This is a genomic window from Alcaligenes sp. GW821-FHT11D07 (assembly GCF_058808495.1).
Map to the genome: position 1 here is coordinate 171613 of NZ_JBXART010000003.1, position 57272 is coordinate 228884.

At 56.5% G+C, this 57272-nt stretch carries 52 protein-coding genes and 1 tRNA gene (2 of these 53 only partly in view); 24 read left to right on the top strand and 29 right to left on the bottom strand.

The genetic code is table 11. From position 1 onward, the window contains the following. On the bottom strand, window positions 1-1843 hold the 5' portion of the coding sequence (locus AC1RSM_RS13815) for a sensor histidine kinase (protein WP_492933122.1). The gene continues 14 nt to the left of window position 1, outside the view; only the first 1843 of its 1857 coding nucleotides appear in the window; it begins with the start codon at window positions 1841-1843; its stop codon lies beyond the left edge, outside the window. Window positions 1844-2111: 268 nt separating this feature from the next. Here AC1RSM_RS13815 and AC1RSM_RS13820 point away from each other — a divergent pair, with 268 nt between their 5' ends. After that, window positions 2112-3503: a dicarboxylate/amino acid:cation symporter gene (locus AC1RSM_RS13820; protein WP_492933123.1), complete on the top strand. Its 1392-nt coding sequence runs from the start codon at window positions 2112-2114 to the stop codon at window positions 3501-3503. A 235-nt stretch (window positions 3504-3738) separates the two neighbouring features. Here AC1RSM_RS13820 and AC1RSM_RS13825 read toward each other — a convergent pair whose 3' ends face one another. Next, complete coding sequence (locus AC1RSM_RS13825) at window positions 3739-4422, bottom strand: glutathione S-transferase (RefSeq protein WP_492933124.1); 684 nt, start codon at window positions 4420-4422, stop codon at window positions 3739-3741. 150 nt (window positions 4423-4572) lie between these two features. Next, on the bottom strand, window positions 4573-5580 hold the full coding sequence (gene trhO / locus AC1RSM_RS13830; RefSeq protein ID WP_492933125.1) for an oxygen-dependent tRNA uridine(34) hydroxylase TrhO: 1008 nt from the start codon (window positions 5578-5580) through the stop codon (window positions 4573-4575). A 213-nt stretch (window positions 5581-5793) separates the two neighbouring features. On the opposite strand from trhO, the gene AC1RSM_RS13835 reads away from it, so the two are divergent. Further along, on the top strand, window positions 5794-6909 hold the full coding sequence (locus AC1RSM_RS13835) for a metal-dependent hydrolase (RefSeq protein ID WP_492933126.1): 1116 nt from the start codon (window positions 5794-5796) through the stop codon (window positions 6907-6909). A 119-nt stretch (window positions 6910-7028) separates the two neighbouring features. On the opposite strand, the gene AC1RSM_RS13840 is transcribed toward AC1RSM_RS13835, so the two are convergent. Together AC1RSM_RS13840 and AC1RSM_RS13845 are read right to left on the bottom strand one after the other, a co-directional pair. Then, window positions 7029-7412 carry a DUF4168 domain-containing protein gene (locus AC1RSM_RS13840; RefSeq protein ID WP_492933127.1) on the bottom strand — a complete coding sequence of 128 codons (384 nt, stop codon included), beginning with the start codon at window positions 7410-7412 and terminating at the stop codon, window positions 7029-7031. Window positions 7413-7528: 116 nt separating this feature from the next. Beyond that, window positions 7529-7948 carry a DUF411 domain-containing protein gene (locus AC1RSM_RS13845; RefSeq protein WP_492933128.1) on the bottom strand — a complete coding sequence of 140 codons (420 nt, stop codon included), beginning with the start codon at window positions 7946-7948 and terminating at the stop codon, window positions 7529-7531. A gap of 116 nt (window positions 7949-8064) precedes the next feature. Here AC1RSM_RS13845 and AC1RSM_RS13850 point away from each other — a divergent pair, with 116 nt between their 5' ends. Next, entirely contained in the window at window positions 8065-8550 is a 486-nt protein-coding gene (locus AC1RSM_RS13850) for a YbaK/EbsC family protein (protein WP_492933129.1), read from the top strand. A gap of 28 nt (window positions 8551-8578) precedes the next feature. Here AC1RSM_RS13850 and AC1RSM_RS13855 read toward each other — a convergent pair whose 3' ends face one another. From AC1RSM_RS13855 to AC1RSM_RS13870, 4 genes are read right to left on the bottom strand one after another with little or no spacing between them, the layout of a single operon-like run. Then, a complete protein-coding gene (locus AC1RSM_RS13855) occupies window positions 8579-9145 on the bottom strand; it encodes a cysteine dioxygenase family protein (RefSeq protein WP_492933130.1) in 567 nt (188 codons plus the stop codon). A 55-nt stretch (window positions 9146-9200) separates the two neighbouring features. After that, window positions 9201-9953: an enoyl-CoA hydratase/isomerase family protein gene (locus tag AC1RSM_RS13860; protein WP_492933131.1), complete on the bottom strand. Its 753-nt coding sequence runs from the start codon at window positions 9951-9953 to the stop codon at window positions 9201-9203. A 42-nt stretch (window positions 9954-9995) separates the two neighbouring features. Then, window positions 9996-12098: an acetate--CoA ligase family protein gene (locus AC1RSM_RS13865; protein WP_492933132.1), complete on the bottom strand. Its 2103-nt coding sequence runs from the start codon at window positions 12096-12098 to the stop codon at window positions 9996-9998. 22 nt (window positions 12099-12120) lie between these two features. After that, complete coding sequence (locus AC1RSM_RS13870) at window positions 12121-13119, bottom strand: tripartite tricarboxylate transporter substrate binding protein (RefSeq protein WP_492933133.1); 999 nt, start codon at window positions 13117-13119, stop codon at window positions 12121-12123. Window positions 13120-13460: 341 nt separating this feature from the next. On the opposite strand from AC1RSM_RS13870, the gene acuI reads away from it, so the two are divergent. The 3 genes from acuI to AC1RSM_RS13885 are packed head-to-tail and all read left to right on the top strand — an operon-like array spanning window position 13461 to window position 16392. Beyond that, entirely contained in the window at window positions 13461-14447 is a 987-nt protein-coding gene (gene acuI / locus AC1RSM_RS13875) for an acrylyl-CoA reductase (NADPH) (protein WP_492933134.1), read from the top strand. A gap of 44 nt (window positions 14448-14491) precedes the next feature. Continuing rightward, window positions 14492-15643: a CaiB/BaiF CoA transferase family protein gene (locus AC1RSM_RS13880; RefSeq protein WP_492933135.1), complete on the top strand. Its 1152-nt coding sequence runs from the start codon at window positions 14492-14494 to the stop codon at window positions 15641-15643. Beyond that, complete coding sequence (locus AC1RSM_RS13885) at window positions 15640-16392, top strand: enoyl-CoA hydratase/isomerase family protein (protein WP_492933136.1); 753 nt, start codon at window positions 15640-15642, stop codon at window positions 16390-16392. The genes AC1RSM_RS13880 and AC1RSM_RS13885 overlap by 4 nt, the downstream gene beginning before the upstream one ends. Before the next feature lie 117 nt (window positions 16393-16509). Here AC1RSM_RS13885 and AC1RSM_RS13890 read toward each other — a convergent pair whose 3' ends face one another. Then, window positions 16510-17259: an IclR family transcriptional regulator gene (locus AC1RSM_RS13890; protein WP_492933137.1), complete on the bottom strand. Its 750-nt coding sequence runs from the start codon at window positions 17257-17259 to the stop codon at window positions 16510-16512. A 290-nt stretch (window positions 17260-17549) separates the two neighbouring features. Between AC1RSM_RS13890 and AC1RSM_RS13895 the strand changes: the two genes are divergently transcribed. Continuing rightward, window positions 17550-18077 (top strand): DUF2478 domain-containing protein, encoded by a 528-nt coding sequence (locus AC1RSM_RS13895; RefSeq protein ID WP_492933138.1) that lies wholly within the window; start codon window positions 17550-17552, stop codon window positions 18075-18077. A 121-nt stretch (window positions 18078-18198) separates the two neighbouring features. Here AC1RSM_RS13895 and AC1RSM_RS13900 read toward each other — a convergent pair whose 3' ends face one another. The 3 genes from AC1RSM_RS13900 to AC1RSM_RS13910 form a co-directional block, all read right to left on the bottom strand. After that, window positions 18199-21525, bottom strand: a complete 3327-nt coding sequence (locus tag AC1RSM_RS13900; RefSeq protein ID WP_492933139.1) for an autotransporter domain-containing protein — start codon at window positions 21523-21525, stop codon at window positions 18199-18201. A gap of 194 nt (window positions 21526-21719) precedes the next feature. Next, entirely contained in the window at window positions 21720-22742 is a 1023-nt protein-coding gene (locus tag AC1RSM_RS13905) for a zinc-binding alcohol dehydrogenase family protein (RefSeq protein WP_492933140.1), read from the bottom strand. Window positions 22743-22781: 39 nt separating this feature from the next. Next, the gene (locus AC1RSM_RS13910) at window positions 22782-23882 is read right to left on the bottom strand and encodes an alkene reductase (RefSeq protein ID WP_492933141.1); all 1101 of its coding nucleotides are present in this window, start codon (window positions 23880-23882) and stop codon (window positions 22782-22784) included. Window positions 23883-24069: 187 nt separating this feature from the next. Between AC1RSM_RS13910 and AC1RSM_RS13915 the strand changes: the two genes are divergently transcribed. From AC1RSM_RS13915 to AC1RSM_RS13935, 5 genes are all read left to right on the top strand, one after another. Continuing rightward, window positions 24070-25017: a LysR family transcriptional regulator gene (locus tag AC1RSM_RS13915; protein WP_492933142.1), complete on the top strand. Its 948-nt coding sequence runs from the start codon at window positions 24070-24072 to the stop codon at window positions 25015-25017. Between the two features lie 81 nt (window positions 25018-25098). Further along, window positions 25099-27360, top strand: a complete 2262-nt coding sequence (locus tag AC1RSM_RS13920) for an alkaline phosphatase family protein (RefSeq protein WP_492933143.1) — start codon at window positions 25099-25101, stop codon at window positions 27358-27360. 11 nt (window positions 27361-27371) lie between these two features. Beyond that, window positions 27372-27614 carry a hypothetical protein gene (locus AC1RSM_RS13925; protein WP_492933144.1) on the top strand — a complete coding sequence of 81 codons (243 nt, stop codon included), beginning with the start codon at window positions 27372-27374 and terminating at the stop codon, window positions 27612-27614. Between the two features lie 72 nt (window positions 27615-27686). Then, entirely contained in the window at window positions 27687-29834 is a 2148-nt protein-coding gene (locus AC1RSM_RS13930; RefSeq protein ID WP_492933145.1) for a phosphocholine-specific phospholipase C, read from the top strand. A gap of 58 nt (window positions 29835-29892) precedes the next feature. Continuing rightward, on the top strand, window positions 29893-30783 hold the full coding sequence (locus AC1RSM_RS13935; RefSeq protein ID WP_492933146.1) for a LysR substrate-binding domain-containing protein: 891 nt from the start codon (window positions 29893-29895) through the stop codon (window positions 30781-30783). 61 nt (window positions 30784-30844) lie between these two features. Here AC1RSM_RS13935 and phnX read toward each other — a convergent pair whose 3' ends face one another. The 5 genes from phnX to phnD are packed head-to-tail and all read right to left on the bottom strand — an operon-like array spanning window position 30845 to window position 35359. After that, complete coding sequence (gene phnX, locus AC1RSM_RS13940) at window positions 30845-31687, bottom strand: phosphonoacetaldehyde hydrolase (protein WP_492933147.1); 843 nt, start codon at window positions 31685-31687, stop codon at window positions 30845-30847. Window positions 31688-31733: 46 nt separating this feature from the next. Next, on the bottom strand, window positions 31734-32846 hold the full coding sequence (gene psrA / locus AC1RSM_RS13945; protein WP_492933148.1) for an iron-containing alcohol dehydrogenase PsrA: 1113 nt from the start codon (window positions 32844-32846) through the stop codon (window positions 31734-31736). Between the two features lie 25 nt (window positions 32847-32871). Continuing rightward, window positions 32872-33630 (bottom strand): phosphonate ABC transporter, permease protein PhnE, encoded by a 759-nt coding sequence (gene phnE, locus AC1RSM_RS13950; RefSeq protein WP_492933695.1) that lies wholly within the window; start codon window positions 33628-33630, stop codon window positions 32872-32874. Window positions 33631-33689: 59 nt separating this feature from the next. Beyond that, complete coding sequence (phnC, locus tag AC1RSM_RS13955) at window positions 33690-34511, bottom strand: phosphonate ABC transporter ATP-binding protein (protein ID WP_492933149.1); 822 nt, start codon at window positions 34509-34511, stop codon at window positions 33690-33692. Further along, window positions 34508-35359 (bottom strand): phosphonate ABC transporter substrate-binding protein, encoded by an 852-nt coding sequence (phnD, locus tag AC1RSM_RS13960; RefSeq protein WP_492933696.1) that lies wholly within the window; start codon window positions 35357-35359, stop codon window positions 34508-34510. Before phnD ends, phnC begins: the two co-directional genes overlap by 4 nt. Before the next feature lie 152 nt (window positions 35360-35511). Between phnD and AC1RSM_RS13965 the strand changes: the two genes are divergently transcribed. Together AC1RSM_RS13965 and AC1RSM_RS13970 are read left to right on the top strand one after the other, a co-directional pair. Beyond that, window positions 35512-36396, top strand: a complete 885-nt coding sequence (locus AC1RSM_RS13965; protein ID WP_492933150.1) for a LysR substrate-binding domain-containing protein — start codon at window positions 35512-35514, stop codon at window positions 36394-36396. A 142-nt stretch (window positions 36397-36538) separates the two neighbouring features. Then, window positions 36539-38188, top strand: coding sequence for a long-chain-fatty-acid--CoA ligase (locus AC1RSM_RS13970; RefSeq protein ID WP_492933151.1), 1650 nt, complete (start codon window positions 36539-36541; stop codon window positions 38186-38188). A 228-nt stretch (window positions 38189-38416) separates the two neighbouring features. Here the strand turns inward: AC1RSM_RS13970 and AC1RSM_RS13975 are convergent, their stop codons facing one another. Both AC1RSM_RS13975 and AC1RSM_RS13980 read right to left on the bottom strand, forming a co-directional pair. Then, the gene (locus AC1RSM_RS13975; RefSeq protein ID WP_492933152.1) at window positions 38417-39724 is read right to left on the bottom strand and encodes an amidohydrolase family protein; all 1308 of its coding nucleotides are present in this window, start codon (window positions 39722-39724) and stop codon (window positions 38417-38419) included. Between the two features lie 304 nt (window positions 39725-40028). Next, window positions 40029-40646: a LysE family translocator gene (locus AC1RSM_RS13980; RefSeq protein WP_492933153.1), complete on the bottom strand. Its 618-nt coding sequence runs from the start codon at window positions 40644-40646 to the stop codon at window positions 40029-40031. Window positions 40647-40961: 315 nt separating this feature from the next. Here AC1RSM_RS13980 and AC1RSM_RS13985 point away from each other — a divergent pair, with 315 nt between their 5' ends. From AC1RSM_RS13985 to AC1RSM_RS14020, 8 genes are all read left to right on the top strand, one after another. Then, window positions 40962-41819 (top strand): LysR substrate-binding domain-containing protein, encoded by an 858-nt coding sequence (locus AC1RSM_RS13985; RefSeq protein WP_492933154.1) that lies wholly within the window; start codon window positions 40962-40964, stop codon window positions 41817-41819. 193 nt (window positions 41820-42012) lie between these two features. Further along, window positions 42013-42336, top strand: a complete 324-nt coding sequence (locus tag AC1RSM_RS13990; RefSeq protein ID WP_492933155.1) for an ArsR/SmtB family transcription factor — start codon at window positions 42013-42015, stop codon at window positions 42334-42336. An 88-nt stretch (window positions 42337-42424) separates the two neighbouring features. Then, a complete protein-coding gene (locus AC1RSM_RS13995) occupies window positions 42425-43714 on the top strand; it encodes an arsenic transporter (RefSeq protein WP_492933156.1) in 1290 nt (429 codons plus the stop codon). A gap of 24 nt (window positions 43715-43738) precedes the next feature. Further along, window positions 43739-44170, top strand: coding sequence for an arsenate reductase (glutaredoxin) (gene arsC / locus AC1RSM_RS14000; RefSeq protein WP_492933157.1), 432 nt, complete (start codon window positions 43739-43741; stop codon window positions 44168-44170). Continuing rightward, window positions 44139-44873, top strand: a complete 735-nt coding sequence (gene arsH, locus AC1RSM_RS14005; RefSeq protein ID WP_492933158.1) for an arsenical resistance protein ArsH — start codon at window positions 44139-44141, stop codon at window positions 44871-44873. The genes arsC and arsH overlap by 32 nt, the downstream gene beginning before the upstream one ends. Window positions 44874-45021: 148 nt before the next feature. After that, window positions 45022-45690: a response regulator transcription factor gene (locus AC1RSM_RS14010; RefSeq protein ID WP_492933159.1), complete on the top strand. Its 669-nt coding sequence runs from the start codon at window positions 45022-45024 to the stop codon at window positions 45688-45690. Beyond that, window positions 45687-47078 (top strand): ATP-binding protein, encoded by a 1392-nt coding sequence (locus AC1RSM_RS14015; RefSeq protein WP_492933160.1) that lies wholly within the window; start codon window positions 45687-45689, stop codon window positions 47076-47078. The genes AC1RSM_RS14010 and AC1RSM_RS14015 overlap by 4 nt, the downstream gene beginning before the upstream one ends. Window positions 47079-47166: 88 nt before the next feature. Continuing rightward, window positions 47167-47577: a YgiW/YdeI family stress tolerance OB fold protein gene (locus AC1RSM_RS14020; protein ID WP_492933161.1), complete on the top strand. Its 411-nt coding sequence runs from the start codon at window positions 47167-47169 to the stop codon at window positions 47575-47577. Between the two features lie 96 nt (window positions 47578-47673). On the opposite strand, the gene AC1RSM_RS14025 is transcribed toward AC1RSM_RS14020, so the two are convergent. From AC1RSM_RS14025 to tyrS, 6 genes are all read right to left on the bottom strand, one after another. Next, window positions 47674-47764: transfer RNA gene (locus AC1RSM_RS14025), tRNA-Ser, on the bottom strand. Window positions 47765-47913: 149 nt separating this feature from the next. Beyond that, window positions 47914-49062, bottom strand: a complete 1149-nt coding sequence (ribD, locus tag AC1RSM_RS14030) for a bifunctional diaminohydroxyphosphoribosylaminopyrimidine deaminase/5-amino-6-(5-phosphoribosylamino)uracil reductase RibD (protein ID WP_492933162.1) — start codon at window positions 49060-49062, stop codon at window positions 47914-47916. A gap of 5 nt (window positions 49063-49067) precedes the next feature. Continuing rightward, the gene (nrdR, locus tag AC1RSM_RS14035; protein WP_492933163.1) at window positions 49068-49529 is read right to left on the bottom strand and encodes a transcriptional regulator NrdR; all 462 of its coding nucleotides are present in this window, start codon (window positions 49527-49529) and stop codon (window positions 49068-49070) included. 36 nt (window positions 49530-49565) lie between these two features. Beyond that, window positions 49566-50813 (bottom strand): serine hydroxymethyltransferase, encoded by a 1248-nt coding sequence (gene glyA, locus AC1RSM_RS14040; RefSeq protein ID WP_492933164.1) that lies wholly within the window; start codon window positions 50811-50813, stop codon window positions 49566-49568. Window positions 50814-50998: 185 nt separating this feature from the next. Continuing rightward, on the bottom strand, window positions 50999-51634 hold the full coding sequence (locus AC1RSM_RS14045) for a YbhB/YbcL family Raf kinase inhibitor-like protein (RefSeq protein ID WP_492933165.1): 636 nt from the start codon (window positions 51632-51634) through the stop codon (window positions 50999-51001). 19 nt (window positions 51635-51653) lie between these two features. Then, window positions 51654-52880 carry a tyrosine--tRNA ligase gene (gene tyrS / locus AC1RSM_RS14050; RefSeq protein ID WP_492933166.1) on the bottom strand — a complete coding sequence of 409 codons (1227 nt, stop codon included), beginning with the start codon at window positions 52878-52880 and terminating at the stop codon, window positions 51654-51656. Window positions 52881-53262: 382 nt separating this feature from the next. On the opposite strand from tyrS, the gene AC1RSM_RS14055 reads away from it, so the two are divergent. Both AC1RSM_RS14055 and AC1RSM_RS14060 read left to right on the top strand, forming a co-directional pair. After that, a complete protein-coding gene (locus AC1RSM_RS14055) occupies window positions 53263-54492 on the top strand; it encodes a M23 family metallopeptidase (protein WP_492933167.1) in 1230 nt (409 codons plus the stop codon). Between the two features lie 3 nt (window positions 54493-54495). Then, a complete protein-coding gene (locus AC1RSM_RS14060) occupies window positions 54496-55593 on the top strand; it encodes an anhydro-N-acetylmuramic acid kinase (RefSeq protein WP_492933168.1) in 1098 nt (365 codons plus the stop codon). Window positions 55594-55994: 401 nt separating this feature from the next. Here AC1RSM_RS14060 and erpA read toward each other — a convergent pair whose 3' ends face one another. The 3 genes from erpA to argC form a co-directional block, all read right to left on the bottom strand. Continuing rightward, window positions 55995-56363: an iron-sulfur cluster insertion protein ErpA gene (gene erpA / locus AC1RSM_RS14065; protein ID WP_492933169.1), complete on the bottom strand. Its 369-nt coding sequence runs from the start codon at window positions 56361-56363 to the stop codon at window positions 55995-55997. Between the two features lie 82 nt (window positions 56364-56445). Further along, window positions 56446-57183 carry a DUF6776 family protein gene (locus AC1RSM_RS14070; RefSeq protein ID WP_492933170.1) on the bottom strand — a complete coding sequence of 246 codons (738 nt, stop codon included), beginning with the start codon at window positions 57181-57183 and terminating at the stop codon, window positions 56446-56448. Window positions 57184-57218: 35 nt separating this feature from the next. Next, window positions 57219-57272, bottom strand: partial view of an N-acetyl-gamma-glutamyl-phosphate reductase gene (gene argC / locus AC1RSM_RS14075; RefSeq protein WP_492933171.1) — the end only. It continues 1011 nt past the right edge of the window; 54 of the gene's 1065 nt are visible here — the last part of the coding sequence; its start codon lies beyond the right edge, outside the window; its stop codon occupies window positions 57219-57221.

Consider the following 57272-nt stretch of genomic DNA (forward strand, 5'->3'; position numbering starts at 1 on the left):
GATCCAGATCGCTGTCTGCATTGCGCAGCACGATATGAAACGTAGCGCCGCCCAAGCGCGATGGCCCTTCTTCCAAACGGCCTCCCAAGGCTGCGACAATATCGTGCGAGATCACCAAACCCAAGCCTACGCCCTGACGGCGACTGGAGCTAAACGGGGTGAACAGGCGCTGGCGGATTTCCGCACTCAGGCCAGGACCGTTGTCCGACACCACAATACGTACATGCCGCGCTTCACTCATCACTTCAATACGAATGCGCCCTTGCTCCCGCCCTTCCAGCGCATCAAGGGCATTACGCAATAGATTCACCAGCACTTGTTCCAGACGAACGGGCAAAGCCCAGACCCGCACGGACTCGCTCATACCCTCCAGCTCCAGACTGACGCCTTGGGCACGTGCTCGGTGCTCCAAGAGCTGCCAGGCGCTATCAAGTGCTGCACGCACCCGTACAGGCCCTTCTTGCTCTTGCGGCTTGCGGGCGTAGTGACAAAGCTGGGACGTAATACTGCCAATACGCTGCGTCAGCCTCTGGATGCGGGACAGATTGTCATTGGCCTTGTCGATCTGTCCCTGCTCCAGAAAACGCAGGGTGTTGTCGGCATAGACTTCGATCGCTGCCACCGGCTGATTGATTTCATGAGCCACCCCCGCAGTCACCTGCCCCAGAAAGGACAGTTTTTCTGCTTGCTCCAATTGTTCGCGCAGGTCACGGGCACGTGATCGTGCCTCTTGCAGGGCCTGCATTTCCTGCTCCAAACGAAGACGGGCCACCTGCAATTGAGCCGTGCGTGATTCTACGGCTTCTTCCAGAGCGTCTCGCAATAGCTCCTGACGCGCCTGAGTCTCGCGCCGCTGCTGATTGCGTTGCAAGCCCAAGGCGGTCAAAACCAGCGCAGCCAGTAACAGCCCCATGACAGACAAACGGGATTGGAAGGCTTGTGTCTGCAAGGCCGCACTCATAGGGGCCATGGCATGCAAGATCCAGTCACTGCCCGCTACGGGCTGCTGCACGTGCAAAAAACGCTCTTGCCCCAAGGTCCAGAACGAAGCCCGCTCCCCCGAAGCCGCCCCCTTCAAGCCCACCGGCTCCAAAGGCTCATCTCCAAATTGCTGACTGGCTCGCAGTTGGGCCAATTGTTCGGGGGCAGACTGATCTAGCGTGCGCAAACGCCAGTCAGGTTCCCCGCTAAGCAGGATCACACCATGCGGGTTCGTCACAAACATGCGGTCCCCGTAGCCATCCCACTCTTTTTCCAGCAGATCAAAGACCAGCTTGATCACCACGACCCCAACGGCTTTACCGTCCTGATCTTGCACGCGGCGGGATATATACAGCCCAGCCTGACCGCTGGATGTCCCCAGCGCAAAGTATTCGGCGTGCCCTTGTTCCAGTGCTTGGGTGTAGTAGGGGCGAAAACCATAGTGATTGCCCACAAAACTGTCCGGCTTATCCCAGTTACTGGAAACCAGCGTCTGCGAGTGCACGTCCAGCAAATACAGCACCGGCGCCCCCGTGTCTTCGGCCAACTGCTGGAACTTCAGATTCAAAGCCTGAGCGTCGCCATAGACAGGGTTGCCCATCAGGTATTGGCGCAGGGCCTCATCTTGAGCCAGCGCAAAAGACAGGGTGCGAAATTTGTCGCGAATGGTCCTGATCCAGCCGGCGTTCCCCCGCATCAAAGAATCAAGTCGTTGTTCGCTTTGCGTCAGCAAACGTGCGGTACCCATATCTGCCGAGCGCCAAAAGGCAAACGTCCCCAGCACCAGGGCCAAGGCAAGCAGCAGCAACCATTCGAGCCTGAAGCGACGCTTCAAACCCGAAGAAACCGGAATGGAGTTCATGACATCTGTGCGATTTTTCGCCAAAAAAGAATAGGTCTTGTGCGGATTTTCGCACACATATCCAGTCTGCGGGAAAGTCTGCTGGCTGCAAGCCGCGTATTCGCTGGTTTTGCGCAGTGCAGCAGATTGGCACGGATGTTGCTTTAGTAGTGAGCTTACAGGCCGGAGCACGTACTCCGGAGCGCTTAAACCGCCTGCCCACACAAAATTCAAAGCAGGCCAATAGCCGACGCTCAAGTCGGCCACATCTAGTCACGGAGACGACAACATGATGGAAATAAGCACAGGAGACCGTCCGGTACCTCAGACTGTCAAAATCAAGTGGTATCGGATTTTGTACGTACAGGTTCTCATCGCCATCACGCTTGGTATTTTGCTGGGGCACTTTTACCCCTCGCTGGGCGAGAGCATGAAGCCGCTGGGCGATGCCTTCATCAAACTGGTCAAAATGATTATTGCGCCCGTCATTTTCCTGACGGTTGCCACCGGCATTGCCGCCATGACGGACTTGCAAAAAGTAGGCCGGGTGGTGGGCAAAGCCATGATCTACTTTTTGACCTTCTCCACCCTGGCCTTGCTGGTCGGGCTGGTGGTCAGCAATGTAGTGCAGCCTGGCCATGGCATGCACATTGACCCCAGCACCCTGGACCCCAGCGCTATCAAAGGCTATGTCCAGCAAGCGCATGACAGCACCGTGACGGGCTTTTTGATGAACATCATCCCCGCCACCCTGATCAGTCCCTTTACCGGTGGCGACATCCTGCAAGTGCTGTTTGTGGCCATCCTGTTCGGTATTGCCCTGGCTGCAGTCGGCGATCACGGCAAGCCAGTTCTGAAATTCCTACAAGCCTTCATGGCCCCCGTATTCAAGTTGGTGGCCATCTTGATGAAGGCTGCTCCGGTCGGTGCCTTCGGCGCCATTTCCTTCACAATTGGGAAATACGGGATTGAATCGGTATCCAGCCTGGCCTTGCTGGTAGTGACTTTCTACGTCACCTCCGTGCTGTTCGTGCTGGTTATTCTGGGTGCGGTCGCCCGCTACAACGGTTTTTCCATCATCAGGCTGATCCGCTACATCCGCGAAGAATTGCTGTTGGTGTTGGGTACCAGCTCCTCCGAAGCGGCTCTGCCTACCTTGATGCAGAAAATGGAGCGCGCTGGCTGTGCCAAATCCGTTGTGGGTCTGGTGGTGCCAACCGGCTATTCCTTCAACCTGGACGGCACCAACATCTACATGACGATGGCTGCCCTGTTTATTGCCCAGGCTTGCGACATCCCGCTGACCTTGCAGCAGCAGCTTCTGCTTCTGCTGGTTGCCATGCTCAGCTCTAAAGGTGCTGCCGGTGTGACAGGCGCAGGCTTCATTACCTTGGCCGCGACTCTGTCTGTCGTGCCTGCGGTACCTATCGCAGGCATGACCTTGATTTTGGGTATTGACCGCTTCATGTCCGAATGCCGTGCCTTGACCAACTTGGTGGGTAACGCAGTTGCCACTATTGTGGTGGCGCGCTGGGAAGGCGAGCTGGACAAGGATCAGCTTGATAGCGCCATGAATGGCGACCTGCCTGCCCTGGATACCAGCATCACCTTGCATCAGCGCGGCGAGATGGGTATTCCTGCACAGGAAAGCCCAGAAGCCCGGGCCAGTGCTGCGGCCTGATCTGCCCGCATAAAAAAAGGCCGGTTCCTGATAAGAACCGGCCTTTTTTATTGTCTGCCTTGTCGTCGGATTCATTGCGCATTTTTTTCGCTCAGCGTGGCCTGTTTGCTCTAAGGACTTGGGCAGGTCGGGCTTGGCCGCAGAGAAGCGCTTCGCAGACTGCTGGTATTGAAAGAACAGCGATAGACCAGGCATAGGCCGCCTAATCGCCGATCAGGGAACTTCCCCTTATCGATCAGGCAGATGGAAACCGCACAATCTCGCTCTCCGGCGTCCAGGCCGGATACTTGTCCATCACGCTCAGGAACAAAGGGCTGGCTTGAAATTTCAACAGCCAATCGGACAAAGCAGGCCAAGGCTGGGCGTCAAACCAGGCCCTATCCACTTGTGCGAATTGCCGCACAAAAGGCGCAATCGCCAGATCCGCCAAAAAAGGACGCTGCCCCATCAAATAGCCGTGCTCTTGAATCCGCGCATTCAGGCCCATCAATTGTTCGCTGGCCTGTGCACGATGCAAGGCGGAAAAGCTGGCCGCATCCGTGAACTGCTCGTCCTCGGTGTGGCGATCCGGGTATTTATAACAATCCAGATTTTTCTTGAAAGCGCCGTCATTCGCTGAGATCAAGGCCAGCATTTGCGCGGTGTCGCCCTGCTCGGGCTGCAGATAATATTGAGGGTCATGGCGGCCCAAGGCCCATTGCATGATATCCAGGCTTTCATCAATGACTACGCCGTCCGGCAAGACCAGCACAGGCACCGTGGCTTTAGGAGAAGCCAGCCGCAGAGCCTCGGGCTTGTCGCGCAGGACAACCTCGCGCAACTGACAGCGCACGCCGCTGGCAGCAATCGCCAAACGTGCCCGCATCGCATAGGGGCAGCGGCGAAAAGAATACAAAATGGGCAGATCAGATAAGGACATGCTCGATACCGTTAAAAAGCCGCGCGACCAGCGCGGACTTAAGGGCGCAGGCGTTTAGATAAAGCCGCCCATTGTGCAGGACAAGGACGGCTGTATACGGCACTGCGCCAGAATCAAGCTCTAAGAGTTAACACAGTTGCCCGTTCAGGGCTAGGCGTCCTTGGCTTGCTGAGCCAGCAAACGCTGCTCTTCCACCTTGCGGCGGGCTGCCTCACGGCGCTCGCTCAGCTCATCCATACTGACACCGATATGACGTTCTTCACGTTCGCGGGCCAGGGCAACCTGTTTTTGGCGTTCACGGAAGCGTTCAACTTGCTCAGGCGAGCTATGGCCGTGGCAATACGGGCAGCTGACTCCTTCTTCGAACTGCGGCGAGGTTTTTTCTTCCTCGCTGATCGGCATGCGGCAAGCACGGCAGAAATCGTAATCACCCGGTTCCAAACCATGACGCACCGACACGCGCTCGTCGAACACAAAGCAGTCGCCATCCCACAGGCTTTCTTCAGCCGGAATCTCTTCCAGATATTTCAGAATGCCGCCTTGCAGGTGATAGACCTCGTCAAAACCTTGCGAGCGCATGAAGGCGGTGGATTTTTCACAGCGGATGCCGCCCGTACAGAACATGGCCACACGCGGTTTGCCATGCAATACGCCACCTTCTTGGGACTGCTCGGCCACCCATTGCGGAAATTCCGTAAAGCTTTGGGTCTTGGGATTGATGGCACGGCTAAACGTGCCGATACCCACTTCGTAATCGTTACGGGTATCAACCACCACTACATTCGGGTCGCTGATCAAAGCGTTCCAGTCTTCCGGGGCCACGTATTCGCCCACCATTTCCGCTGTTTTCAGATCAGGCACGCCCAGCGTGACGATCTCTTTTTTCAGCTTGACCTTCAGGCGGTAAAACGGAGCCTTGTCGGCATAGGACTCTTTATGTACCAGGCCTGCAATGCGCGGATCCGCATTCAGATGTGCCAGGACCGCACGCACCCCTTCCTGCGGGCCGGCAATGGTGCCGTTAATCCCTTCGCGCGCCAGCAACAGCGTGCCTTTGACTTCGTGCTGCTCGCAAAAAGCAAACAAAGGGTCGCGCATTTGGGCAAAATCGGGCAATTCCACGAACTTATATAAAGCCGCGATCAGGTAGGTAGACATAGGTAAACGGTTTCTCTGGATGGAAGCGGTAGCGCAGCACCAAGGCGGTAGGACTGCTCAGGGCGTCGTACACTATACGCGACTGATACCCCTTGGGCCTTTGACGCCTGTCAAAAAAAATACGGTCGCCCGGGGATTCAACTTTAAAATCATAACGCTAAAGCCGTTGGGCCGCACCTGGCCACGGTCACCTGTTTTATTTGCACGAGAGCTATGGATTCCGTAACACAAGCAGTCCTCGGTGCCAGCATCTGCGGTTCTTTACTTGGACGACAGTATGGCCGCCGAGCAGTGCTGGCCGGTGCCGTCATTGCCACGCTACCTGATCTGGATGTCTTCATTCAATACGGAGACCCCATCACGTCTATGGTCAGCCATCGGGGCTTTTCACACTCCCTGTTTGTCCTCAGTGCGCTGGGCTTGCTGGTCACCATTTTGTGGCGACTGCTCTTTCCCCAGGCACGAGCATCGGCGGCGCGGGTGGGACTGGCGGTCTGGCTGGCCTTGATTACCCATCCCTTACTGGATGCCTTTACCAGCTATGGCACCCAACTGCTCTGGCCCCTGGCGGCCACGCCCGCCACCTGGTCAAGTATTTTCATTATTGATCCGCTCTATACCCTGCCCTTGCTGGTTGCTACGTTGATCGGTTTGGCTAGGGGGGCGGCCCCGGCCACCGTGCGGGCCTGCCATTGGGCCTTGCTGCTGAGCAGTCTGTATCTGGCCGCCTCGGTCGGGGCAAAATTCTGGGCCGAACACCAGGCCACCGCCCAGCTAAGCAAGCAAGGCGTTCAAATCCAGCGGGTCTATTCCGCCGCGCAGCCGATGAATATCCTGCTTTGGCGCGTACTGGTGCGCGACGCGCAGGATCAGGAATGCGAAGTGATTGTGGGCGTGCTGGATCGCTTGCTGGCCCCTAAAGGGCATCACTATGAGTCCATCTGCCTGCCGGTGAACAGCGACTACACCCAATTATTTCCAGCCATGAAGCAGCTGGAGCAACTGCGCTGGTTCGCTGATGACTGGGTACGTTACGACATCATTGACGACTTGCTGGTGGTGAGCGATGTACGCATGAGCTTGGGCCCTGGGCAATACACCTTCCGCTTTGTCGTGGCAGAACGCATTGCCGACGACACTTGGCTGCCTGTCATTCCGTATCGCTGGGCCAGCGGCCACAATCTGGACCTGCTCAAACCGGTCATGCGCCGCATCGTGTCGCCCGAGCCTCCTTTGCCGCTGAAAGAATGGGCCAAACGGATTGAGGCAGGGGTTCCCATCCCCCGTGCCAGCCCCGACTTCCAGGAAGTCAGCCAACCCGCGTCCTGAGCCTGTCCTTGGCGCGTGCATAAAAAAACCCTGGGCGTTCTGCCCAGGGTTTAAATTTACCCACTACGGTCACTACACAAAGATACCCGGTGCTCTGCCAAACCCGAGGATCAGAAAACTTACTTCAGCATCCCTTCAACACGCTGGCGCAAGGCCGGGTCCTGTTGAATAGCCAAGCTGATACCGTTGTAGTCGGCCAGATCCATCCCGTTAGCCGTTACCACGCCAACCAGGCGCTGGTCAGCTTCCTGAACGATGGACTGACGCTCTGCGTCACTTTTGGCCGCATCCAGTCGCGGCTGATATTCCGAAGCGGTCTGAGATACCTTTTTATAGGTACGTGCATACTGCTCCAGCTGAGAATCCGTAGGTTTAACGACCTGTGCAGCAGCAGGGGCTGCCGAATTGGCCGGAGCCGCATTGCCCTGGGCCATCGCAAACGGGCTGTACATGCCAAATGCGACTGCGGTAGCAGCAAGAAAAGCTTTAACTGAGGGCTGCATGGATAGAACCTCCTAAACAGAGTCAATGAACGGTCATCATGACAAGAGCGGCGGCAGCTTACAAGTTTCGCAATGTAGTTTCGTGTATCTGCATGCCACCCGTCCCGTTACAGATTTCAGTCGCGCGAGTAAGGACGACCGTCAAAGTCCACGGTGACCAGATTGCCATCCAACTGGCCCATGCCGGGTGAATTGGCAGGCATGCCTGGCGCGGCAACCCCACGCACACTGCCATCGTTCATCATGCGTTTGACGACATTGGCGGGCACATGGCCTTCAATCAGTTGTCCTGTCTTGTCAATCATCGCGGTGTGGCAAGACTCCAGGTTCTCCGGCACTCTCAAAAGCCGCTTCACGTCTTGAATCTTCACGACCTTGACCTCTTTGACCTCAAAGCCCTCATCGCGCATATGCTGTGCCCACCCCCCACAACAGCCGCAGTTAGGATCCTGATACATCGTAATAGCGGGGCCTTCTGCCCAAGCCATGGAACTGAAGACCGACAAACTGGCCGCCAACAATAAAGGTTTAATCACAATTACATTCCTGTTTTGCAGCGCCACCGCGCTCTGGTTGACACACTCATGCACATGACTAAGACTGGGCACTAGCAAAAAAGTTTAACAAAACACACTAATTAGTCCGATCCATCATGAGTCTTGATTCCGTCAAACAGTTTTTACGCGAGCACGCGGCTGACCTTCAGGTTATTGAAACAACAGAAAGCACCGCCACTGTCGCGCTGGCCGCGCAAGCGCACCAAGTCGAGCCCGGGCAGATTGCCAAGACCTTGAGCCTGAAAGTGGGAGACAAGGTGGTGTTGGTGGTCGCTCGCGGCGATGCCCGTCTGGATAACAAGAAGCTGCGCAGTGCCTTTGGGACACGCGTGAAAATGCTGGATCTGGAAACGACGGAAGCCTTGACGGGCCATCCCGTAGGCGGCGTCTGCCCCTTTGGTCTGGCCACTCCGCTGGAAATCTACTGTGACCTGTCCTTGCAAGACTACGACACCGTCTTGCCCGCGGCAGGTTCCATCAATTCAGCGCTGCGGATCACGCCACTGCGCCTGGCCCAGCTGACCAGCGCGCAATGGATTGATGTGACTCAAACGCCAGCAGGGGCTGAGCAGTCAGCCTGAGACAGGCAAGCCCGCCCCTGACGTTATTTCAGGCACGAGCGGGCTGGTTTGCATAGCCGGACACAAACTCTTTGGCCTGTCCGGTTTGCGCGTCAAACACATGACGGCGCACCTTGCCTATGTCTGCCCCGTAAACGTGAATGCTGATCGAGACCTGATCGTCATACACATTGGAGACCTCGTGGATATCACCCACGTTGGGTGACACTACTTCAACCACTCCCGGCTCCAGCGTCTGGGTGGCTTCCTCTGTCAGTTGCCCGGTTTGAGGATCACGGGCAAAGGGGCGCGAGCGCTCGGCACCACGCAACATGCCAATCAAACCCCATACCGTGTGGTCGTGAATAGGTGTTTTCTGACCGGGACCCCACACAAAGCTGACCACAGAAAAGCGTTCCTGCGGACAGCAGTACAACAAGTACTGCTGATAAAACTGTGGATGGGGCTGGGTGTACTCCGTAGGCAGCCAGTCATCGTGTGCCACGAGCTCGCCCAGCAATACCCGGCCATCACGCAAAATATCTACTTCGCCCACGGCGGGGCGAGCAGTCAGTTCATTCATCCCTTGAATAAAACGCTCAAAACGGGGGTGCATAAGGGGATGTCTCCATAGTTGACTGGGCCTTGCGGCCCAATTCGTGAATCAGTTTTTATTTGTTCAGATACACCGGGGCGCGTTTTTCTTTGAACGCGGTCATGCCTTCCTTGGCATCATAACTATCCTCGATCGCTTTCAGTTGCCGCATGGTGCGCGCCATTTGTTCGGACGGGCCACGGGTCAGCACCTCATTATTGATAAAGCGCTTGAGTGTCTGCAAAACGCGGGGCGACATTTTGGCCAAATCCTGCGCCATACGCAGCGCTGCCTGCACCTGCTCCCCCACCGGCACGATTTCATTGGCAAAGCCCAGGTCATAGGCCCGGCGCGCTTCCAGCGTTCGGCACAGCAAAATCACTTCCATGGCAGCGTGATGCGGAATGCGCGAGGCCAGCCCGGAAATGATTCCGCCAGTAAAGCCCAGCTTGGCTTCGGGATAGGAGAACTTCGCGCTCTCGGACGCAACCAGCAAGTCTGTCATCATGGCCATCACCAAAGCGCCGCCCACGCACCAGCCACTGACAGCCGCAATAATGGGCTTGTCGGTCTCAAAGCCCACAGTGGGAATCGCGCGCCATAATTCGGGCCACTCATTGACGTCTGCACCAGCTGAAAAAGCGTCATTCCCGGCTCCCGTCAGCACCGCAACCCGGCGTGTGGGATCTTCGTCAAACTCCAAGAACGCCTGCTGTAATTCTTTGACCACGGTGGCGCTGAGCGCATTACGGCGCTCTGGCCGATTGATGGTGATGATGGACACACCGTCATCGTGGTTTTCTACAAGAATGCATTGATAATCCGACATGGTTTGCTCCTCCTGGGTATTTTTAAAAGAATAAGGGTCGATTTATTCGCCAATAGACAGGCGGGCATCGACGGCGTGGCAACGGTTGGCGGCCACGATCAAAGGGTTGATATCCAGCTCAAAGGGGGTGTCGCGCAAGTCATAGGCCAGAAAGCTCACGCGCACGATGGCATCCAGCACACCCGCCCGGTCCAGCATCCGTCCCCGATAGCCCTTTAACAAACGGTCTATCGCCAAAGTGGACAAAAGGCGGTCTGCGTCATCCAAGGTCAACGGGGCGGCAGCAATGACTCGATCGGACAGCATTTCCACCAGCACACCGCCGGCCCCAAATACCACCACTGGGCCAAACTGCGCGTCCTGACGGGCGCCGATCAATAGCTCCACATCGCCCTTGGCCATGGCCTGCACCAAGATGCCGTCCAGTCTAGCGTCCGCTTTATAGGCCCGTGCATTGGCATACAAACGCGCAAAATCACGCCGCAGCATGGCCTCGTCAGCCACATCCAGTGCCACGCCGCCCGCCTCGGTTTTATGCACGATGTCAGGGGACACGATTTTCATCACCAAGGGGTAACCAATCTGCTCCGCTTGCGCGACGGCCTGCTCCACATCGGCACACACCTGCCCTAAGTTCACTGGCAAGCCGTAATGCGCCAGCAAGCGTTTGGACTGATCTTCATTCAGGATGCCGCGCGGCATGACAGTGGGAGCCTGGCAGGCACTCGGGCGCCGTGCAGGCTGGCGTGCTGCCAACTGCCCATGGCGTTTCCAGGCCGACAAAGCCAAGGCCGCTTCCAGGCTGGAACTGGCATAAGCATGACCGTGTTGCGCCAGCTTCTGACGCAAAGGCTCAGAAGTCGCACCCGCATCAAATGCCACCATCACCGGCTTGTCCCAATGAGCAGCAGGCTGGATGATTTGCTCGATCAAAGCCGCCATCCACTCTTGCGGGCACATGGAGGCAGTAATCAATACAGCATCGCTTTGTTCATCCTGCATCAAGGCGTCCAAAGTGGCATGAGCGACCTCATTGGAGTCCTGAGTCAGCCGGGCACCCAGATCCACCGGGTTATCCGCCTGCCCTGCCGGGTAATGCCGGGCCAGCGCGTTCTGAGTTGATGCTGAAAACGAAGACAGCCCCACCCCATGCTCTGCCAATGCATCGGCAGCCAAGGCACCGCCTCCCCCTGAAGGGGTGACAATCGCCACTTGGGAGACCTTGTTCGCGGTAAAGCGCACCATGCTGTTTGCCAAGAGCAGCATGGCACCCATATCGTCCATCAGGCAGATGCCTTCATCACGGCACACACTGGCAAACACATCATGGTCGCCCGCCACACTGGCAGTGTGCGAGAACGCTGCCGCCTTGCCGGCACTGGAGCGCCCGGCCTTGACCGCCAACCAGGGCTTGCCGGCGGCCTGTGCCCGGCGAGCAGTACGGCGCAAAGCCTGTGCGTCCTTGATCCCTTCTATATACGTGCAGATCACACGCGTCTGCGGATCATCAATCAAGAAATCCACAAAATCGCACAAATCCAGATCGGCCTGATTACCCACCGAAAAACCGTAGGTGAAGCCGCCCCCCATGGCCCAGGCGCGGTCAAAATAGGTTGTCATCAAGGCACCGCTTTGACTGACAAAGCCAATAGGCCGCTCTGGCAGGCTGTCACGATCCAGCACGGGAGAGGAACACAGCACCAGATTGCGGCTGGGGCTGATCATGCCCAGGCAATTGGGCCCGATCAGGCGCATGCCCGAATCCTGGCAAATCCGCAGCAAAGCCTGTTCCCGTTCCAGCCCTCGGTCGCCCGCATCCGCGAAGCCTGCAGAAATCACCAGCAAGCCGCGTACCCCTTGCTGCGCGGCAATCTGCGCCTGCTCCAGTACGGTGTCTGCTCCCACGGTGAATACCGCCAGATCAGGAGCCGTATCCAGCGCTCCCAAACTGGGCACCGTGGGTAAGCCAAACAAGCTGCTACGACCCGGGTTGACGGGTAACACCTTGCCGCCATAACCATGCTTGAGCAACATGCGAAACAAGCGCCCTCCAAACTTGGACTGATCTTCCGAGGCGCCCACCAAGGCTATGGACGCCGGGTCCAGTAAAGCGTCCAGCGTACTGGCGCAGGTGACGGTCTCCATCACTTTCTCCTGAGGGTAGTTCTTAGTCATCGCTCATCTTGATGGTCTTGAATAGCTCGCGGTAATAAGCACGGCTTTGTTCCAGATCTTTGGAGTAAGCGGCACCGTCTTTCCAGCTGGCACTGACGCTGATGCGATGAAAGCGTTCTTGTGTTTCGGGTTCAGCCAGGATCTCTTGGGTCGCCTTGGCCAGCTTTTGCATGACTGCATCAGGTGTGCCTGCTGGCACGGCCAGCCCCCAGAAACCTTCAAACGGCAAGGTCAGATCAAAGCCTTCTTCCAGCGGGGTGGGCACATCGGGCAATTCGGGATGACGCACACTGGCAAAGGTCACCAGGGCTTTGGCCTTGCCGCTTTTCACCAGCTCCAGACCGACACCATCAATAAAGAAATCAATGTGATTGCCCAGCAAAGCCGTCATAGTGTCGGCGGACCCTTTGAAGGGCACGTGCAGCACATCCAGCTTCTCGGCATTTTTTAAGATCTCGCCTGCCAAATGCCCACCTGAGGCAATCCCGGCCGAACCGAAGGTCAAGGTGCCGGGTTCTTTGCGTGCCAGTTCCACAAACTCTTTCAGATTGGAGACGGGAAGGTCCTTGCGCACCGTCATGATGGGCAGATACCCGGCCAAACTTCCGACGAAATCAAACCCTTTCACCGGGTCATAAGGCACATCGCGGATATAAGGCAGAACAGTGAAAGCGGTGCTGGTCGCCAACAGCAGGGTGTATCCATCTGGTTTGGCACGCCCCACGATGGAAGTGCCCAGCGAGGTCGTGCCGCCCGGCCGGTTCTCAATCACGATGGGCACGCCCAGCTTGATGCGCAGACGATCAGCAAACAGACGCGCCAGATTGTCGCTATTACCGCCGGGGGGATAGGGGACTACAAAAGTAACTTCCCGACTGGGATAGGTATCAGCTGCGCTGGCTGCCGGAGCAGAAAAGCTGCTGACCGCTACCAGGCCTGAAACCAGTAGTGTGCGTAAAAACCCTTGCCGCGAAAAAAAAGAACTAGACATGATCCTTGCCTCCTGTGTGAGAGTGAACTCTCTTTCTTGTTCCAATATATAGAACGCTGTTCTTGTTTTTGATATTAAAAATGCCGTGAACACGGCTTGAATACAACAGACAGCAACAACACAAGCAACTTAGGACAACGTTTTAAATATAGGGAGAATTGATTTCAGGTGTCAACTATTAAACCCCTTCGGGATTTCCCCAGTCCAGCCGTAATCGCGCAATGGGCTTGACCGCCACGAGCTTCTGGATAAAATGAAAACATGGCTTTTTTATGTCATTTTTAAGAACGCTGTTCCAAATATCAGAACAACCGCCTTTAACTGATCGAAGGAATTCAACCATGTTCTCCGCAATCGTCATCGACAAAACCGACGGCCAATACCAGGCCAGCCTGCAATCACTGGACGAATCTGCCCTGCCTGAAGGCCAGGTCACCGTTCGCATCGACTACTCCACCCTGAACTTCAAAGATGGCCTGGCCATGACAGGCAAATCCCCCGTGGTGCGCCAGTTCCCCATGGTGCCGGGCATCGATTTTGCGGGCACCGTGACCGACAGCAGCGACCCGAATTTCAAGACAGGCCAGAAAGTGGTGCTCAATGGCTGGGGCCTGGGTGAAGTGCATTGGGGCGGTTTGGCCCAGCAAGCACGCGTCAAAGGCGATTGGCTCATTCCCCTGCCCGATGCCTTCACCACCAAACAAGCCATGATGATCGGCACGGCTGGCTACACCGCAGCCCTGTGCGTACGCGCCCTGCAACGCCAAGGCGTCACTCCAGAAAAGGGCCCCGTGCTGGTGACTGGGGCTGCCGGTGGCGTAGGCAGTGTCAGCGTCGCTTTGCTGCACGCCTTGGGCTACACCGTGATGGCCAGCACGGGCCGCCCCCAAGAGGAAAGTTATCTGAAGGCCTTGGGAGCCAACGAGATCGTGGACCGCAACACCTTGAGCGAACCCGGCAAACCGCTGGGCAAAGAACGCTGGGCCGGTGCCATTGACAGTGTGGGCAGCCATACCCTGGCTAACGTCTGCGCGGGTACGCAATATCTGGGAGCCGTCGCCGCCTGCGGTTTGGCCCAAGGCATGGACTTCCCGTCCTCCGTCGCCCCGTTCATCTTGCGGGGTGTGCAGCTGATTGGCGTGGACAGCGTGCATTGCCCCAAGCCCGAACGTCTGGCCGCCTGGGAGCTGCTGGCCAAACACTTGTCCGGCGAGGCGCTGGAGCGCATTGGTGCCAGCACTATCACCCTGTCGCAAGCCATTGATCAGGCGGGCCAAGTACTGGAAGGCAAAGTACGCGGTCGTATCGTGGTTGATGTGAACGCTTAAGGGGCTGCCGGCCCCCTTTACCCATCACGCTCTGGAGCTGATTCATGGATACGACATTGCCCCTGAACGGGGTTCGGATACTGGAATTTTGCAATGTGGCCGCTGGCCCGTACTGCGGTATGTTGTTGGCCGATATGGGGGCCGACGTCATCAAAATCGAGCACCCCAAAGGGGGCGACACCTTGCGAAGCTGGCCGCCCATTAACCAGGGCTACAGCGAAAACTTTGCTTCTCTGAACCGCAACAAACGCTCCGTCACCCTGGACTTGAAAAATCCGGAAGATGTAGCGAAAGCCCGCCAACTCGTGCTGGAAGCGGATGTCCTACTGGAGAACAATCGGCCCGGTGTCATGCAGCGTCTGGGACTGGATTATGAAAGCCTGAAAGTCCTGAACCCCAAGCTGCTGTACTGCTCCATTTCGGCCTACGGGCAAAGCGGCCCGCGTTCGCAGGAAGGCGGGTTCGACCTGACCATCCAGGCCATGAGCGGCGTGATGAGCGTGACCGGCGAAGCGGGCGGCGCACCGGTCAAATGTGGTGTCCCGCTGGCTGACTTTGCAGCAGGCCTGTATGCCGCTTTTGCCATCAGTGCCGCCCTGCCCCAAGCCCGAGCCAGTGGCCAGGGAGCGCATATCGACGTCCCCATGCTGGGTACGACGCTGGCCATCGCCGCGTTGCAAACCTCCGAATACTTTGGCAGCGGTCGCGACCCGGACAAGCTGGGTTCAGCCCACCCGCGCAATGCCCCATACCAAGCCTTCCGTTGCAAAGGCGGCTACTTTGCGATGGCCGCCGGTAACGACGCCTTGTGGCGATCCGTCTGTCAGGTTGTTGATCGGCAGGATCTAGCGGAAGATCCCCGTTTTACCAGCACAACCTTGCGTGCCAAACATCAAGACGAGCTGCGTGAACTGCTGGAAGCCATTTTTGCACATCAAGATGCAGACCATTGGCTGGCTCAATTCCGAGCACAAGGCGTACCCAGCAGCCCCATCAACCGTTACTCCGATGTCTTGCGCGACCCGCAAGTGGAGCATATGGAATGGGTACAAAACATCCGCCTTCCCGGCACGGATGCCGACACGCGCACCTTTGTCTCGCCTTTACGCATTAATGGGGTGGGCTTGCCCGTACGACTGGCTCCCCCGGCCCTGGGGGAGCATAACGACAGTATTTTGAACGGGGTCACTCCATGACCGAGCCCTACCGCAGCCGCAGTCCCAGCCTGAACGTGGACTGCGTAGGCAAAGTCTGGACCTTGACGCTGAATCGGCCCGACAAGCGCAACGCCTTGTCGGCCGACTTGGTCGAAGCCTTGATTGCGGCTATTCAGGCCGCAGAAAAGGCGCAGGCCAACTTGCTGGTTCTGCGCGGTGAAGGCCGCAATTTCAGCGCAGGGTTTGACTTCACAGACTACGAGCAACAAAGCGAAGGCGACTTGGTGCTGCGCTTTATCCGCATTGAAACATTGCTACAAATGCTGGCGCACACCCCTTGCGCCACGCTGGCTTTAGCACATGGGCAAAACTTCGGTGCGGGGGTGGATTTGATCGCCGTCTGCCGTCAGCGTATCGCCAGTGCAGATGCCCGTTTTCGCATGCCTGGCCTGCAATTTGGCCTGGCCTTGGGAACTGGCAGGCTTGCGGCATTGATTGGGGGCCAGCAGGCGCATCACTTACTGGCAGGCAGCCAGACTTTTGATGCTGCCAAGGCGCAGACGCTGGGTTTTATTGAAAACGTGCAAGAGCCGGAGGATTGGCCTGCCCTTATCGAGCAAGCCCTGAAAACGGCCAGTCTGCTGGACAGCAGTAGCCGCGCTTATCTACATCAACTAACAGGCCGCCCGCAGCAAGCAGACAGGGACATGGCGGCCCTGGTGCGTTCTGCGTCTGCTCCCGGTATCAAGGAAAGAATTGCGGCGTTTCGTCAGGCCGCTAAATCTTGAACAGTCTTGCCTGAATTGAACTGCCCCCAAAAACTGAAGAAGTATCCAGGTTTTGGGGGCAGTTCACATACGGGCTGTTTCGCCTAGGCCGGACCCGCTGGCTATAGCTATAAGGGTTTACACAGCGCTATAACCCAAGCGACGCGATATTTGCACCGCCGCAGTCATCAAGGTTTTACCGGCCTGAACTAGTCTTTCTTCTGCCAGCCGTTCGGCAGGGCCAGAAATTCCCAAAGCAGCCACCACCATTCCCCGACTATCGTAAATAGGTGCAGCCGCGCCCACGACCTGCTCACGCCACTCGCCACGGTTAATGGCATAGCCTTGTTCGCGCACTTGTTCCAGCTCGCGGCGCAAATCGCCAAACTTGACCAGACTGCGTGGGGTATAGGGTTTCAAACGATTTTTGACCGTATTCAGGGTCTCTTCACTGGCCCAGGCCAGCAAGGCCTTGCCCGTTGCCACACATTGGGCCGGGGAACGACCACCCACGGTGGTGTAGGCACGCACCGGCTGGGGGCTGTCTATCTTTTCGATGTACAGCACCTCTACCCCGTCCAGCAGCGACAAATGCACCGTTTCCTGGGTTTGCTCGGCCAGCTCCTTCATGAAAGGCAAGGCTTCCACGCGCACATCTAAGCGGTTAGCCAGGCCCGAGCCCAGCTCCCACAGCTTCATGGTCAGTTCGTAACGCCCAGTGTCTTCATTCTTGCGTGCAAAGCCTTGGTGCACCAAGGCCTGCAACAGACGATGCACATTGCTTTTATTGAGCATCAGTTGATTGGCTAGCTCAGTCACGCCCGAGCCTCGTTCGTGCTTGGCCAGGGCTTCCAGGAGCACCAGGCCCTTAACAAAAGTCTTGTCCAATCGAATATCCCATCAATCACTAAAAGTGCATGAATTGTCTCATGGAACCGGAACGGGCCATAGCCAGACAAGCCCGTAGAGCAACGCGACAAGCGGCTTTCGCAACGCTTTACACTGGTTTAAAACAACACAAGCTTACAGCCTTGAACCATTACCAACTGGCCCACCGCTTCACAATGCCCAACACCGGTTCAACACACTGGTATTTTTCCGCTTTCCAGCCATCACCCAAAGCGTGTACAAAGAGTCTTTCATCGCCAGACAAAACATCAGCCCGGAGCCAAACCCCGATGGACACCACTTCTACGCCTATTGCCCTTGCGGCCATTGTGCATGCAGGCAAAGGCAGCGCCGACGCCTTGTTGCTGGAATTTGTGCAGGAATTGCGTGCGAAAAACTACCGCGTCTGTGGTCTGGTGCAAGGCCCGGAAATCCAGAAGGAAGACCATAGCCTGCGCACCGTGCAGGATCTGGACAAGGGCACGCTCTATCCCATCACCCAAAATCTGGGTTCAGAATCCACCGTCTGTTGCCTGGACATTGGTGCCTTGATGGAGGCCAGCGAAGTGCTGCGTCAGGCGCTGGAAAGCCCCGCCGATCTGGTGATTGTGAATCGCTTTGGAATTATGGAAGCGGACGGCCAGGGCTTTAATAACGAGATCATGGCCTTGATCGACCAAGGCTACCCGGTGCTGACCGTTGTGGCCCACACGTACCTGCCTGCATGGCGTGAATTTACTGGCGGCCTGGCTGTGGAACTGTCGCCGGAGCGCCAGGCGCTGTGGGACTGGTTCGAGAGCAGCCGTCAAGCAGCTTGAGGGCATCTGGCAGGACTACCTTGATCGAGTTTGCGGAGCTGCCAGGGTCTATTTGGCAGCCCCTTATCAAGCTGCCACAACCGGCAGACAGCAAGCCTTTCAAAGACCAAGCTACCCGAGCTTAGAACGCCCAGTTCAGCGACACATTGCCTGAAATATCGGCTCGGCTATTGCCCAGCAAGCGGGTCCCTGCGGACACACCCACACGCAAACGCTCGGAGCTTTGCAGCGTCAAGCCCGCCCGTAATGCCAACGCATGGCTATCGACACGAGCATAGCGGCCATCAAAGCCTGTCTGCGGCGAAGCCTCAAACTGCGCGTACTGCGTCTGCTTGCGTCCCAGCAAAGCCTGTTCCCACAAGGCGGAAACCTCCGCCTGCAAACGGCGCCCTTCTTTCAATTCCCAAGCCTGAGTAAGGGCCAAGCCCAGCGACGCCTGCAAAGAATGAGCGCGGGCCGAATCCAGTTGCAAGCGGCTGCCTGCATCACCCTCTTCACCTAAACCAGGGCGGCTGTAGCGCAGATAATCCAAAGCCAGAACCGGGCCTATGCTGCCTGCCTCGCCCAAGGGCCAGTTATAGGCCGTCTGAATGCCCGCTGCAAAAGTATGGCCGGTCCAGTCAGACTTGGGATTTGCCTGATAATCAGAAAACGCGATGCGTCGGTTCAGCTTGCCCTGCTCCAAGCCCATGCGGACTTGCGCCAGACCTTTCCAACCCTCACGAGCATCAGCGCGGTACAAAGCATGCACACCGGCTCCCAGCCCGGTCAGCGTACTTTTGGCCTGATAAGGGGCGTCTATATTCAAGCTTTGCTCATTGGCAGTCGCATGGGCACCCAAGCTCCAGTCGCTACCAGCAGCGCGGTGTTCAGCACCGAACACAACTCCGTAAGTCTGACTGCGGTGGTCTACATCATTGCTGCTTAACTGCCAGTGATAGCGGCCACCAAAAGGCTGGATGAAAGTCTGCCAGCCATCCTTGACCAGACCAGGACGCTGACGCAGTTGCTCGGACACCAATTGCTCACGACGCAAGCTCGCAGCCAATTGAGCCCCGTAAGCACCGGCACTTAACTGACTCAGTGCATCACCGATCTCGCTACCATCCGCGCTGGAGAAGTCCAAGGCCTGGTAGATAGAGGCCAAGGGGCGCTGATTATCAGTGGAAGCCTGCTCCAGACTACGGCCTACCGCACCCGCATTCGGATCAGCGGCATAGGGCGAGTAAGCTGCTGCCTGACGGCTGACCGACCAGCCATCGTTATTCACGTGCACGCTCAGGCTGGGCGAATTCCGGCTGGCTGTCAGCAGATCAAAACCACCCTGGGTCTGTGTGGCCTGAAAGACCGTGTTCGGGCTCAAGGACCAGCCATCGGCGTACCAATCCGGCTGCAATTGCAGCTTCAATTCGCCCGACAATTGAGCCAGACCTTGAACCTCAATACGATCATGCTGGCGAGTATCCGCCTCGATCAGAATGCGGCCTTCAGGGGCCTGAACAAAATTGCCCTGAATCGTCATCTGACCAAAGGAATTACCCGGACTCAAGGTGCCGTGATTAATGAAATTACCTTCCGAGTTAATGGAGTAGCGACTATTGCCGCTCAACGTAGCGCCTGCATCCACACGCAGGCCATGCAGCTGGTGCTGGCCGTTCAGCGAGCTTTCGCCCCCGGCAATCACCACGGCCAAATTGTCTACGCCCTGAATATTGCCGTCGTAACGCAGACGGAAATCGGGATCGACCTGTAGCGTGGCACGCCCTTGTGCATCTGCCTTTTGCCCGAAATTCACATGGGTGACAAACAGCTCGCCATTGCTTTGACGAGTGGAATAGTCAGACAGGATATCGCCCTGAATCCGGGCTCCCTGCATGATATTGATATTCTCAACCTGGGCATTCCTGGAAATCTGGATAGCGGCTTTCTTGCCCGACAAAAGACCGGCTAAATGGTAATCCTTGATCAGTGCGCCCTGCAAAGCCAAAGGCAAACTCTCGGCAGGAATCAGGGTACCTTGGTAATTCAAAAACCAGGAGCCACGATAGTCTCCGCCCTCAAGACCATCCGCAAAATTGCCCATCACATTATTGCCAAAGTCGAACAGCGCAGCGACGCCGTCTTCGCCCTCAGCACGCACTTCGCCCCGCTGGACAATCGTATGTTCACGACCGTAGCTGAACTGCAGGCCACGGCCATACCAGCCTTGTGCATGAATACGGGTACTTTCAGGGATGATGAGCGTGCTCTCGCTACCATCCACGCGTACACCTACTCCACCCGGACCTGCACTCAACAAATCCGCCGCCTGGGTCAGGGTGTTGCGCTCACCATAAATATGCAGCCCCACGCCTTGAGTCGCCTGGTTGTACTGGCCCGGCAGGTAAGCAGTCCCTTCGCTATTACGAGCGAAAAACCCATTCTTGCTGGTCAAAGTGAGCCCATCGCCGTAGACGGAATAGCCATAAAAATTGCGCCGGTCGATCTGCAAGCCCATATCCTGCAAGGATGCCAGCTCCGCTTCCATCATATTGGTGTAATTGCGATAAGACTGGTGGCTCATCAAACTGTTGCGCAACTCCGAATGCCCCATGTAATCAGTATCCACATAGACCGGCTTCTTACCCTGATAGCCCAAGATCCGAACCGGAATGCCAGGCATTGCACCGTCCAGCACTTCCTGCACATGCTGGCCCGTGAAATAGCCTTGGTCCTTGCGCAGATCAAACGCGTCCGGATCGTAAGCGTTATTGCACATCGAACACAGAATCGCTTGTCCGGGCCGGGCCTCATTGCCATTGTCATCGCGCAAACCCTGCGCCCAAGAAGTCAGAATCGGACGTATGTAAGGCGTTTTCGACCCTGGCCCCAAGTAGTCATATGCAATACCGATCATCCCCAGCGTATGTCCAAACTCATGGAACATTACAGCCGAATAATCTGCTTGCTCATTCAAGGGAAGCTGGCTGGGCCGGAGCGCCGCAGTATCAAAGGCGATAGTCCCCACCACAACCTCGGCAAGAGGGAGCTTGAGCTGGTCGCTGTCCAGCTTATTAAGTAGCGCCGCTTGAGGAAGAAGCAGGTAAAGCGAGCCCCCCGAGTCTGGGTCAGGCGTTACAGAGGTACCTGCACGGGCGTCCGCATGCCCCACTGTGCCGACATTGACAATGGCTGGCACATACCCCGGCTTCAAAGACAGGATATCGGCCCAGCGACTTAGCGCGCCTCGAATTTTAAGCTGGGCGTTGTCGTCCAAATCAAAAACGGATCTTGGCCCATTGACCGGGTCATCCTTGGAATAGGACTCGTCCTGCGTACCAAACAGGCGCAGCTCAAATACCGCTTCCCCTTTCTTGTTGTAGATCGTTTCGGCCTGATATGCCTGGGCGCTGGCCGAAACCAACAGCAAGGCACCGGCACTGAGCAGGGTTTTAAAAGTTGCCGACATGAGCTTGGATTCCGGGTTTTGGGGAGTAACAAGGCGGCCCTTGTAGTAAACGCCCTAGGGACAGCCTCCAAGCGAGCACAGTAATCCAAAATAGCGCACAGGATACGTTTAATCTATACAACGAAAAACGCGCAGTCGGCATCTGGCAACGCAGTGCTGCCAGCAGCTTGACCCACTCATCCCCAGCGGCCGCTTTATTCGTCCCAGCCTTCCAGCACTAATTTGCCTCGAGCCTTGCCGGACTCAATCAAGGCGTGAGCTTTTTTCAGATTGCTGGCGTTGATGGTGCCAAAGCGCTCGCTCAAGGTAGTACGAATCAAACCGGCATCAATCAGCTCGGCGACCTCGCTTAACAAGCGGTGCTGGGCCAGCATGTCGTCCGTCTGGAACAGGGAGCGGGTAAACATGAACTCCCAATGCAATGAGACAGATTTACGCTTCAGCAGACCTATATCCAGGCTGGCGGGGTCATCAATCAAGCCAAATTTTCCCTGCGGTGCAATCGCTTGCACGATCTGCTCAAAGTGCTGATCGGTGTGCGTCAGGCTGACGACATAGTCCACCTGCGGGTAGCCCACGCGCTCTAGCTCGGCAGCCAGAGGCCTACTGTGATCGATGACATGATGCGCACCCAACTCCCGCACCCAGGCCTGTGTTTCCGGACGCGAGGCCGTCCCGATTACCGTCAAGGACGTCAGGCGCGACGCCAATTGCGTCAAGATGGAACCCACGCCGCCAGACGCCCCCACGATCAGCAGACTTTTCCCCGTAGGAGCCTTGCCGGGCGCGATTCCCAAGCGATCAAACAGCATTTCCCAGGCGGTAATGGTGGTCAAAGGCAAAGCGGCAGCCGCAGCAAAATCCAGCGACTTGGGAGCCAGGGCCACGATACGCTCATCGACCAAATGCAATTGGCTATTGGTGCCCTGACGCGCGATGGAACCGGCATACCAGACACGATCGCCCGGCTTGAACAAGCTGACCTCGGGCCCAACCGCCTGCACAATGCCACTGGCATCCCAACCCAATATTTTGTACTCCTGGCCATCCGCTGGTTTAGCCCCTTTTCTGACCTTGGTATCAACTGGATTAACTGATACTGCCTTGACCTGCACCAGCAAATCCCGACCCGTGGCGACTGGATCAGCCACGTTGATATCCAACAGGGACTCGGGATGTTCAATAGCCTGGGGGACTTTGTATGCAATCGCTTTCATCTTCTTTCCTTGAAAAATAATAATTCAGGCAAGCCCGGTTTACTGCATGCCGGGATAGTCGGAATATCCGTGTGCATCACCCCCAAACAGGGTGTGGGGATCAAAAGCGGCCAAGGGGCGCTGCTCCCTTATGCGGGCAGGCAGGTCCGGGTTGGCAATAAAGGGGCGACCAAATGCCACCAGATCAGCCAGCCCGGCGCTCAGAATATGCTCGGCTCTTGAGGCATCGTATTTACCCGCCACCATAATCCGGCCAGAAAAGCAGTCACGCAGATCATGACGGAATTGCTCAGGAATCAAGGGGGCCTCATCCCAATCGGCCTCCGATAGGTGGATATAGGCCAAGCCCGTTTTATCCAGGCTGGAGGCCAGATGCAAGATCGTCGGGATGATTTCCGGGCAGTTCATGGCGCGTTGGGTAATGAAAGGCGCAAGACGAATCCCCGTGCGGTCCGCCCCCACTTCACCCACGACGGCGGCCACCACCTCCTGCGCAAAACGGACCCGGTTTTCCATGCTGCCACCGTACTCATCAAGGCGATGGTTGGATGTGGTGCGAAGGAATTGGTCAATCAGATAACCATTTGCCCCATGGATTTCTACCCCGTCAAAACCAGCTTGCATGGCGCGGGCGGCAGCAAGGCGATAGTCCTCGATCACGTCGGCAATATCCTGGATGCTCAGCTCTCGCGGCACCGGGCAGTCGACCATTCTTCCCACGCCGTCCTGCCCCACCACCCAGACCTGGGCCTGAGGCGACAAAGCAGAAGGAGCAACTGTCTGCCCATCTGCATGAAAGCTGGCATGAGACATCCGGCCCACGTGCCACAGTTGCAACACAATGCGGCCACCAGCCTGATGCACGGCATCCGTTACCAGACGCCAGCCTTCGACCTGCTCCTGGGTGTAAATCCCTGGGGTAAAGCTATAACCCTGTCCCTGCCGAGAAATCTGGGTGGCTTCGGTAATCAACAGGCCCGCGCTGGCACGCTGGGCGTAATACTTGGCCATCAAGGCATTCGGAATATCACCGGGCTGATCGCTACGGCTACGGGTCATGGGAGCCATCACAATGCGGTTAGGCAGTTGCAGGCTGCCCAGGCGTAAAGAAGAAAATAAGGTAGGTGCAGCTAAGCCCATGATTCGTATGCCTCATCGACAGGATTAAAAGGGAGATCACAGTATGCTCGCGCGGGCACATCAGAAAAACAGGCAGATGCTTGAAGCTATTTTCAAAAAATAATTGAAAGTGGCACAATAATTTGCCTGCTTACCCGGTTTTCAGGCGAACTACTCCCACGCTGTACTTAGCTCATCAAGGCTGCCCATGAAAGCGCTGCAAGATCTGGAAATTTTCGTTCGTACCGCAGACAGCAACAGCCTGTCCGCCACAGCACGGGCGCTGGGTATTAGCCCGGCTGTCGCCAGCGCGGCCTTAAAACGCTTGGAGGCCGAGATTGGCGTCCAACTGTTTCTGCGTTCCACACGCCATCTGCGGCTGACCTCCGAAGGCGAGGTTTTTCTGGCGCAGTGTCGGCCCGCCTTGTCCGCCTTGCAGCAAGCCAGCCTGCATTTGGCCAGCGGCAGGCCAGGATCGCGTGGTCAGCTCAAGCTGGCCGCCCCTTCAGATTTGGGGCGCAATGTGCTCTTGCCTTTACTCAACGAATTCCAGGACCTGAATCCTGGCCTTGATATCCGCCTGCATTTGTCCGATCGCATCGCCAATGTGTATAGCGAGCCCATTGATGCCGCCTTTCGCTACGGCCAGCCGGCGGACTCCAATCTGGTAGCGCTGCCCATTGCCCCTCAACACCGCCGGATTCTGTGCGCATCTCCTGCGTACCTGGAACTGCGCGGGACACCTGCCTCCCCTTCCGAACTACAGGAGCATGACTGCCTGTGCTTTATGTTGGCGGGTGAGGTTCATGACCGCTGGAAGTTTGAAGGGGCCAATGAGCCGGCCACAGTGGTGCGGGTGCGTGCCGTCAATGTGTCCAACGATGGGGATGTCGTGCGGCGCTGGGCCCTGCTGGGCAAAGGCATTGCCTATAAGGCCTATTTTGATGTGGCTGATGATCTGGCGAACGGGCGCTTGTTGCCCATTTGCCAGGACTGGATATGCGAAAGCTCGCCCCTTTATTTGCTGGCGGCGGGCCGTCAGCAAATCACCCCCCTCTTGCGCCAGCTGCACCAATTCATTGTTCAGCGGCTGGAGCAATGGGAGCGCCAGCACCATCTGCCGAACCAATACGCAGCAACGACGATGAACGTCTAGGATATCGACCCAAGGCCGTCATGCTGCCTTGCTCTAATTCGATCGATCCTTTCTTAACGTCAGCGACAAGGCAATCGAATCATGAGACACGCGCACACGGCCCGCTCCGCCACCCAGCGGCCCGGCTTTCCTTACCCTACTGAACACCTGAATCTGGATGCCGATCTGGCGGGCACAATACAGGCCCCCCGCCTTGGCCGAAATGGCCCCGGTAAAAGCGGCTTGCTAAAAGCCGTAGCGGTTGCCACTTTGTCGGCCGCCTTGGCCGCTTGTGGTGGTTCCGACACCGGCTCAGGCCCAGCCACAGGCACGGACCCGGAAACCCCCACCAATCCGGAAAAACCGGAGACGCCCACCAGCCGCCACGCCCTGATTATTGATCTGGACGGCGCCACTTACAGCGCAGTGCAGCAAGGCATTGCGGCTGGCACCTTGCCCAATCTGGCCAAGCTGAATGTGCAACTGGCCTATAGCGGTGGTGTCGTGGGCACCCCCAGCCAGCAAGCCAATCTGGATATGCCCGGTTGGGCCAGCCTCTTGACCGGCACCTGGGCGCATCGCCACGGCGTGGTGTCTACCGCTCCGGATCAGGTACTGCGTCAAAACAGCCTGTTTCACTCCGTGCAGCCGGGGCAAAACGCCGCAGCAGTCGCCTCCAGCGGTCTGGCCCACTTGCTCAAGGCAGACCACGATGCCGAGCGCCTGCATGAGCTGGCCGACTGTTCCTCGCAAGCGGTCACGCTGTCCTGCGTGTCCACTCAAGCCCTGAAAATGATCGAAGGGGACTACCGCAAAGTGCTGGTGCAGTACCGCTCGGCCAAAGATGCAGCCTTGGATTTTGGGGTGGGATCACCGGACTACAGCGCCACCCTAAACAAGCTGGATAAGGAAATCGGCAGCCTGATTGACGCTACTGCCAAGCAGCAAGAACGCGAATGGCTGATTATCGTGACGGGCAATCATGGCCTGAGCGAACACGGGCAAGACAATGGCTTGCCGCTACTGCCCCAGGCAGCCACTTTTCTGGCTATCAACCAAAGCCTGAACACGGGCGAGCAAGGCATAGGGGCCAGTCTGCCCCAAACCCTGCCAGAGCTATATCAATACAACAGCCTGGTTGATGTTGCGCCCACCGCCATGCGCTATCTGGATACGCTGCCCCAGGCGGCAGATTACAAGCTGGATGGCAGCAGCCTGATCGGCCCGCAAGCCGTATCCAGTCTGAACGCTACGGTTGTGGACAACAATTCGTCCTCGGTTGCGATCAAGCTGGACTGGAAGGGCCCGGCGGATGCCTCTATTGATATTTTGCGGGACGGTCAGGTCATTGCTTCTCGATTACCCGCAGGAACTCAAAGCTATACCGACAATCAGCTCACAGCGGACCTGTCCGCCAAAGGCACCTACCAGTTCGATTACACCGTGCAAGCGGGTTCGGGCGAAGAGGCTGCATGGCGCAATCTGATCAGCCCGCCCGTAGCCTATTTGCCCCCGGTTCCCCTGGCCACCACCTTGCGTAACGGCCTGCTCTCTTACTACCCCTTCAGCGCGACCCTGCCGCCTGTCGATGCCCAAGGCAATAGCAGCATGGCCCCTGCCTCCGCAGATCTGCCCCCTGCGGCTGGCGTGGTCGTTCCCGGCCCCTTTACCGGTACGCATGGTCTGCTGGTCGATACCAACCATGTCACCGTGGAAGGACTGGAAGGCTACCGCATGACGCCGGCCCAAGGCTTTGACATCTCCACCGGCAGCAGCCCGCAGTTCACTATTGGTTTCTGGTATCAGGTGCCGCAGTGCATTGACCGCAATAACGTCACGATCTTGTCCAACAAGAACTATGTCAGCGGTGGCAATGCTGGTGTGGCAATTGGCTTGTTCAACAGCTCCACCAAGAACCAGTGCGGCGTGGCCTTCAATATTGGTTCGGGCGGTGTTCGTGCCGATGGCCCCACCAATCCCTACACACAGATTCCCGTGGGACGCTGGGTCTACATTGCCTTTGCGGTTGATGGCGTCGCTAAAAAGATGAACATGCAGATCTTTGATCCGGTCATCGGCCAAGCCACCCAAGTTGCCGCAGGCAAATCCACAGGCGCTGTTGACCTGTCCAAGCTCTCTCCCTTCCCGCAATGGGGTATTGGCGACGATGGCACCGGTAAATTCCTGATGAACAAGTGCAATGGCTCGGTAACGCCACCCTATACCGCGGGCAAGTGCTCCGTAGCCCCCGCTACCCAGCAAATGTTTGGTGATCTGGCCATGTGGAACCGAGTGCTGACGGATGACGAGCTGCAATCGATTTACTGGTCCAACAAGCCACTGTCCAGCCTGTCCACCCAATAAGCGAGCCCACTATGAACTCTTTAAACCTTATCGGGAGCTCGCTGCGCACCGTCTTGCTGGCCGGAGCCACAGCCCTGCTGCTGAGCGCCTGCAGTGATTCAAGCAGCAGTGACGATGCCCCCCCGTCGAGCGGCAATTCAGGCTCCGGCAGCGAGCAAGTCCCTATTGTGACGCCCCCGGCCACAGGCTCCCTGGGCGAGCAAGGCACGGACAAGCAGCCCACACCCAACTCGCAACTGGACTGCGCCCCTTAAGCGCGTAGCGGCCAGGCGGTGGCTAAAGCCACGCCTGGCCCTGTTCCGACTCTTTATCGACAAGGCTTTCCCATGACTCACATCAATCGTCGTAATTTTTTGCGACTGGCAGCCAGTGCCGCTGCATTGGGCCCGTTTCCCCCTGCGATTCAAAAAGCGCTGGCCATCCCGGCCAACAATGCCACCGGAACCATCAATGACGTGGAGCACGTCATTATCCTGATGCAGGAAAACCGATCTTTTGATCACTACTACGGCACCCTGCCCGGCGTGCGTGGTTTTAGTGACCGCTTCACCATCCCGATGGCCTCGGGCGAATCCGTCTGGCGCCAAAAAGGAACCGATGGCACCGTCCAGCCCTATTACCTGGACGCCACCAAAGGCAATGCCCTGCGCGTAGGCGGAGCACACGACTGGAACGACCAGCAAGAAGCGTGGGATGGCGGGCGCATGGCCTCCTGGCCCAAAGCCAAATACACTAATGTGGCCATGGGTTATCTGAAAGAATCTGACCTGTCCTTTCATTGGTCTTTGGCCAATGCCTTTACGGTCTGCGATGCCTATCACACCTCCATCAACACCGGCACCTTTACCAATCGCATGTTCTTGTGGAGCGGCAGCAACGGGGCCAACGTGAAGGGTCGCGCGTGCGTCACCAACTCCAACTGGGGCGGCCTGGGGCCATCCGCAGACGGGCTGGACTGGACCACCTACCCCGAGCGATTGCAAGAAGCAGGGGTGCGCTGGAAGGTCTATAACCGCCCCGGCAATAACAGCAACAATAACCAGCTGGTGGCCTTTGCTGCCTACCGCAAGGTCAATGAAGAGCTGGCCTCGATGGGTTCGCCCTCGGTCACCTATTCGCCGCAAATCGAAGCTCTGTCGCCCTTATACAAAGGCTTTGGCAACACCATGCCCGATGGCGGCTTTCTGCAAGCCATTGCCGATGATATCGAGATGGGTGCCTTGCCCCAGGTCAGCTGGATTGTTGCCCCCGGCCCCTACAGCGAACACCCCAGCATGGGCGTCCCCGGCCAGGGCGCCTGGTATCTGGAACGCTTGCTGAACATCCTGACGGCCAAGCCGGAGATATGGAGCAAGACCGTTCTGATCGTGAACTACGACGAAAACGACTGCTTCTTTGACCACATGCCTCCACCAGCCCCGCCATGGCGCAACCGCGATGGTTCGCTGGAGGGCAAATCCACGGTTGATGTCTCCAATGAGTACTACACCATGCCCGCCCCTGACGGCGATTCACGCCAGCTAACGCCCGACGGCCGCCCTTTTGGGGCAGGTCCGCGTTTGCCGACCTTGATTATTTCCCCGTGGAGCGTGGGCGGCTGGGTCAACTCCCAGCAGTTCGATCACACCTCCGTGCTGCGTTTTCTGGAACAACGCTTTGGCGTGCAAGAGCCCAATATCAGCCCCTGGCGCCGTGCCGTCTTTGGCGATATGCGCTCCTGCTTTGACTTCAAATCCCCCAATGCCAACAAGCCCGCCCTGGTCCCCGCGCCTAGCCGCGATCAGGCCGATGCCACACTGGCCCAGCAGGCCCAGGCAGGTAAGGTGCCTATGCCACCAGTAGGCTCGGAGGCCATGCCTGAACAGGCTTTGATGCTGCGCCCTTCACGCGCCCTGCCTTACCAATTGCATACCAGCGCCAATGTCGATTTGGAGAAGGACAAAGTCTGGCTGACCTTCAGCAATACCGGCACGCAAGGCACTGTTTTCCATGTGTACGACGAGCTGCACCTGTCCGATTTCCCACGTCGCTTTACCGTGGAAGCCGACAAGATGATCTCGGATGCCTGGACAGTGAGTGCCGACCAAAATGGCGAATACAGCCTGTGGGTACTAGGCCCCAATGGCTACCACCGTCATTTCAAGGGAAATATCAACAAGCTGCGTCAGGGCCCTAAACCCGAAGTGCGCGTGTGCTACGAACCCAAGGCCAACAGCGTGGCACTGACCATCATGAATATGGGCACCGAGCCCGCTACCGTCACTGTGATGGCCAATGCGTATCGGGAGGATGGCCCCTGGGTCTATACCGTGGACCCCGGCATGCAGATTGACGCACGCTGGTCGCTGCAGGCCTCGGCCAACTGGTATGACTTCACCGCCACGATGGGCGATCACTTTGAGCGTCGTTTTGCGGGCCGCCTGGAAACCGGTCTTGATGGCATCAGCGATCCGGCCATGGGTGTCGCACGCTAGTCATATTGCTCAGGCAAGATAGGGCCGCCAGTCTCGGAAAAACAGTTAGAGAAACACGATGACGCTCAACCAAATTCGGGCCTTCGTCATGGTGGCCCAGCACGGCGGCTTTTCAGCCGCCGCGCGGGCTTTGAACATGAGCCACACCACGCTCAGTTCACAAATACAGATGATTGAACGCGAATACGGGGCCGAGCTTTTTCATCGACGAGGCCGACGTGTGGACCTGTCCACCCTGGGGCTGGAAATGCTGCCCATGGCCCGGCGCATGATCTCGCTAGAGTCGGATATGCGCCAAATGCTGGATGGCAGTGGCAAGCTGCATTACGGCACCTTGAAGCTGGGTGCCGTCAGCCCGTATCACGTCACCGAACTGATCGAATCCTTTCACGCGGTCTATCCGCGCATCAAGCTGTCCGTGAAGCTGGGAAACTCCGAGCTGGTGCTGGACGATCTGGACAAATACGTTTGTGACGTAGGCGTGGTGGCAAGTTGTCAGCCCCAGCGCCGCTACTATATGCAGCCCTATGCCCGCTACCCCGTCATTGCTTTTGTGCGCCACGACCACCCCTTTGCCCGGCGCGAGAGCATCGCGCTGGATGAACTGGCTGGCGAACCCTTGCTGATGCGAGAAGAAGGCTCCACCACACGCAAGGCGCTGGAAGATGCCTTGCATGAACATAAGATCAAAGTGGATGTGGCCATGGAGATCGGCAGCCGGGAGGCTCTGCGCGAATCTGTAGCACGAGGGCTGGGCGTGGGCACGGTATCTGAATCCGAATACGTGCCAGATCCCCGTTTACGTGTGGTCCGCATCCAGAACGAGCCGGTCTGGACGCAAATCCATGTCTGCTGTCTGCATGAGCGTCGTGAGTCGCGCCTGGTGGCCGCTTTCTTTGAAGCCATCGCCCATCATCAAAGCGCCTTGGCAAGCAGCGACGCGGCATAAAAAAAAGCGGGGCTTAAGGCCCCGCCCTTCTTATCCGTCCTGATTCAACGCCCCCGCAGAATCAGGGTGTTTCGCCCTGGGCCAAACGTGCCTGAATGACCTGAATAATGGCCGGCAGATCCGCAACCGTTTCAATCACATAATGGGCACCCGACTGACGCAAATGCTCGCTGGCGCGTTCCACTCGTGCTTGCACCTCGGCCGGGTCGGCTTTTTCCAACTCTGCCAAAGACAGCCCCACTTCATTGCCTGACAGGCTCAAGCCCACCGTCCACATTCCTGCACGGCGACCTTCTTCAATGCCTGGCACGGTATCGTCCACTTTGATGCAACGGCGTACATCACCGACACCCAGAGCCAGAACGTTGGCCAAAGCCATGAAAGGACCGGGTCGGCCACCCGCAGGCATCTCGTCACCGGCAATGATGCAGTCTGGAGCAATGCCCTGACTAGCCGCTGCAGGCAACAAGACGTCCAGAACCTGACGTGGATAGCCCGAGCAAGAACCCACTTTGATGCCCTTGGCACGCAACTGTTCCAATACGGCAGCCGCCCCTTCAATCGGTGCCGAATATTCCGCTACCTTTTCGATTTGCATGGGCATGAAACGCTCGTAAATAGCGTCAATGTCCGCATCTGTCGATCCACGCTCAAACTGGGCAAGCCACTGGCCCTGAATGGAGTCGGTCGCCAAGAGCGTGCGGATATGATCTCGCTTGGACAACCCCATGGGACCTCGCGCCTGCTCCAGGCTGATATGAATGCCAAAGGTCGCAAAGGCATCCACAAAAATCTGTGTCGGTGCCAAAGAGCTGAAATCGACCAGCGTGCCTGCCCAGTCAAAAATAACGGCCTCGACCTTGTCCGACATAAGCGTGTCCAGAGCCTTGAAATTCTGAGTCATTGTGTAAAACCTTCAGTTCTAAAACCGAGCCAGGGTAAAACCGGACTCATACCTGCACTGCATCCAGAGCATGTGCACCAATAAAATTACGTCCACGAGGACCTTGCAGGGCTTGAGCAATACGTTGTTGCCATTGCTCGGGCGACACCCCGTAAGCGGCCGGATCGGTACTGACCCTCAACTGATCCAGAAACTGGCTCAAGGCCGCAACTGCTTGCGCGCTGTCCTGCACCTCGAAAATAGATAAAAGCAGGTGGTCCAGCTGCGCATCCTGTCCCAAGGCCATTTGCATTACATGCGGCAAGCTAAAAGAGCAGGCAATGCCGTGCGGCAAGCCTTGCTCCAAGGTCAGGTCATACGACAGGGAATGCGCCAGCGCCGTTTTAGTATTGGAAAACGCCAGCCCGGCCATAGCCGCGGCCACCGCCAATTCGGCACGCAATTCCAGGCTGGACAGATCCTGCATCAGTAAAGGCAAGTGACGGATGATCTGGCGTGCTGCCGAGACCGCCAGGCTGGCGGACACCGGATTGCGGTTGATGTTCCACAAAGACTCCAGCGCGTGGGACAAGGCGTCCAGTCCGCTGGCCAAGGTGGCTGCGGCAGGCAGGCTGCACATCAGAGCCGGATCAATAATGGCGGCCTGAGGCCAGGTCCAGGGCAGGTGCAAGGAATATTTACGCCCCTGCCCCTTATCCCAAATCGTTGCCCAGGGGGTGACTTCGCTACCTGTTCCTGCCGTGGTGGGCACGGCAATCAGGCTACGCACCTGCCCTGGAGGCTGGCTCAGGCTGGCCTTGCCCGACAGGCAATCCAGCAGTTCAGCAAACGTACCCGAAGGCGTGCTGGTCAACATGGCTTTGGCACAATCAATGACGCTGCCGCCGCCCAGGGCAATGATGCATTCTGCGTCGGGATGATCACGCCACAAGCGTTCATACAGGGGAGCCAACCAGGACACGTCCGGGTTGGGCTGGATATCGGTTTCAATCGCCAGCAATTGCTCGCCCAACAAGGCTTGCACACGATCACAAAGCCCCAGCTCACGTGCTTCAGGAAAGGCGATCAAAATTGCGCGTCGGTTTCCCACAAGCTTAGGCAGACCGTCAAAAGCGCCTGGCCCTGCATCAATCTGAACTGGATTGAAAAAATGCCACATAACAATCTCGAATAAAAAACTGCAATCAGTCGCGCCCGTTGTGGCGAATAGCCTCGCGCAGGCGGTTGGAAATCAGGTCTGCCACCACCACCATCACGGTAATGACCACAATGCAGGTCGCCGTTTCCTGGTACTTGAACAGTTTCAGGCTGCTGACCAGCTCAAAGCCCAGACCACCGGCTCCCACCATGCCCAGCACGGTGGCAGAACGCAGATTGACCTCGAAGCGATACAAAATCACGGCAATCCAAGCGGTAATCACCTGGGGCAACACACCGAACACAATGACCTGCAAGGGACGAGCACCAGTAGCACGCAGCGCATCCAAAGGACCTTGATCGATCTCTTCAATGCTTTCGGCAAAAAACTTGCCCAGCATCCCAACACCATGCACAGCCAGAGCCAAGACGCCGGGAAATGGGCCCAGCCCCACCGCTGCAACAAACACCAGCGCCAGAATCAGCTCGTTGATACTGCGGATGACGTTCAGACTTTGGCGGGTAAAACCGTAGAGATAACGGTTCACCTTCAAGTTACGGGCTGCCAGAAAAGAGACGGGCACCGCCCCAATTACACCCAGCACCGTGCCCCAGATTGCAATCTGGATTGTCTCGATTGCGGGCGCCATCAAATTGCCCAGAATGCTCCAGTCCGGCGGGAAAGTACGGCTTAAAAAGTCCGCAATCTGCGGCAGGCCAGCAGCAAATTCAGCTGCGCTCAATTGCGCGCCTTCGGCACTCCATTGCAACGCCACCATAATCGCGGCCACCATCAGGGCCGTCATGGCCCAGCCTTTAAAGCTGGTAGGCGTATCCATGACCCAGGAATATTTCTTGTCCATGATCAAGCTCCCTTAGTGGCAATTGCCAGTGGCTCAGCCAGGAATGAAGCCGCCTCGCCACCGCTTTGCTGAGACTCCGCACTGCTCTGCCCAGGTTCAGGACCGGGGTAGATGCGTGTCAGATCATCTTCTGTCATCTGATCGGGAGCGCCGTCATACACCACACGGCCATGTGCCAAGCCCACGATGCGATCTGCAAACTCACGGGCGTAGTCGACCTGATGCAGGTTACAGACCACCGTAATGCCCAGCTCCCGGCTGGCATCGTGCAAATAGCGCATCACCAGACGAGCAGTTTTAGGGTCCAGACTGGCTACCGGCTCGTCCGCCAAAATAATGCGGGGGCGCTGCGCCAGCGCACGGGCAATGCCCACCCGCTGACGCTGCCCGCCCGACAATGAGTCCGTGCGAGCCTGCGCTTTATGGCTAAGGCCCACGCGTTCCAGACACTCTTTGGCCAAGGCAATATCGGCACGGCTGAACAGTTGCAGAATGGAACTCCACACCGGGACCGCACCCAAGCGCCCCGTCAATACATTGCGCAGCACTGACAGGCGCGGCACCACATCGTGATGCTGGAAAATCATGGCAACCTGGCGTCGCAAGGCACGCGTATCTTGTGCCGACATGGCATTGATACCCGCCACGGACATCTCGCCCGTATCCGCCTCGGCCAGCCGGTTCATACAACGCAACAAGGTGGACTTGCCCGCGCCGGACTGGCCCAGCACAACCAGAAACTCGCCGGCTGAAGCCTCCATATCCACACCGCAAAGCACCTTATTGCTGCCATAGCACTTGTTCAGGCCACGCAAACGGATCATTTCATGCTCCGCAGATCCAGGTTCAGCACTTTGGCGGTGTCGCGCACTACGTTGTAGGCGGCATCGCTGGTCGGCTGAAAGCCGTTGAGCATGCCCTGGTCACCCCAAGGTACATCTTTGATATTGGCCAACGCTTTGGCGACTTTCTCTTTTACGCTAGGGTCCAGATCCTTGCGCCACACCATGGGCGACTCGGGAATATCGCTGGAGGACCAGACAACTTTCAGATCACCCTGGGCCAATTGGCCTTTGGAGATCGCGCTGGCGTAAATACGGTCAGCCACTGCGGCGGCATCCACTTTCTTATTGGCAACAGCCAAGAGGCTGGCATCGTGCGAGCCAGAGAACACCACGCGGGAAAACAGCTCGTCAAGTTTGTAGCCGTCATTTTCCAGACCGGCTTTAGGGAACAGATGGCCCGAGGTCGAGCTGGGGTCCACAAAGGCAAACGTGCGGTCTTTTAGCTGATCCACATTGTCGATGCCACTGTCCGCACGCACCACGATCAGGCTTTTATAAGCGCTTTTACCGGTCTTTTTAGTCACGGCCACGGCAAAGGCTTCCACATCCGCGACTGAGCTGGCCAGCACGTAGGAGAACGGGCCAAGGTACGCCACATCCAGTTTCTTAGCACGCAGGGCTTCAATGATGCCGTTGTAGTCAGTGGCTACAAAGGGTTCCACCTTCATGCCGGATTCACGCTCCAGTTGCTCGATCACCTGCTTGCTGGATTCGATCATGGCTTGCGAATCCTCAGCCGGGATCAAGCCAATGGTCAGGGTGTCCTGGGCTGCCTGGGCAGCAGTACCAAACACGGAAAAGATAATAGTGGCGGCCGTCGCCGCGATGAAAGAGCGGCGGGCAGTCTGAAGTACGTTCTTGTTCACGGCAGTCGTCCTTAAAGGTTGTAGGAGGAATGCCGATATCTTAGGAAGGTCACATTGCCTTCATATTATCGATTTAGGATTGAAAACATCAGTCATCTATAGATGGAGTCTATATGTCCGCCGCACGCCTACGGGCTTTCCTGGCCGTTGCCCGAAACGGCAGTTTTAGCGCCGGGGCCCGTGCCCTGGGACTGGCCCAACCCACTGTCACCAAACAAGTACAGGGCCTGGAGCAACAACACGATGTGGAGCTTTTTCATCGCCGGGGACGCGGCATTGAACTGACCCAGGTCGGGTTGGCTTTGCTGCCGGTCGCCCAGCAATTGGGAGCCTTGGAAATTGACGCGTTCAACCTGCTGCATGACAGCGGCAAGCTGCATGTGGGGCGTTTACGCATCGGAGCTGTGGGGCCGTTTCATGTCATTGAGATGGTGGAGGCTTATCACAAGCTGTTTCCGGGCGTGGATATCTCCATTCATATGGGGAACTCCGCCCAGGTGCTGGCCGATCTGGCCAACTACGCCACGGATATCGCGGTGCTGGCAGGGGCCTGCGAAGACCCGGCTTTTCATGCAGAGCATTACGCCAGCCACGCCGTCATCTTGTTTGCACCGCTGTCACACCCACTGGCCCGTCATGACAGCGTGCCGCTGTCTGCCCTGCACGATGCCCCGCTGCTGCAACGAGAGTCGGGCTCGACCACCCGCGCCTGCCTGGAAGCGGCACTGGACAAAGAAAATATACGGCCTCGTGCCGTCATGGAAATTGGCAGCCGGGAGGCTCTGCGTGAGGCCGTGGCCCGTGGCCTGGGCGTGGGCACGGTCTCCGAGGCCGAGTTCATTCCCGACCACCGTTTTAAAGCGGTACGCATCCAAGGTGATCCGGTTCGTACGGACACTTATCTTTACTGTTTAGCAGAGCGCCGGGAGAGCCGGATGATAGGACAGTTTTTCACAGAAGCCTTGGCCTTGCGCAAGGAAATACATACGACTACATAGACTGATTTGTGAGTTTTAGGCTACTGTGCATACAGAGGCCACGACAGTCAGTGGTGTAAATTCATCCATTAGCTGCATCCCCGTTTACCGGTATTAAGGCCCGTCAGTTCTGTTTGATTTACTCCCAGGGAGGACGAAGACCATGCTTGGCATGATGATGAATACCCCACTGCTAGTGTCATCCATACTGCGTCACGCAGCGAACTACCACGCAGACCGAGAAATCGTTTCGCAAACTGTTGAAGGCCACCTTCACCGGTACACCTATACCGACATGTCCAAGCGCAGCCAGCAACTGGCCAATGCGCTCAAAAAAATGGGGCTGCAACACGGCGACCGTGTGGGAACCCTGGCCTGGAACGGCTACCGCCACCTGGAACTGTATTACGGTGTCTCGGGTTCGGGCCTGGTGTGCCACACCATCAACCCACGTCTGTTTCAGGATCAAATCGGCTACATCATTGAACACGCCAATGACAGCGTGCTGTTTGCCGACCTTAGCTTTGTACCCATTCTGGAAGCCTTGGCCGATCAGCTCTCCAAGCTCAAGGCTGTGGTCATCCTGACGGATGAGGAGCACATGCCTCAGTCCGATCTGCTGCCCAATCTGCTGTGCTACGAAACCCTGATTGCAAGCGAGTCCGAGCATTTCGACTGGCCGGACTTTGATGAAAATACCGCCTCGGGCCTGTGCTACACCTCAGGCACCACCGGCAATCCCAAGGGCGTGCTGTACAGCCACCGCTCCACCATCTTGCATGCCTTTGCCTTGAGCATGCCCGATGCCTTGAGCCTGTCTGCCTCCGACACCATCACCCCTATCGTGCCCATGTTCCACGTCAACGCCTGGGGCCTGCCCTACGCGGCCCTGATGGTGGGAGCCAAGCTGGTGCTGCCGGGACCGAAGCTGGACGGAGCCAGCCTGCACACCTTGTTTGAAAACGAAGGCGTCACCATGACGGCGGGCGTGCCCACCGTCTGGCTAGGGCTGCTGGATTGGATGCAAGCCAACAACAAGACCTTCAGCACGCTGCAACGCCTGGTGATTGGCGGCTCGTCCGCACCGCCGGTGATGATCAGCCGCTTCCATAAGCTGGGCGTTAAAGTGCGCCACGCCTGGGGCATGACCGAGACCAGCCCGGTGGGTCTGGCCGCTGCTTTGCTGCCCAAACACGAATCCTTGCCCGAGAACGAGAAGCTCAAACTGCTGGCCAAGCAGGGACGGCCGCTGTTTGGGGTGGAGTTCCGTGTCGATGGCGACAATGGCGAACCGATCACCCGCGATGGCAAGATGTTTGGCGCCATGATGGTGCGCGGCCCCTGGATTGCGGGGTCGTACTTCAACAGCGACGATACTTCCGCCCACACTGCGGACGGCTGGTTCAATACGGGTGATGTCGTCACCATTGATCCGGACGGCTTTATCCAGATCGTGGATCGGACCAAAGACGTGGTGAAATCCGGTGGGGAGTGGATCAGTTCCATCGAACTGGAAAACATTGCTCAGGCACACCCGGCCATTAAAGAAGCAGCCGTCGTTGCCAAGCCCGACGAACGCTGGGGCGAGCGTCCCGTTCTAGTCGTTCAGTTGCAAGAGGACGCGACGTTCACCAAGCAGGACATGATTGATTTGTTCAGCGAGCAGGTGTCCAAGTGGAGTATTCCGGACGATTTAATCGTGGTGGAAGAATTACCCCACACCGCTACCGGCAAGCTGCTGAAAACTGCCATTCGCAAACTGATCCAAGAGGATTTGGACAGGCTGGCGGCTGAAAGTAAAAATACTGCTTAAAAAAGAGACACGGAATCGCTGGATTAAAACTCTTAATCCGGTTCCTTAAGCTACGCGTAGAACTGCCCCCCGAAGGCTGGGATTGATATCCAGCTTTCGGGGGGCAGTTCATTTAGGAAGGCATTTCTTTGGATCACGCTGAAAGCACAAAGACGTTTGAGAAAAGTTTGGGCCTACAAGCCCTGCCCTTCTACGTCAGTACTGCTTTCAAACTAAGCGTGGCCCCCATCAAGGATGAGCGGGCGTAGCAATATCCCAGATGTTTTGGTCTGCGTTCTCGCGTTCCCACGCTCGCACTGAAAACCGGGCCCGATTAAACAGGCGTACATAGTTTTCATAGCGAATCTTGTTGCCAATGGCCACCGGTAACTCATCCAAAAAGTCCTTCATTTTGGACAGGTCGGCATGGTATTGATCCGGGCTCATGACGCCACCCGGCTGTACCGACGTAGGTGGGTCAGATTCAAAGCGATTACGCGTAAAGATCACCACATCCGAACCCCACAAAATCCGGTTCTGATACTCCTTGAAAAAGGCCAACCATGCTTGCTGAGTAGGCATGCCCGGCTCCGGATTGAGCATATAGTCCTGCACCAGATCCCAGGAAATATCGGTAGACCAATTCGGGCAGGCATCGAGCACACGCTTTACGCGCGTGATGTGATCGCTGGTGGGTTTCACAAAACGCCCCAGACCCGTATGCGCCCAGACAACTTTGGCATTGGGCGCATGTCCGCATACGTGCTTTAGGCCATCCACATAATCCTGATCGGGGTAGGCCTGCTCCAGCTCGCCTAGGTAATTCACCTCTACCCGATACATATCATTGTGCAAAATAGCGACCAGCCCGACTTCTTCAATCGTCTTGAACAGATACTCTAAAGATTCGGAATATAGCGACACCTTGCTGCCATCGCCTGCATCCGGCGGCAAAGGCACGGAAGGAGCCTTGGTTTCCTCTACCGTTTCACCCGCCAGCTTGCTGGACACCAATTCCTTATGAATAGTGAATTCGCCCACCCCGGAAAACACGCCGGGAAAGCTTAATACGGCACGCTTGATGTGCTGCGAGGCGTACACATCCATGGGATTGAAGGCCGTAATCATGACGTCCAGCTTTTCCTGATATTGGGGCTCCAGCCTTTCATATTCGCGCGCAAACATGGCGTCTACAAACGAGTAGTAATACAGATCGGCCTTGGAACCGATGTAGTAGTTCGGGCCATACATCTGATCGCCCGACTGCACCTGATATTGCTCGAAACCGTCCCAGCGTTGTTGCAAGGGGATTGGCATGATGGTGGAGCGAACAATTTGCTGCCGGTCCGCACTCATATAGCGCTGTGCATATTCCTTTAAAGAAATACCTTGCATCGCATAATTGGATGCGTGGAAGTGCACATCAGCATAAAGCTGACTGGTATCCAGCCTGGGATCAGGCGTCTGGGCCATGGCGCCGCCGTGCAGCGCAACGGATGCGAAAAGAGCCAGGCAGGAACCTGCTGCAACTTTCGCGTTTAGGTGATTGCAAGCCATTCTTGTCTCCCTATCTACAAGTAGTATCGAAACCTATTACTTCGGCTTGCAAACTATACCCATTTATTTCTCTATAAATGACGAAAAATAGCTTATTTTGTTTTTAATTTATTATTTATATTATTTTTTATAAATTTAAATTTCTATTATCAACAACCATATAAAACATTAATAAAAATAAATTAAAAATAAAATCGAAAAATTAAAAATAAAAAGATTTATCTATAAATTTAAATAATCTGGCAACGTAATAAACTCGCTTTACGGGATGGCCTGACTTTCTCAAAAAAATCACAGCCTCCTCCTATGCCAGTGCCTTGCTGAACAGCAGTGAAGCGCCTAAACCAAACAAGGCAAGCCCAATGCCTCTGTCCAGCAGCACTTGCCGAGCCAACAGAGCGGCGCGTAAGCGTGGATTTGAAAACACAATTGCCACCACACTGAACCAGACCCAATGGGCAAAGGACATAAAAAACCCATAGGCAAAATTCAGCCAAAGGGGGGCGTCAGGCTGGACCAACTGGGTGAACGTCGCCACCACAAAGAGCATGGTTTTCGGGTTTAAAGCATTGGTCAAAAACCCCATCCCAAAAGCTTGCCAGGCAGTAGGCGCATAGTCTGGCCCACCCGCTGTATTCAAGGGCTTGCGGTTGCGGAACGACATATAGCCCAGATACATCAGGTATGCCGCCCCCGCCACTTTCATTATCAGAAACAAGCTGGGCGACTGGGTAATCAAGATCGCCACCCCCAGCACGGTGTAGACCACATGAACCTGCACCCCGGCCGCAATCCCCAGGGCGGAAATCAGGCCAATCTGGCGACCAAACAAGTAACCATTGCGAGTGACCATCGCAAAATCAGGCCCAGGGCTGATCACCGCCAAGATAGTGATAGTGGCAAAGGCCAAGAGTTCATGCATTTTTAAAACAACCTTGATTTTGTGGAAGACGGGGGACTGAAGCAGGGATTTCGAGCACCGGGTTCTGAGGAGACTCCCAAGCCGGAAAAAAACCTGTACTTCGGAGACAAAACGTTCTTTTCCTGCTTATAAGAAGGGCAGCTCTTCCCTTATTTCATAGCTAAGGATTTATCATTTATCAGAACAAGGCCAACTCCTTGCCTGGACACAGCATTTTTCAAACCCAACACCCTTTTGGATCATTTCATTATTGATAATCCTGTGCTAATTTAAAAACGATAAATCCTGCGCCCCTTCTGTGAGTTTTCATCGACTATGCACATCCCCAGCCTTACGGCCTTCCGCTACTTCGATACCGCTGCTCAGGCAGGCAGTTTTGTACAGGCCGCTCAACTACTGCACGTCACTCACGGGGCTGTCAGTCGCCAGATTCGGGCGTTGGAGGAATCCTTGGGTGTGGAACTGTTTGAGCGTCGCAACCGCGCTGTATTTCTGACCCCTGCAGGCCGCCAGCTTTTACATGTCACCGCCCCCATGTTCGAACGGTTGGAGGATGTGGTGTACCAACTGCAGCAGACCCAGCGCGAACATGCCCTGACCGTCTCTTGCGAACCTACTATCGCCATGAAATGGCTGATCCCGCGCTTGGGGGATTTCCATGCCTTGCACCCCACCATCACCGTGCACTTGATGACCGCAGGCGGGCCAGTCAACTTTTCCAAAATGGGTATTGATCTGGCCATACGCCGCGACGACTTTCATTGGGCGGATTCGGTGTTTGGTCTGAAGCTATGCGATGAAATGATCGGCCCCGTCTGCCAGCCCGGCTACCTGCAACACACAGAGGCGTCCAAGCAAGTAAGGCTGCATAGCAGCTCCCGCCCCAAAGCCTGGGCAACGTGGGCACGTCTTACTCGCCAAGCATTACGGCAAGGCAGCAAGCTGGAGTTGGAACACTTCTACCTGTGCATCCAGGCGGCCTTGTCGGGCCAAGGCATCAGCATTGTGTCCAAACTGATGGTCGACGAAGAACTGCGCAGCGGCCAGTTGATCGCCCCACACGGCTTTAGCAAAGACGGCTCCGCTTATTACCTGCTATCACCACAAGCTCTGGATCAAAACCCACGTGCAAACACCTTTGCAGAGTGGCTTTGTGAGCAGTTGGCGATGTGAACGAAAGCAAGATCTCCACCTATAGCCCCTGAGCGCCACCCCCTTAGCCTAGCCATGTGCCTTTGCGCAGAAGCACTAGCGGCGATAAAACGTCTCCATGCAAGACCTCCCGCAACACCTTGCATACATGTCTAAAGCAGTAAAACTTACCAGCTACTATTCAATAATTCATGAATTGTTGTATTATTTTCCCATGGAAGAATCTCAAGTTATCCGTTCTCTGGCCGCTCTGGCCCACGAAGCCCGCTTACGAGTGTTTCGTGCACTAGTCGTGGCAGGCCCTGACGGGCTTACGCCCGGAATCCTGGCAGAGCAACTGGGCATCGCGCCAAACGCTCTTTCCTTTCATTTAAAGGAATTAAACAATGCGCAGCTGATCCACGCGGAGCGGCAAGGCCGCAACTTGCTATACAGCGCCACCTTCCCGGCCATGAACGATCTCCTCGCTTACCTGACCGAGAACTGCTGCCAAGGACAGGCTTGCACCCCAAGCCCCACCTCCTGCCCGCCACGCTGACCCACCAACCGCAAAGTTGCCGCCCCTGGCTCAAGGTCGAAAGCCGCGCTCATTCTTAACTCCAACACGCTCTCCGGAATTGCCTGTTATGTTCACTGCCGTACTCATTTTCATTGCTACGTTGACGCTGGTGATCTGGCAACCCAAAGGGCTGGGCATAGGTTGGAGCGCAAGTCTGGGTGCTGCCGCCGCTCTGCTTATGGGTGTGGTGCAGTGGACGGATCTGGCCGTAGTCTGGGGCATCGTCTGGAACGCCACGGCCACCTTTGTCGCTATTATCATCATCAGTCTGGTGCTGGATGAAGCCGGTTTTTTTGAATGGGCAGCACTACACGTTGCACGATGGGGGGCTGGCAGTGGCCGCAAGCTCTTTGCTTTCATCGTGATTCTGGGGGCAGCTGTTTCAGCCCTGTTTGCCAATGATGGCGCTGCGCTGATTCTTACCCCGATCGTCATGGCTATGCTGCTTGCGCTGGGCTTCTCGCCCGCATCCACCTTGGCCTTTGTGATGGCCGCCGGGTTTATTGCAGACACGGCCAGCCTGCCATTGGTCGTCTCCAATCTGGTGAACATCGTCTCCGCCGATTATTTCAAATTAGGCTTTGCGGATTACGCCGCCATCATGACACCCGTCACTTTGGTTTCCGTGCTAGCCAGCCTTATCGTCTTGATGCTGTATTTCCGGCGTGACATCCCCGCTGACTACCGTCTTGAGCAACTGAAACAGCCCGCTGAAGCTATCAAGGACAAGGCCACTTTCAAAGCTGGCTGGATAGTGCTGGCTTTACTGCTGACAGGCTTTTTTGCACTGGAGCCTTTAGGTATTCCCGTCAGCGCGGTCGCCGCCGTGGGGGCCATTATCCTTTTGGCCGTCGCTGCCCGTGGAACAGTAATCAGCACCCAAAAAGTGCTGAGTGGTGCCCCCTGGCAGATCGTCGTGTTCTCGCTAGGCATGTATCTGGTGGTGTATGGCCTGCGCAATGCCGGGCTAACGGATTATCTGTCCCTGCTTTTAGACAAATTCGCCCAGGCTGGCGTATGGGGTGCTGCAATGGGGACGGGCATCTTGTCGGCCCTGCTGTCCTCGGTCATGAACAATATGCCTACCGTGCTGGTCACCGCTTTATCGATTGATGCTTCCAGCGCCGAAGGTGCCGTCAAAGAAGCCATGATTTACGCCAATGTCATCGGTAGCGACCTGGGGCCTAAATTCACTCCCATCGGGAGCCTGGCTACCTTGCTGTGGCTGCACGTACTGGCCCAGAAAGGCACAAAAATCAGCTGGGGCTATTACTTCAAGGTGGGTGCCATCCTGACTACCCCCGTACTGCTCATCACCCTGGCGGCCCTGGCCTTACGCCTGGGTATTACAAGCTGACTTCCTGACAAAGAGCACGACGCCATGACAGCCATCACCATCTATCACAACCCGGCCTGCGGCACGTCCCGCAATACGCTGGCCCTGATCCGCAATAGTGGTCAAGAGCCCACCATCATCGAATACCTGCAAACGCCGCCAGACCGAGCCACCCTGCTTCGCTTGATTGCAGACTGCGGCCTGAGCGTACGGGAAGTCCTTCGACAAAAAGGGACACCCTACGACGTGCTGCAATTAGGCGACCCGAAATGGCGTGACAAGCAACTGATTGATTTCATGCTGGAGCACACGATTCTGATCAACCGCCCCATCGTTGTTACACCACTGGGCACACGCTTGTGCCGCCCCTCTGAACAGGTACTGGAGATACTTCCCCAGCCGCAACAAGGTGCATTCTGGAAAGAAGACGGCGAGGCTGTCATTGATGCAAAAGGACAAAGAATTGAACAAGTCTGAGCTACCCAATCTGGACGAACACGCTTTTAGTACCCCTGATCTGACAGAGCTGCTGCCTCAAAAAAGGGCTTCACATCCACCCCGAATCCTGTTGTTGTATGGCTCCTTGCGAGAGCGCTCCTACAGCCGTTTTTTGACACAAGAAGCAGCGCGACTGCTGGAAGCAATAGGTGCAGAGACCAGGGTCTTCGATCCTCATGGACTGCCCTTGCCCGATGGAGCAACAGACGATCACCCCAAAGTGCAAGAGTTGCGCCAGTTAGTACAGTGGGCTGAAGGCATGGTCTGGACCTCGCCCGAGCGACACGGCGCCATGAGCAGCGTCCTGAAAGCACAAATCGACTGGATACCGTTAAGCATCGGTGCGGTACGCCCCACGCAAGGCAAAACACTGGCTGTCATGCAAGTATCAGGCGGCTCGCAATCCTTTAACGCCTTGAACCAAATGCGCGTGCTGGGCCGCTGGATGCGCCTGATCACCATCCCCAACCAATCTTCCGTTGCCAAAGCCTTTCTGGAATTTGATGACGAAGGCCGCATGAAACCCTCGTCCTACTACGATCGCATAGTGGATGTAATGGAAGAGCTAGTTAAATTCACCTTGCTGACGCGTGACTGCGCGGAATATCTGGTGGATAGATATAGCGAACGCAAGGAGACGGCACAAGAGCTGTCAAAGCGGGTGAACCAGCGAAGCATTTAGCACGTCAATCAGGGAGAGAGACGCATAGCCTTCGTGCTTTTCAAAAAACGCTGCAACGAGACAAACAACAGACGTGCTTGCGGCTGCTTTGGCCTATGCCCCACACTAGCATCAGTTTCCCTTCATCTTTCCCTGCTAGGCTTTGCGCATGCGTATTCTGCTAATCGAAGATGATCCCTCCTTAGGCAGTTCCTTGCAGTCTTGGCTGCATCTGGAAGGCTATGCCGTGGACTGGCTGCAACGCGGCGATCAAGTGGCGACGGCCTTGGCGACTCATACCTATCAATGCATATTGCTGGATCGAGGCCTGCCCGGACTGGATGGTGATGCCGTGCTGCGTGCCCTGCGGGGGGCCAATGCCTCTCATGCTCAGGTGCCCGTCATCGTCATCACGGCACGCGATACGCTGGCTGACCGAGTGCAAGGTCTGGACCTAGGTGCAGACGACTATCTGGTCAAACCGTTTGACCTTGAAGAGCTATCCGCCCGAGTTCGTGCTGCATTGCGCCGTAGTGCAGCACAAGTTGCCCCCGAATGGCGTCACGGCGCAGTGACGATAGACACAACAGCCAAGCGAGTCACGCTGGACGGTGCTCCCGTCTCCGTGACAGCGCGCGAGTTCGCCATTCTACAAGCCTTGATGCACCATCCCACCCATATTTTAAGTCGCGCCCAGCTTGAAGAAGCTCTCTATGGCTGGAGCGAAGAAGTAGAAAGCAACGCCATCGAGGTGCACATCTCCAATCTGCGAAAAAAACTGGGCAGTGACTTCATCGTCACTGTACGTAATCAAGGCTACGGGCTGGCGCCAACATGAAACGCCTGATCCAAAAACTGCTTCGTCGACGCACCAGAGCCAACACCCCAGTTTTACGGCCGGACGGCTGGTCTTTGCGACGACGCCTGCTGCTTACCGTCATGGGAACAAGTATTGGTCTGTGGCTGGTCAGCCTGGCCATTGTGGTCGGTGTCGCCTGGCATGCCACCAGCGAAGTTCTTGATGATGCCCTGGAAGAAGGGGCGCGCTTGGTGCTGTTACTGGACCCGCAAGGGGCGCAGGCGACTCCCCGTACACCCGGCGCACTCCTGAACCGTGGTGACGCACTCAAGCTACGCATGTATTACCAGTTGGTGGCAGCGGACGGCCAGGTCCTGCTGCGTGGCGACGACACCCCAAAGACGGCCTTTTTGCCCCAAGCCAGACGCGAAGTCACCAGCACGGTCTGGATCGACGATGAGCTCTGGCGGGTGTATGTCCGCCCAGGGCCTGAAGGGGTGACTGCGCAAGTCGCTCAGCCCATGAAGGAACGGCTGGAGCTTCTAGAGGACATGGCCGAGAACCTGATCTGGCCCGCATTGGGTTTGCTCGCTTTGTTGGGCGTACTAAGCTGGCTATTGATTCGACGCCTAATGCGCCCTCTGGAGGACACTGCCAGACACATCAACGCCAAATCACCCGATGACCTCACGCCCGTGCAGGGTGAAAACCCGCCACGCGAGTTGCAACCCATACTGGACGCACTGAATGCCCTGATGGCTCGTCTATCTGCAGCGCTTGAGAGTGAGCGGCGATTTACCTCCGATGCAGCGCACGAGCTGCGCACTCCACTGGCTGGCCTGCGCATGCGTGTTCAATTGATCGAACGGGAACTTCAACTGCCAGACGCTCATCTGCAGCAGTTGCGCACTGATCTGGACCGTTGCACTGCCCTGGTAGAAAGCCTGTTGGCTTTAACAAGACTGGAGCCGCAGGCCGAACCTTTGAAACGTGAAACCGTAGATCTGAATCAGATTCTGGACAGTTTGAGTCCATCGCTGCCCGCTCTACCTGTGAATATTGAGCGAGCGTTAGCAGTGACAACGCTGCAGGCTGCCCCCGTCTTGTTAAGCAGTGCGTTACGCAACCTGATTGGCAATGCCGTGCTCTACGGCGGCGCAGGGGCCCGGGTACGAATCGAAACCACACACCGGTCCGACGGTGGTGTGCGTCTTGCGGTCCGTGACAATGGGCCTGGTGTGCCTCCCGATCAACGGACCCGTTTGGGAGAAAAATTCTTTCGTGTACTTGGCACCGGGCAGCCAGGCAACGGATTAGGTTTGTCCATCGTGGCGCGTATCGCTGCCTTGCATGATGCCAAGCTGTCTTTTGAAGACGGGCTAGAGGGCCAGGGCCTGGGCGTGGTACTGGATTTTCCAGCAAACTGAGCGTCTTCAGATTTCCTTCAGGTTCGGGGTTTCTAATAAAACCATTCCGCAATCGGCGGAACATTCACCCGATACAGGAAACCCAACCATGCGATTCACTTTCCCCACCTTCGCCGCCGCCCTGCTTACTCTTGGCACCACCGTCGCCATCGCGCAACCCACCAGCTACACCGGCCCCAACAATGCCCCACAAGCGGCCAGTGCTCCGGGCTCCTACTCGGGCCCCAGCAACGTACCGCTCGTCACCGTCAAACAGCTACTGGACACCGGCCGCGATGATCAGATCGCTCGTTTACAAGGTCGTTTGGTATCGTTTGAAGGCGACGAACGCTACATTTTTGAGGATGCCACAGGCCGCATCACGGTAGAAATCGACAACGAAGATTTCCCCGCTGGGCAGACCATTAACGCCGAACGGAAAGTAGAACTGACAGGCGAATTTGACAAGGGTTTGCGCAAAACTGAATTCGAGGTCGACCGCCTGAGTCTGATTCCTTAAATGCCGTAGGGCCTGCTTTGTCCCTCAGCCAAGCGATCGCAGACAACAAAAAACCCGCCTAGCTTGCGCAGGGCGGGTTTTTAGGTACTGAATTCTTGGCGGACAGAGGGGGATTCGAACCCCCGATACGCTATAAACGTATACACGCTTTCCAGGCGTGCGCCTTCAACCGCTCGGCCACCTGTCCTAATTGTTCGTTTGGCAAGCAATTTGAAGCTGCTAATGCCAAGTCCATAATAATAGCAGAACTTATCCTTGTAACGCAAGTGTTCAAATTTTTTCGTTGGCTAAATGTAGAGCCTGTCGTTTCAGCGTCGGGATGAACGCGTATAGCGCTTACTCAAAATCCGATGGAGAGGCCCCACCCACTGCCTGCAACAAGGCTTCCCAATGGTCACGCTGGCGCGCCAGAACTCGCAGGTCGGCACCGAATAAGCGCACATCAGTGAACTCGAAGGGTTCAACATCGTCCAGTCCGGACAAGGCGGTAATATCCGCTACACCACGCCCCTGCCCCAGAATTTTAGGGGCCAGATACATCAATAGTTGATCCACGACACCCGCATCAATCAAAGCACCGGAAAGGCGCGCCCCTGCTTCCGCATGGATTTCATTGACCTGCTGCTCTGCCATCCAATCCAGTACCGCCCGAACATCCACTTGGCCTTCGTGCAAGGGCATGGGAATAACTAGGGCATTGCGATCCGCCAATTGAGCTTCGCGCTCCGGGTCGCGACGATGCGTGAACACCCAGCATTGGGTGCCATCCAGCAAAGCTGCATTAGGGTCCAGACGCAGATGCGTATCCAACACCGCCTTGATCGGTGGTCGTGGCGTAGACACGGCTCGTACGTTCATCAGGGGATTGTCGGCATTTACGGTTCCGATACCCGTCAATACGACGCAACTGCGCGCGCGCCAATGATGGCCATCATCGCGCGCCTGCGGTCCGGTAATCCATTGCGAACGCCCATCCGGTAATGCACTGCGGCCATCCAAAGAGGCCGCCATTTTCATCCACAGCCAGGGTCGGGATCGCGTCATACGAGCAAAGAAACCGGCGTTGATCGCCAGTGCCTGCTCTACGCATAAAGGGCCGTCCACCGTAATTCCCGCCTGACGCAAACGTGTGGCTCCACGTCCTGCTACCAAGGGATTGGGGTCATACATGGAAAACACCACACGCCCAGCACCGGCCTTGACCAGCGCATCAGCACAAGGAGGCGTACGCCCGTGGTGGCTACATGGCTCCAGGGTGACGTAAAAGGTGGCTCCTGCCACGTTCACGCCACGTTCCCGCGCCTGTTGCAAGGCCATGACTTCGGCATGTGGGCCACCCGCTTGCTGGGTCGAACCCGAGGCCAGCAATTGACCATCACGCACGATCAGGCAGGCGACGCGTGGATTGGGGGCACTGATATATAAAGATTGTTCGGCCAGCTCCAGGGCTTGCCGCATCCAGATGACGTCTTCTTGCTCGACCATAAGCCTTAGTTGCGGCCGGGATCGTTCATTTCATCGATCGCCTGCACGAACTCTCGGATGTCTTTAAAGCTCTTGTAGACCGAGGCAAAGCGTACATACGCTACCTGATCCAGCTGCTTGAGCTCGGCCATGACCAGCTCGCCGATGGTCTCGGAGGAGACTTCGCGTTCACCAGTCAGTTGAAGTTTTTCTTCGATGCGCTGTACCGCGGCATCGACTTGAGCCATTGGGATGGAGCGCTTGCGCAGCGCCACGCCCATGCTGGTCCGCAAACGTGCGGGATCAAATTCCATACGGGTGCCGTTGCGCTTGGCCACAACGGGCAAGCTCAATTCAGCACGTTCGTAAGTCGTGAAGCGCCGTTCACAGTCCGAGCATTTACGACGTCGCCGTATGGCGTCGCCTTCTTCGGTGATTCGAGAATCGATCACCTGGGTATCGGCATGGTGGCAGAACGGACACTTCATTCAAGATCGCGGGCCTTACGGCCCGCTCCGGCTGGATTACTTGGAGTACACAGGCAACTTGGCAGTCAGCTCATGTACACGGCGACGAACGTCCGCCAAAACGGCTTCGTCGTGAGGGTTGTCCAGTACATCAGCAATCAGGTGCGCCGTCAATTCCGCTTCAGCTTCTTTAAAGCCGCGAGTGGTCATGGCAGGTGTACCCAAACGAACGCCGCTGGTGACAAATGGCTTCTCGGGGTCGTTAGGGATGGCGTTCTTGTTGACGGTGATGTGAGCTTTGCCCAGCGCTTCTTCAGCCACTTTACCGGTGATGCCCTTAGGACGCAGATCCACCAGCATGACGTGGCTTTCGGTGCGACCAGACACGATACGCAGGCCACGCTCAACCAGAGTGCGAGCCAGAACGTCAGCGTTTTTCACGACCTGAGCAGCGTAGTCCTTGAATTCAGGAGCCAAGGCTTCCTTGAATGCCACAGCCTTACCAGCGATGACGTGAATCAGTGGACCGCCTTGAATGCCGGGGAAAATAGCCGAGTTAATGGCTTTTTCGTGTTCGGCTTTCATCATGATGACGCCACCACGAGGGCCGCGCAGGGACTTGTGCGTTGTGGAAGTCACAAAGTCAGCGTGAGGCACGGGGTTGGGGTAAGCACCACCCGCAACCAGACCTGCGTAGTGAGCAATGTCCACCATGAACAGAGCGCCGTTTTCATGCGCAATACGAGCCATGCGTTCAAAGTCGATACGCAGGGCGTAAGCCGAAGCACCACCCACGATCAGCTTGGGCTTGTGCTCTTTGGCCAGGCGCTCCAGTTGGTCGTAGTCCAGCTCTTCGTTTTCGTCCAGACCGTAGGACACAAAGTTGTACAGTTTGCCCGATGCGTTCACAGGGGAACCGTGAGTCAGGTGACCACCTTCAGCCAGGCTCATACCCAAAACGGTGTCACCCGGTTTGAGCACAGCCATGTACACGCCCTGGTTAGCTTGCGAGCCGGAGTTAGGCTGCACGTTGGCGGCTTCAGCACCAAACAGCTCTTTCAAGCGGTCAATAGCCAGTTGTTCGACCACGTCCACGAATTCGCAACCGCCGTAGTAACGCTTGCCTGGGTAACCTTCAGCGTATTTATTGGTCAGCTGGGTGCCCTGGGCCTGCATAACGGCAGGGCTGGTGTAGTTTTCCGAGGCGATCAGCTCAATGTGCTGCTCCTGGCGCACATCTTCGCTTTGAATCGCAGCCCACAAATCGGGGTCAACTTTGTCAAGAGTCGCAGAACGGTCAAACATGAGGGTTCCTAAGGGTAAAGTAGTAGCAAACTAAGAAAGCAGCATTTTAGCGCGGAAGCGCGACAAACCACCGAGACAAACGCCTTCGGTGGCAGAAACCCCAAAAAATGTGGAAATAAGTAAGGCGGCAGCAGGCGGACTCAAGAGAATATGAAAAAAACTCAATCAGTCCGCCCTGTGTGGCTTCAAGATTTCTGGATCAAGCGGGGATTCAAGGTATACAAGCCGGTCAAGGCAGCACGACCCAGAATATGGCCTTCCATCGCACGTAACACGTCTTGGCCGGTGAAGCGTCCCTCCAGGGGAAGCTCAGCAATATCCAAGGCATAAACCGTAAAGACATAGCGGTGCGGCAAGGCATCGTTCCACGGAGGGCACGGGCCATCGTAGCCAAAGTAATCACCGTTCATGTCGCGGTCGCTGGCAAACCAGTTGGTAAAGTCGTTCACGCCCTGACGAGTCTCGTCCAACGCTAAAGGACCGGCTTTACCACGTGGTGTGATGCCTTTGGAGTAAGAACCTTCGGCCAGGCTTCTGAGTTCGGGCGAGATGTTGATCAAGACCCAATGAAAGAAGTCCACCCGAGGCAGATCTGCCGGTACCTCACGCCCGTCCTGGTTCACATCGTCCGGTTGGCTGGGTACATCAGGGTCGTGGCAAATGACCACAAAAGATTGGGTCTGCTCGGGAACATCGGACCATTCCAAATGCGGATTGGCGTTACCGGCCAATGCGACTCGCGATTGCGCGTCATAGCGACAAAATGCCAGACGCTCGGGAATCACGTTCTGATCTTGAAAAGAATCACTACGTAGTTTCATTGCAGACCTCCACAATCAATCAGCCGGTCAAGGTGACGCGCGCAAATTTGCGCTTGCCCACCTGCAGCACATAGCTGCCCGGCTCCAGTTGCAAACCTTTGTCTTCCACACGCTCACCATCGATGCGCACACCGCCCTGCTCCACATTGCGCTGAGCTTCGCTACCCGAGGCCACCAAACCAGCTTCGCGCAAGACGCGCAGCAGGTTCAGTTCACCGGCAACGGTGACTTCAGGCATGTCTTCGGGCATTTCACCGCGACGGAAACGGGCATCGAAGTTTTCCAGTGCCTGTGCCGCTGCTTGCGCATTGTGAAAGCGAGTGACAATTTCCTGTGCCAGCTCGACTTTGACCTCGCGCGGGTTACGGCCTTCTTCAATCTGCTTTTGCAGGCCGGCAATATCTTCCAGGCTGCGGAAAGACAGCAGCTCGAAGTAGCGCCACATCAAGGTGTCGGAGATGGACATCAACTTGCCGAACATGGAGTCCGGCGTTTCACTGATACCAATGTAATTGCCTTTGGATTTGGACATCTTTTCTACGCCGTCCAAACCCACCAGCAATGGCATGGTCAAAATGCATTGCTGTTCCTGACCATATTCTTTTTGCAATTCACGACCGACCAGCAAATTAAATTTCTGGTCAGTACCACCCAATTCCACATCCGCTTTCAATTGGACCGAATCGTAGCCCTGCAATAAGGGATACAAGAATTCGTGCACCGAAATAGGCTGATTCGCTTTGAAGCGTTTGGTGAAGTCATCACGCTCCATCATGCGGGCCACGGTATAGCGCGAAGCCAATTGAATCATGCCCCGCGAACCGAGCTTGTCGCACCACTCCGAGTTGTAGCGAACTTCGGTGCGGGCGGGGTCCAGAACCAGCGCTGCCTGATCGTAATAGGTCTTGGCGTTGGAGATGACCTGCTCAGGCGTCAAAGGCGGGCGAGTTGTATTGCGGCCGCTTGGATCACCAATGGTGGAGGTGAAGTCGCCAATCAGGAAAATGACGGTGTGCCCCAAGTCCTGCAGCTGACGCATCTTGTTGAGCACCACCGTGTGCCCCAAGTGAATGTCGGGAGCCGTCGGGTCCAGGCCCAGCTTGATCCGCAGTGGCTGCCCCGTTGCATGGCTGCGCGCCAGTTTGCGGGCAAACTCGGATTCGACGAGCAATTCGTCGCAGCCGCGTTTAACAATGGCTAAATCAGCCAGGACTTCTGGAGAAAGGGGCTCTGAGGGGGATGACATAACAAATCTGGTGACAAACTAAAGAGTAAAAATGCTCGAAAAATATAGCCTAATGCGCTAGGATAGCCTGCTATTGCGACACGTGCCTATATATTGAGCAAGGTTTCGTAAACACCAAATTATTTTATCATTCCCGCGCAGGTCAGATTGCCAGGGCAGGAATGTTTTGTCCGCCCAGTACAACTGACCTCCGCCTGCCTGCCGGGTGGACGGTGAACTGTACGTCCAACAAGGTTCTGGTTTTATGTTCAGCAAAGGGAAAAGCTCCTCCTCCCACCTCGACATCCACCAGCCTCGGCGCGCCCGAGCCCTAGTTATCCGTGCAGGCCTAATCACATTAGCCTTAGGTTCCTTTGTCGCCGCTGGCGCATTGGCTGTGGTCATGCCCAGCAGCCCGGAACCCATCATCTATCAGGCCCGCACGGCCTTGACCCTACCCGCAGACCTGACTGTCCTTCAAGCCCAGGATCAGCAAGCCTACATCACTGAAACCCGCATCCGCCGTGGCGACACCTTGTCTGCCTTGCTGCAGCGCATGCAGATCAGTGAAGAAGGCTTGTTGCAATTTCTGACGCACGACAAGCAGGCTCGTTCGATTTACAAGCTCTACCCTGGCCGTACCGTACAAGCCGCACTGGATGCCAATGGCAATCTGCAGTGGCTGCGCTACCGCCACACCCCCTATTCCGAGCAAACCGGCCAAGGTCTGGCACGCTGGCTGGAAGTTCGCCCCAATGGCGAAGACGGCTTTATTGCCTTGGAAGAAACCGACCTGACTCAAACCCAGGTACGCGTGGCTCAGGCCACCATCAACAGCTCGCTGTTTGGTGCAAGTGAACAGGCCGGTATTCCCGACAACATCACCCTGCAAATGGCAGACGTGATGGGCAGCAAAATCGACTTTCTGAAAGATCTGCGCAAAGGCGACAGCTTCCGCGTGGTCTATGAATCCTACGGCCACGAAGGCCAGGACGTTGGTTCCGGCCGCTTGCTGGCCGTTGAATTCATCAACCAAGGCAAAGCCCATGAGGCGGCCTGGTTCCAACCCGAAAACGGCTCCGGTGGTTATTACGATTTCAGCGGCCAAAGCCTGAAAGGTGCTTTCCTGCGTACGGCTCTGAAATTCTCCCGTATCAGCTCGACCTTTGGTGGTCGCCGCCACCCCGTTCATGGCGGCTGGCGTGATCACAAGGGTGTGGATTACGCAGCCCCTTCGGGCACGCCGATTCACGCCACTGCGGATGGCAAGGTTGAATTTATTGGTCGTCAAAACGGCTACGGCAACACCATCATCCTCAAGCATCACGGCGAGTTCACTACGCTATACGCCCACCAAAGCCGCTTCGCTGCTGGTCTGCGCCAGGGTGATCGCGTTGAGCAGGGTCAGCTGATTGGTTATGTAGGTTCTACCGGTTGGGCCACAGGTCCGCACCTGCATTACGAATTCCGTATTGCTAAAAGAGCGGTCGATCCGCTGTCGGTAGACCTGCCGGTTGCTCGCGTACTGGATGCGCCTCAGCGCAAGCAGTTCCAGCAAACACTGGCTTCCTACCAGAACAGCTTCGCCTTGCTGCACACGGACGCTGAACCGGTAAAGCTGGCCAGTCGCTAAGCTATGCAAGCCCCCCTGTTTATCGGACTGATGTCTGGTACCAGCATGGACGGAGTCGATGCCGTGCTGGCCTCTTTCGGTCCACAGGGGGCACAGATACACAAAACGCACAGCCTACCTATGCCAGCCGCTCTGCGAGACGAGCTGCTAGCGCTGCAGCACCCAGGGCATAACGAATTGGCTCGCGCCAGCATCGCCGCCTTGCAGCTGACTGAACTTTACGCCCAAGCCTGCCAGCCATGGACTCAAGGGCCAGAGAAAGCCTTCGTACGCGCCATAGGCGTACATGGGCAGACCATCCGTCACGCTCCCGATCTGGGCTACACCCTGCAATTGAATGCACCTGCTCTGCTGGCGGAACGCTGCGGGGTTGATGTGATTGCGGATTTCCGCAGCCGGGATATTGCAGCGGGCGGGCAAGGTGCACCTTTGGTACCTATTGTTCATGAGGCGCTTTTTCGTCATGAGCACGGGCGCGTCATTCTAAACCTGGGCGGCATCGCCAACATCTCTCTGCTACTACCTGGGCAAGATGTATTCGGCTTTGATACTGGCCCGGCCAATATGCTGCTGGATGCCTGGATTCAAAAGCACCAAAGCCTGCCGTATGACAAAGATGGGGAATGGGCCAATAGCGCTGCGTCCAACCCTGCCCTGCTTGCCAGCCTGCTGAGTGAACCCTGGTTCGCCCTGCCTGCACCCAAATCCACAGGCCGTGACCTGTTCAACCTGGGATGGTTACAGCACCATTTAGATCGCGTTGATCCGGAAGCTGCACTTCAACCCGCCGTTGTTCAATCCACCTTGATGGACTTGACTGTGCACAGCGTGGCACAGGCCATCAAGCCGTATGCTGATCAGCTTCAAGAACTGATTGTGTGCGGTGGTGGTGCAGCCAATCCTGCCATGCTGAAACGCTTGAGCGCACTGCTAAGCATACCCATTCGCTCCAGCGCGGAGCTAGGCATGGACCCACAATCGATCGAAGCGCTGGCTTTTGCCTGGCTGGCCTACGCCCATATCGAACGCATTCCTGCCGGGTTGCCCGCTGTGACAGGCGCAAGACACGCCACGGTGCTGGGCGCTTGCTATCCAGCTTAAGAGCTATAAGGCTTAAAAGCGGCATTAAGCATAAGCAAGCCTCTTAAAGGACCTACGGTCTTTTAGTAGGGCGCTCAGAGCCAAAACCGACACGCTCATACCTGGGAAGACGCTCCGCAGCTTCCTCGTCGAAAAAAAATCGCCTCATGGTCTCGGATCCACAAGAAACGGCGAGCTAGGACAAATAAAGCATCCTGTTTGCCCCTCAGTCGGATGTCCAAGAGACCAGGGCTGACTCATTCCGCGGCATGCCTGTGAACCACAGCTCCGCGCCCGAATTCCCAGCCCTATTAGAAGCCCACAAATAAAACACCCCAGACTCTGCATTCAGAGTCTGGGGTGTTTGTGTACAAACCTGCCAAAGCTGTCAGCGCCAAACAATCAGCGCCAGCATTGCGTGCTTACATCGTGAACGACGAGCCGCAACCGCAGGTAGTTGTCGCGTTTGGATTACGAATTACGAACTGAGCGCCGTCCAGATCGTCTTTGTAATCAATTTCTGCACCCACCAGATATTGGAAGCTCATGGCGTCAACCAGCAGTTGCACGCCGTCTTTATCAATAATGGTGTCGTCGTCGTTAACCAGTTCGTCAAAGGTAAAGCCGTACTGGAAGCCGGAACAGCCGCCGCCCTGCACAAATACGCGCAGTTTCAGCTCGGGGCTGCCTTCCTCAATCAACAACTCACGGACTTTGCCAACAGCAGCATCGGTAAAGACCAAAGGAGATGGAGGGGCTTGCAGATCAACGGATTCGGTAAGAGTGCTCATGTGGTTCTCCTGCCGGCCCCCGCCGGCATGAATAATTATCATGTGATCGCCTTGCACATGACCACCCGGGGGTCGGGTGAGTTCAGTCTGGCCGGACGATTTTTTCCTGGCGGGAGGCTCGAATAACGCTTCCTTCCAGGACGTTCAGCGTCAAGGCAGTGGGCTCAAAGCCTGGCGGCAAAGCAAGCCAGCCCATCGCGCGCTGAAACTGATTAAAGTTCAAAATCAAAGGATCGATCTGTTCTAAAGACGATTCCGCCAGTACAGAGTCTGGCCCAGAACTTGGTGACAGATCGATTTTAACGGTTTTTCCATCTTGCCGCCCAGTCAGCTGAAACTGAAGGCGACCAGAAAAAGCCTTTCCTTCTGGGGCGTTACGCTGCAAGAGCACTTTGTACTCCAGCAAATCGCCACGCTGGCTGATGTCCAAGGCACGGACAGTAACCGAGCCACTAGGGCCAGGCGGGAGCAACTGCTCGTAAAAGGCCAGTTGTTCACGTGTCTGCGCAAGCTCCGTCTGGGTAGACAACAAAGACTTTTCCAGACCCTTGCGTGTGCTCTCTTCCAGAACCAGCTGCCCACGCAGGACTTCAAATTCGCTTTGGATCTGCTGCAAGGATTGCTGGCTACGCTTTAAATTCTGCATAGCCAACTGTATTTGTTCGGACTGGTCGGCAGGCTGAGTCAGGCTGCGGTAAAGCCATAAGCTCCCACCACCCAATAGCACACCCACCAATACAGCTAGTCCGATAGTACTCGCTCCGCCCCGCGAACGGGAGGGAGCAACAGTATTACGAGGGATTTGCGGTGATTCGGCCATAAATATTTGACATGCTCACCAAAGGCAAGTTCCCGTCAAGGCAAAATAGCGACGTGTTTCAAGCCAGTTTGTTCTGGCAAGCCAAACAA

Excerpts from the sequence above, each read along its gene's own strand:
- AC1RSM_RS13820 (WP_492933123.1), top strand. The coding sequence starts at position 2,112 with ATGATGGAAATAAGCACAGGAGACCGTCCGGTACCTCAGACTGTCAAA.
- AC1RSM_RS13825 (WP_492933124.1), bottom strand. The coding sequence starts at position 4,422 with ATGTCCTTATCTGATCTGCCCATTTTGTATTCTTTTCGCCGCTGCCCC.
- trhO (WP_492933125.1), bottom strand. The coding sequence starts at position 5,580 with ATGTCTACCTACCTGATCGCGGCTTTATATAAGTTCGTGGAATTGCCC.
- AC1RSM_RS13835 (WP_492933126.1), top strand. The coding sequence starts at position 5,794 with ATGGATTCCGTAACACAAGCAGTCCTCGGTGCCAGCATCTGCGGTTCT.
- AC1RSM_RS13840 (WP_492933127.1), bottom strand. The coding sequence starts at position 7,412 with ATGCAGCCCTCAGTTAAAGCTTTTCTTGCTGCTACCGCAGTCGCATTT.
- AC1RSM_RS13850 (WP_492933129.1), top strand. The coding sequence starts at position 8,065 with ATGAGTCTTGATTCCGTCAAACAGTTTTTACGCGAGCACGCGGCTGAC.
- AC1RSM_RS13855 (WP_492933130.1), bottom strand. The coding sequence starts at position 9,145 with ATGCACCCCCGTTTTGAGCGTTTTATTCAAGGGATGAATGAACTGACT.
- AC1RSM_RS13860 (WP_492933131.1), bottom strand. The coding sequence starts at position 9,953 with ATGTCGGATTATCAATGCATTCTTGTAGAAAACCACGATGACGGTGTG.
- AC1RSM_RS13865 (WP_492933132.1), bottom strand. The coding sequence starts at position 12,098 with ATGGAGACCGTCACCTGCGCCAGTACGCTGGACGCTTTACTGGACCCG.
- AC1RSM_RS13870 (WP_492933133.1), bottom strand. The coding sequence starts at position 13,119 with ATGTCTAGTTCTTTTTTTTCGCGGCAAGGGTTTTTACGCACACTACTG.
- acuI (WP_492933134.1), top strand. The coding sequence starts at position 13,461 with ATGTTCTCCGCAATCGTCATCGACAAAACCGACGGCCAATACCAGGCC.
- AC1RSM_RS13880 (WP_492933135.1), top strand. The coding sequence starts at position 14,492 with ATGGATACGACATTGCCCCTGAACGGGGTTCGGATACTGGAATTTTGC.
- AC1RSM_RS13885 (WP_492933136.1), top strand. The coding sequence starts at position 15,640 with ATGACCGAGCCCTACCGCAGCCGCAGTCCCAGCCTGAACGTGGACTGC.
- AC1RSM_RS13895 (WP_492933138.1), top strand. The coding sequence starts at position 17,550 with ATGGACACCACTTCTACGCCTATTGCCCTTGCGGCCATTGTGCATGCA.
- AC1RSM_RS13900 (WP_492933139.1), bottom strand. The coding sequence starts at position 21,525 with ATGTCGGCAACTTTTAAAACCCTGCTCAGTGCCGGTGCCTTGCTGTTG.
- AC1RSM_RS13905 (WP_492933140.1), bottom strand. The coding sequence starts at position 22,742 with ATGAAAGCGATTGCATACAAAGTCCCCCAGGCTATTGAACATCCCGAG.
- AC1RSM_RS13910 (WP_492933141.1), bottom strand. The coding sequence starts at position 23,882 with ATGGGCTTAGCTGCACCTACCTTATTTTCTTCTTTACGCCTGGGCAGC.
- AC1RSM_RS13915 (WP_492933142.1), top strand. The coding sequence starts at position 24,070 with ATGAAAGCGCTGCAAGATCTGGAAATTTTCGTTCGTACCGCAGACAGC.
- AC1RSM_RS13920 (WP_492933143.1), top strand. The coding sequence starts at position 25,099 with ATGAGACACGCGCACACGGCCCGCTCCGCCACCCAGCGGCCCGGCTTT.
- AC1RSM_RS13925 (WP_492933144.1), top strand. The coding sequence starts at position 27,372 with ATGAACTCTTTAAACCTTATCGGGAGCTCGCTGCGCACCGTCTTGCTG.
- AC1RSM_RS13930 (WP_492933145.1), top strand. The coding sequence starts at position 27,687 with ATGACTCACATCAATCGTCGTAATTTTTTGCGACTGGCAGCCAGTGCC.
- AC1RSM_RS13935 (WP_492933146.1), top strand. The coding sequence starts at position 29,893 with ATGACGCTCAACCAAATTCGGGCCTTCGTCATGGTGGCCCAGCACGGC.
- phnX (WP_492933147.1), bottom strand. The coding sequence starts at position 31,687 with ATGACTCAGAATTTCAAGGCTCTGGACACGCTTATGTCGGACAAGGTC.
- psrA (WP_492933148.1), bottom strand. The coding sequence starts at position 32,846 with ATGTGGCATTTTTTCAATCCAGTTCAGATTGATGCAGGGCCAGGCGCT.
- phnE (WP_492933695.1), bottom strand. The coding sequence starts at position 33,630 with ATGACGGCCCTGATGGTGGCCGCGATTATGGTGGCGTTGCAATGGAGT.
- phnC (WP_492933149.1), bottom strand. The coding sequence starts at position 34,511 with ATGATCCGTTTGCGTGGCCTGAACAAGTGCTATGGCAGCAATAAGGTG.
- AC1RSM_RS13965 (WP_492933150.1), top strand. The coding sequence starts at position 35,512 with ATGTCCGCCGCACGCCTACGGGCTTTCCTGGCCGTTGCCCGAAACGGC.
- AC1RSM_RS13970 (WP_492933151.1), top strand. The coding sequence starts at position 36,539 with ATGCTTGGCATGATGATGAATACCCCACTGCTAGTGTCATCCATACTG.
- AC1RSM_RS13975 (WP_492933152.1), bottom strand. The coding sequence starts at position 39,724 with ATGGCTTGCAATCACCTAAACGCGAAAGTTGCAGCAGGTTCCTGCCTG.
- AC1RSM_RS13980 (WP_492933153.1), bottom strand. The coding sequence starts at position 40,646 with ATGCATGAACTCTTGGCCTTTGCCACTATCACTATCTTGGCGGTGATC.
- AC1RSM_RS13985 (WP_492933154.1), top strand. The coding sequence starts at position 40,962 with ATGCACATCCCCAGCCTTACGGCCTTCCGCTACTTCGATACCGCTGCT.
- AC1RSM_RS13990 (WP_492933155.1), top strand. The coding sequence starts at position 42,013 with ATGGAAGAATCTCAAGTTATCCGTTCTCTGGCCGCTCTGGCCCACGAA.
- AC1RSM_RS13995 (WP_492933156.1), top strand. The coding sequence starts at position 42,425 with ATGTTCACTGCCGTACTCATTTTCATTGCTACGTTGACGCTGGTGATC.
- arsC (WP_492933157.1), top strand. The coding sequence starts at position 43,739 with ATGACAGCCATCACCATCTATCACAACCCGGCCTGCGGCACGTCCCGC.
- arsH (WP_492933158.1), top strand. The coding sequence starts at position 44,139 with ATGCAAAAGGACAAAGAATTGAACAAGTCTGAGCTACCCAATCTGGAC.
- AC1RSM_RS14010 (WP_492933159.1), top strand. The coding sequence starts at position 45,022 with ATGCGTATTCTGCTAATCGAAGATGATCCCTCCTTAGGCAGTTCCTTG.
- AC1RSM_RS14015 (WP_492933160.1), top strand. The coding sequence starts at position 45,687 with ATGAAACGCCTGATCCAAAAACTGCTTCGTCGACGCACCAGAGCCAAC.
- AC1RSM_RS14020 (WP_492933161.1), top strand. The coding sequence starts at position 47,167 with ATGCGATTCACTTTCCCCACCTTCGCCGCCGCCCTGCTTACTCTTGGC.
- ribD (WP_492933162.1), bottom strand. The coding sequence starts at position 49,062 with ATGGTCGAGCAAGAAGACGTCATCTGGATGCGGCAAGCCCTGGAGCTG.
- nrdR (WP_492933163.1), bottom strand. The coding sequence starts at position 49,529 with ATGAAGTGTCCGTTCTGCCACCATGCCGATACCCAGGTGATCGATTCT.
- glyA (WP_492933164.1), bottom strand. The coding sequence starts at position 50,813 with ATGTTTGACCGTTCTGCGACTCTTGACAAAGTTGACCCCGATTTGTGG.
- AC1RSM_RS14045 (WP_492933165.1), bottom strand. The coding sequence starts at position 51,634 with ATGAAACTACGTAGTGATTCTTTTCAAGATCAGAACGTGATTCCCGAG.
- tyrS (WP_492933166.1), bottom strand. The coding sequence starts at position 52,880 with ATGTCATCCCCCTCAGAGCCCCTTTCTCCAGAAGTCCTGGCTGATTTA.
- AC1RSM_RS14055 (WP_492933167.1), top strand. The coding sequence starts at position 53,263 with ATGCCCAGCAGCCCGGAACCCATCATCTATCAGGCCCGCACGGCCTTG.
- AC1RSM_RS14060 (WP_492933168.1), top strand. The coding sequence starts at position 54,496 with ATGCAAGCCCCCCTGTTTATCGGACTGATGTCTGGTACCAGCATGGAC.
- erpA (WP_492933169.1), bottom strand. The coding sequence starts at position 56,363 with ATGAGCACTCTTACCGAATCCGTTGATCTGCAAGCCCCTCCATCTCCT.
- AC1RSM_RS14070 (WP_492933170.1), bottom strand. The coding sequence starts at position 57,183 with ATGGCCGAATCACCGCAAATCCCTCGTAATACTGTTGCTCCCTCCCGT.